General features: G+C 69.2%; 55 protein-coding genes (1 of these 55 cut by a window edge). 27 read left to right on the top strand and 28 right to left on the bottom strand.

The window, feature by feature from the left end:
• Nucleotides 1-545, top strand: partial view of a 3-hydroxyacyl-CoA dehydrogenase NAD-binding domain-containing protein gene (locus AC07OH_RS30165; protein ID WP_495303138.1) — the 3' portion only. It extends 403 nt beyond the left edge of the window; the window shows 545 of its 948 coding nt (coding positions 404-948); its start codon lies beyond the left edge, outside the window; its stop codon occupies nt 543-545.
• A 1-nt stretch (nt 546) separates the two neighbouring features.
• Nucleotides 547-2,355 (top strand): feruloyl-CoA synthase, encoded by a 1,809-nt coding sequence (locus AC07OH_RS30160; RefSeq protein WP_495303137.1) that lies wholly within the window; start codon nt 547-549, stop codon nt 2,353-2,355.
• Between the two features lie 10 nt (nt 2,356-2,365).
• On the opposite strand, the gene AC07OH_RS30155 is transcribed toward AC07OH_RS30160, so the two are convergent.
• Complete coding sequence (locus AC07OH_RS30155; protein ID WP_495303204.1) at nt 2,366-3,148, bottom strand: PaaX family transcriptional regulator; 783 nt, start codon at nt 3,146-3,148, stop codon at nt 2,366-2,368.
• A gap of 110 nt (nt 3,149-3,258) precedes the next feature.
• Here AC07OH_RS30155 and AC07OH_RS30150 point away from each other — a divergent pair, with 110 nt between their 5' ends.
• Both AC07OH_RS30150 and AC07OH_RS30145 read left to right on the top strand, forming a co-directional pair.
• On the top strand, nt 3,259-4,041 hold the full coding sequence (locus tag AC07OH_RS30150; protein ID WP_495303136.1) for a crotonase/enoyl-CoA hydratase family protein: 783 nt from the start codon (nt 3,259-3,261) through the stop codon (nt 4,039-4,041).
• A gap of 48 nt (nt 4,042-4,089) precedes the next feature.
• Nucleotides 4,090-5,634, top strand: coding sequence for a class I adenylate-forming enzyme family protein (locus tag AC07OH_RS30145; protein ID WP_495303135.1), 1,545 nt, complete (start codon nt 4,090-4,092; stop codon nt 5,632-5,634).
• Nucleotides 5,635-5,649: 15 nt separating this feature from the next.
• On the opposite strand, the gene AC07OH_RS30140 is transcribed toward AC07OH_RS30145, so the two are convergent.
• On the bottom strand, nt 5,650-7,041 hold the full coding sequence (locus tag AC07OH_RS30140) for an aminotransferase-like domain-containing protein (protein WP_489062274.1): 1,392 nt from the start codon (nt 7,039-7,041) through the stop codon (nt 5,650-5,652).
• Nucleotides 7,042-7,178: 137 nt separating this feature from the next.
• Here AC07OH_RS30140 and AC07OH_RS30135 point away from each other — a divergent pair, with 137 nt between their 5' ends.
• The 3 genes from AC07OH_RS30135 (at nt 7,179) to AC07OH_RS30125 (ending at nt 10,398) form a co-directional block, all read left to right on the top strand.
• Nucleotides 7,179-8,465 carry a hydroxymethylglutaryl-CoA reductase, degradative gene (locus AC07OH_RS30135; protein WP_495303134.1) on the top strand — a complete coding sequence of 429 codons (1,287 nt, stop codon included), beginning with the start codon at nt 7,179-7,181 and terminating at the stop codon, nt 8,463-8,465.
• A 92-nt stretch (nt 8,466-8,557) separates the two neighbouring features.
• On the top strand, nt 8,558-9,013 hold the full coding sequence (locus AC07OH_RS30130) for a hypothetical protein (protein WP_495303133.1): 456 nt from the start codon (nt 8,558-8,560) through the stop codon (nt 9,011-9,013).
• 41 nt (nt 9,014-9,054) lie between these two features.
• On the top strand, nt 9,055-10,398 hold the full coding sequence (locus AC07OH_RS30125) for a tripartite tricarboxylate transporter permease (protein ID WP_495303203.1): 1,344 nt from the start codon (nt 9,055-9,057) through the stop codon (nt 10,396-10,398).
• 154 nt (nt 10,399-10,552) lie between these two features.
• On the opposite strand, the gene AC07OH_RS30120 is transcribed toward AC07OH_RS30125, so the two are convergent.
• A complete protein-coding gene (locus AC07OH_RS30120) occupies nt 10,553-11,890 on the bottom strand; it encodes an AsmA family protein (protein WP_495303132.1) in 1,338 nt (445 codons plus the stop codon).
• Nucleotides 11,891-11,977: 87 nt separating this feature from the next.
• Here AC07OH_RS30120 and AC07OH_RS30115 point away from each other — a divergent pair, with 87 nt between their 5' ends.
• The 5 genes from AC07OH_RS30115 (at nt 11,978) to minE (ending at nt 15,911) form a co-directional block, all read left to right on the top strand.
• Nucleotides 11,978-12,400: a hotdog fold thioesterase gene (locus AC07OH_RS30115; RefSeq protein WP_062481810.1), complete on the top strand. Its 423-nt coding sequence runs from the start codon at nt 11,978-11,980 to the stop codon at nt 12,398-12,400.
• Between the two features lie 157 nt (nt 12,401-12,557).
• Entirely contained in the window at nt 12,558-13,844 is a 1,287-nt protein-coding gene (locus tag AC07OH_RS30110; RefSeq protein WP_495303131.1) for a solute carrier family 23 protein, read from the top strand.
• A gap of 131 nt (nt 13,845-13,975) precedes the next feature.
• A complete protein-coding gene (minC, locus tag AC07OH_RS30105) occupies nt 13,976-14,752 on the top strand; it encodes a septum site-determining protein MinC (RefSeq protein ID WP_495303130.1) in 777 nt (258 codons plus the stop codon).
• 68 nt (nt 14,753-14,820) lie between these two features.
• The gene (gene minD, locus AC07OH_RS30100; RefSeq protein WP_095747381.1) at nt 14,821-15,636 is read left to right on the top strand and encodes a septum site-determining protein MinD; all 816 of its coding nucleotides are present in this window, start codon (nt 14,821-14,823) and stop codon (nt 15,634-15,636) included.
• Nucleotides 15,637-15,638: 2 nt separating this feature from the next.
• Nucleotides 15,639-15,911 carry a cell division topological specificity factor MinE gene (minE, locus tag AC07OH_RS30095; protein ID WP_056574726.1) on the top strand — a complete coding sequence of 91 codons (273 nt, stop codon included), beginning with the start codon at nt 15,639-15,641 and terminating at the stop codon, nt 15,909-15,911.
• A 24-nt stretch (nt 15,912-15,935) separates the two neighbouring features.
• Here the strand turns inward: minE and AC07OH_RS30090 are convergent, their stop codons facing one another.
• The 3 genes from AC07OH_RS30090 to AC07OH_RS30080 all read right to left on the bottom strand — a co-directional run bounded on the left by AC07OH_RS30090 (nt 15,936) and on the right by AC07OH_RS30080 (nt 20,659).
• On the bottom strand, nt 15,936-18,848 hold the full coding sequence (locus tag AC07OH_RS30090) for an SEL1-like repeat protein (RefSeq protein ID WP_495303129.1): 2,913 nt from the start codon (nt 18,846-18,848) through the stop codon (nt 15,936-15,938).
• Nucleotides 18,849-18,938: 90 nt separating this feature from the next.
• On the bottom strand, nt 18,939-19,838 hold the full coding sequence (locus AC07OH_RS30085) for an alpha/beta fold hydrolase (RefSeq protein ID WP_095948451.1): 900 nt from the start codon (nt 19,836-19,838) through the stop codon (nt 18,939-18,941).
• Between the two features lie 218 nt (nt 19,839-20,056).
• Nucleotides 20,057-20,659, bottom strand: coding sequence for a TetR/AcrR family transcriptional regulator (locus tag AC07OH_RS30080; RefSeq protein WP_062473724.1), 603 nt, complete (start codon nt 20,657-20,659; stop codon nt 20,057-20,059).
• 178 nt (nt 20,660-20,837) lie between these two features.
• Here AC07OH_RS30080 and AC07OH_RS30075 point away from each other — a divergent pair, with 178 nt between their 5' ends.
• Together AC07OH_RS30075 and AC07OH_RS30070 are read left to right on the top strand one after the other, a co-directional pair.
• Nucleotides 20,838-21,782, top strand: coding sequence for a CysB family HTH-type transcriptional regulator (locus AC07OH_RS30075; RefSeq protein WP_062473726.1), 945 nt, complete (start codon nt 20,838-20,840; stop codon nt 21,780-21,782).
• Nucleotides 21,783-21,895: 113 nt separating this feature from the next.
• Nucleotides 21,896-22,165, top strand: a complete 270-nt coding sequence (locus AC07OH_RS30070; protein WP_070061423.1) for a hypothetical protein — start codon at nt 21,896-21,898, stop codon at nt 22,163-22,165.
• 81 nt (nt 22,166-22,246) lie between these two features.
• Here AC07OH_RS30070 and AC07OH_RS30065 read toward each other — a convergent pair whose 3' ends face one another.
• Together AC07OH_RS30065 and AC07OH_RS30060 are read right to left on the bottom strand one after the other, a co-directional pair.
• Entirely contained in the window at nt 22,247-22,708 is a 462-nt protein-coding gene (locus AC07OH_RS30065; protein WP_492730002.1) for an RcnB family protein, read from the bottom strand.
• Between the two features lie 146 nt (nt 22,709-22,854).
• Nucleotides 22,855-23,445 carry a dihydrofolate reductase family protein gene (locus tag AC07OH_RS30060; protein WP_495303128.1) on the bottom strand — a complete coding sequence of 197 codons (591 nt, stop codon included), beginning with the start codon at nt 23,443-23,445 and terminating at the stop codon, nt 22,855-22,857.
• Between the two features lie 110 nt (nt 23,446-23,555).
• Here AC07OH_RS30060 and AC07OH_RS30055 point away from each other — a divergent pair, with 110 nt between their 5' ends.
• A complete protein-coding gene (locus AC07OH_RS30055; protein ID WP_495266628.1) occupies nt 23,556-23,978 on the top strand; it encodes a winged helix-turn-helix transcriptional regulator in 423 nt (140 codons plus the stop codon).
• Between the two features lie 4 nt (nt 23,979-23,982).
• On the opposite strand, the gene AC07OH_RS30050 is transcribed toward AC07OH_RS30055, so the two are convergent.
• Genes AC07OH_RS30050 through AC07OH_RS30025 form a run of 6 tightly spaced genes read right to left on the bottom strand, consistent with a single transcriptional unit; the run spans nt 23,983 to nt 30,177 of the window.
• Entirely contained in the window at nt 23,983-24,876 is an 894-nt protein-coding gene (locus AC07OH_RS30050) for a VOC family protein (protein ID WP_495303127.1), read from the bottom strand.
• 37 nt (nt 24,877-24,913) lie between these two features.
• The gene (locus AC07OH_RS30045; protein WP_495303126.1) at nt 24,914-25,759 is read right to left on the bottom strand and encodes an ABC transporter ATP-binding protein; all 846 of its coding nucleotides are present in this window, start codon (nt 25,757-25,759) and stop codon (nt 24,914-24,916) included.
• A complete protein-coding gene (locus tag AC07OH_RS30040; protein WP_495303125.1) occupies nt 25,756-26,604 on the bottom strand; it encodes an ABC transporter ATP-binding protein in 849 nt (282 codons plus the stop codon). The genes AC07OH_RS30045 and AC07OH_RS30040 overlap by 4 nt, the downstream gene beginning before the upstream one ends.
• On the bottom strand, nt 26,588-27,145 hold the full coding sequence (locus AC07OH_RS30035; RefSeq protein ID WP_489062294.1) for an OsmC family protein: 558 nt from the start codon (nt 27,143-27,145) through the stop codon (nt 26,588-26,590). The genes AC07OH_RS30040 and AC07OH_RS30035 overlap by 17 nt, the downstream gene beginning before the upstream one ends.
• Nucleotides 27,146-27,159: 14 nt before the next feature.
• Nucleotides 27,160-28,989: an ABC transporter permease gene (locus AC07OH_RS30030; RefSeq protein ID WP_495303124.1), complete on the bottom strand. Its 1,830-nt coding sequence runs from the start codon at nt 28,987-28,989 to the stop codon at nt 27,160-27,162.
• Nucleotides 28,990-30,177, bottom strand: coding sequence for an ABC transporter substrate-binding protein (locus AC07OH_RS30025; protein WP_495303123.1), 1,188 nt, complete (start codon nt 30,175-30,177; stop codon nt 28,990-28,992).
• A gap of 161 nt (nt 30,178-30,338) precedes the next feature.
• On the opposite strand from AC07OH_RS30025, the gene AC07OH_RS30020 reads away from it, so the two are divergent.
• On the top strand, nt 30,339-30,983 hold the full coding sequence (locus AC07OH_RS30020) for a GDSL-type esterase/lipase family protein (protein ID WP_495303122.1): 645 nt from the start codon (nt 30,339-30,341) through the stop codon (nt 30,981-30,983).
• On the opposite strand, the gene AC07OH_RS30015 is transcribed toward AC07OH_RS30020, so the two are convergent.
• The gene (locus AC07OH_RS30015; protein WP_495303121.1) at nt 30,961-31,419 is read right to left on the bottom strand and encodes a hypothetical protein; all 459 of its coding nucleotides are present in this window, start codon (nt 31,417-31,419) and stop codon (nt 30,961-30,963) included. The two genes, AC07OH_RS30020 and AC07OH_RS30015, sit on opposite strands and share 23 nt — an antisense overlap.
• A 95-nt stretch (nt 31,420-31,514) precedes the next feature.
• Here AC07OH_RS30015 and AC07OH_RS30010 point away from each other — a divergent pair, with 95 nt between their 5' ends.
• Nucleotides 31,515-31,892, top strand: a complete 378-nt coding sequence (locus tag AC07OH_RS30010; protein WP_495303120.1) for a MerR family transcriptional regulator — start codon at nt 31,515-31,517, stop codon at nt 31,890-31,892.
• Here AC07OH_RS30010 and AC07OH_RS30005 read toward each other — a convergent pair.
• From AC07OH_RS30005 to AC07OH_RS29990, 4 genes are all read right to left on the bottom strand, one after another.
• A complete protein-coding gene (locus AC07OH_RS30005; protein WP_495303119.1) occupies nt 31,859-32,383 on the bottom strand; it encodes a class IV adenylate cyclase in 525 nt (174 codons plus the stop codon). The two genes, AC07OH_RS30010 and AC07OH_RS30005, sit on opposite strands and share 34 nt — an antisense overlap.
• A gap of 177 nt (nt 32,384-32,560) precedes the next feature.
• Entirely contained in the window at nt 32,561-32,917 is a 357-nt protein-coding gene (locus AC07OH_RS30000) for a hypothetical protein (RefSeq protein WP_070061436.1), read from the bottom strand.
• Entirely contained in the window at nt 32,914-33,513 is a 600-nt protein-coding gene (locus tag AC07OH_RS29995) for a cob(I)yrinic acid a,c-diamide adenosyltransferase (protein WP_062473752.1), read from the bottom strand. The genes AC07OH_RS30000 and AC07OH_RS29995 overlap by 4 nt, the downstream gene beginning before the upstream one ends.
• Before the next feature lie 14 nt (nt 33,514-33,527).
• Complete coding sequence (locus AC07OH_RS29990) at nt 33,528-34,028, bottom strand: DinB family protein (RefSeq protein WP_495303118.1); 501 nt, start codon at nt 34,026-34,028, stop codon at nt 33,528-33,530.
• A 76-nt stretch (nt 34,029-34,104) separates the two neighbouring features.
• Here AC07OH_RS29990 and AC07OH_RS29985 point away from each other — a divergent pair, with 76 nt between their 5' ends.
• Complete coding sequence (locus AC07OH_RS29985; RefSeq protein WP_070061438.1) at nt 34,105-35,529, top strand: FAD-binding oxidoreductase; 1,425 nt, start codon at nt 34,105-34,107, stop codon at nt 35,527-35,529.
• An 83-nt stretch (nt 35,530-35,612) separates the two neighbouring features.
• On the opposite strand, the gene AC07OH_RS29980 is transcribed toward AC07OH_RS29985, so the two are convergent.
• The 9 genes from AC07OH_RS29980 to AC07OH_RS29940 form a co-directional block, all read right to left on the bottom strand.
• Nucleotides 35,613-36,512, bottom strand: coding sequence for a CsgG/HfaB family protein (locus tag AC07OH_RS29980; RefSeq protein ID WP_489062305.1), 900 nt, complete (start codon nt 36,510-36,512; stop codon nt 35,613-35,615).
• A 131-nt stretch (nt 36,513-36,643) separates the two neighbouring features.
• Nucleotides 36,644-37,597, bottom strand: coding sequence for a ParB/RepB/Spo0J family partition protein (locus tag AC07OH_RS29975; protein WP_062473760.1), 954 nt, complete (start codon nt 37,595-37,597; stop codon nt 36,644-36,646).
• Nucleotides 37,597-38,142: an RBBP9/YdeN family alpha/beta hydrolase gene (locus AC07OH_RS29970; protein WP_495303117.1), complete on the bottom strand. Its 546-nt coding sequence runs from the start codon at nt 38,140-38,142 to the stop codon at nt 37,597-37,599. Before AC07OH_RS29970 ends, AC07OH_RS29975 begins: the two co-directional genes overlap by 1 nt.
• Nucleotides 38,143-38,190: 48 nt before the next feature.
• Nucleotides 38,191-39,111 (bottom strand): ParA family protein, encoded by a 921-nt coding sequence (locus tag AC07OH_RS29965; RefSeq protein WP_062473764.1) that lies wholly within the window; start codon nt 39,109-39,111, stop codon nt 38,191-38,193.
• 29 nt (nt 39,112-39,140) lie between these two features.
• Nucleotides 39,141-39,755, bottom strand: coding sequence for a LysE family transporter (locus AC07OH_RS29960; RefSeq protein ID WP_495303116.1), 615 nt, complete (start codon nt 39,753-39,755; stop codon nt 39,141-39,143).
• 114 nt (nt 39,756-39,869) lie between these two features.
• Nucleotides 39,870-40,514 (bottom strand): 16S rRNA (guanine(527)-N(7))-methyltransferase RsmG, encoded by a 645-nt coding sequence (gene rsmG / locus AC07OH_RS29955; protein WP_495303115.1) that lies wholly within the window; start codon nt 40,512-40,514, stop codon nt 39,870-39,872.
• Nucleotides 40,511-42,487: a tRNA uridine-5-carboxymethylaminomethyl(34) synthesis enzyme MnmG gene (mnmG, locus tag AC07OH_RS29950; RefSeq protein ID WP_495303114.1), complete on the bottom strand. Its 1,977-nt coding sequence runs from the start codon at nt 42,485-42,487 to the stop codon at nt 40,511-40,513. The genes rsmG and mnmG overlap by 4 nt, the downstream gene beginning before the upstream one ends.
• A 176-nt stretch (nt 42,488-42,663) precedes the next feature.
• Complete coding sequence (locus tag AC07OH_RS29945) at nt 42,664-43,572, bottom strand: transglutaminase-like domain-containing protein (RefSeq protein ID WP_495303113.1); 909 nt, start codon at nt 43,570-43,572, stop codon at nt 42,664-42,666.
• Nucleotides 43,569-43,754, bottom strand: a complete 186-nt coding sequence (locus AC07OH_RS29940; RefSeq protein WP_495303112.1) for a DUF1328 family protein — start codon at nt 43,752-43,754, stop codon at nt 43,569-43,571. Before AC07OH_RS29940 ends, AC07OH_RS29945 begins: the two co-directional genes overlap by 4 nt.
• 190 nt (nt 43,755-43,944) lie before the next feature.
• Between AC07OH_RS29940 and gstA the strand changes: the two genes are divergently transcribed.
• The 9 genes from gstA to AC07OH_RS29895 form a co-directional block, all read left to right on the top strand.
• Nucleotides 43,945-44,553, top strand: a complete 609-nt coding sequence (gene gstA, locus AC07OH_RS29935) for a glutathione transferase GstA (RefSeq protein WP_492683264.1) — start codon at nt 43,945-43,947, stop codon at nt 44,551-44,553.
• Between the two features lie 114 nt (nt 44,554-44,667).
• Nucleotides 44,668-45,906: a CaiB/BaiF CoA transferase family protein gene (locus AC07OH_RS29930; protein ID WP_495303111.1), complete on the top strand. Its 1,239-nt coding sequence runs from the start codon at nt 44,668-44,670 to the stop codon at nt 45,904-45,906.
• On the top strand, nt 45,906-46,739 hold the full coding sequence (locus AC07OH_RS29925) for an enoyl-CoA hydratase/isomerase family protein (RefSeq protein ID WP_495303110.1): 834 nt from the start codon (nt 45,906-45,908) through the stop codon (nt 46,737-46,739). Before AC07OH_RS29930 ends, AC07OH_RS29925 begins: the two co-directional genes overlap by 1 nt.
• A 16-nt stretch (nt 46,740-46,755) precedes the next feature.
• Nucleotides 46,756-47,541: an enoyl-CoA hydratase/isomerase family protein gene (locus tag AC07OH_RS29920; RefSeq protein WP_495303109.1), complete on the top strand. Its 786-nt coding sequence runs from the start codon at nt 46,756-46,758 to the stop codon at nt 47,539-47,541.
• Nucleotides 47,538-49,355: an acyclic terpene utilization AtuA family protein gene (locus AC07OH_RS29915; RefSeq protein WP_495303108.1), complete on the top strand. Its 1,818-nt coding sequence runs from the start codon at nt 47,538-47,540 to the stop codon at nt 49,353-49,355. The genes AC07OH_RS29920 and AC07OH_RS29915 overlap by 4 nt, the downstream gene beginning before the upstream one ends.
• Nucleotides 49,352-50,344 (top strand): Bug family tripartite tricarboxylate transporter substrate binding protein, encoded by a 993-nt coding sequence (locus AC07OH_RS29910; RefSeq protein ID WP_495303107.1) that lies wholly within the window; start codon nt 49,352-49,354, stop codon nt 50,342-50,344. Before AC07OH_RS29915 ends, AC07OH_RS29910 begins: the two co-directional genes overlap by 4 nt.
• A 40-nt stretch (nt 50,345-50,384) precedes the next feature.
• Nucleotides 50,385-51,194 carry a GntR family transcriptional regulator gene (locus AC07OH_RS29905; protein ID WP_495303106.1) on the top strand — a complete coding sequence of 270 codons (810 nt, stop codon included), beginning with the start codon at nt 50,385-50,387 and terminating at the stop codon, nt 51,192-51,194.
• Between the two features lie 103 nt (nt 51,195-51,297).
• Complete coding sequence (locus AC07OH_RS29900; protein ID WP_307696841.1) at nt 51,298-52,401, top strand: alkene reductase; 1,104 nt, start codon at nt 51,298-51,300, stop codon at nt 52,399-52,401.
• 143 nt (nt 52,402-52,544) lie between these two features.
• A partial coding sequence (locus tag AC07OH_RS29895) for a type VI secretion system Vgr family protein (protein ID WP_495303105.1) occupies nt 52,545-53,680 on the top strand: 1,136 nt, incomplete at its 3' end.

Here is a 53,680-nt window from a genome sequence, read left to right as displayed (position 1 = left end):
AGCGCGTGGTGCTGGGGCATCCGTTCAACCCGCCGCACCTGATCCCGCTCGTCGAGGTGATCGGCGGCGAGCAGACCTCGCCCGACACCATCGCCCGCACGATGGCGTTCTATGCCGCCATCGGCAAGCGGCCGATCCACGTGAAGCGCGAGGTGAAAGGCCACATCGCGAACCGGCTGCAGGCTGCCCTGTGGCGCGAGGCTTTTCATCTCGTCAACGAAGGCGTGGCGAGCGTGGCCGACATCGACACCGCCATCGCGCACGGCCCCGGCCTGCGCTGGGCCGTGATGGGGCCGTTCATGAACCTGCACCTCTCGGGCGGTGCGGGCGGCATTGAGCATTTGCTCGCGCACTTGGGCGGGCCCATCGAAGACTGGTGGAAGGACCTGGGCGCGCCGTCGATGACGGACGCGTTGAAGCAGCAGGTGGTGCAAGGCGTGGACGACGCCCTGGGCACGCGCCACACCGCCGACCTCGAAGCCGCGCGCGACACCCTGCTGTTGAACCTGATTCGCGCCAAGGCCGAGACGGGTACGCTGGATTGACATGACCGACTTCCTTCTCGACGACACCCTGGTCGCGCCGCCCCGCACGGTGCGCATCGACTTCGACGACGGCTCGTTCGTGCTGCGCTCGCCGACGGCGTTGCAGCCGTATGCGCGCTGCATCGGCGAATGGATCGAGCGCTGGGCGCGCGAGACCCCCGATGCGCTGGCGTTTGCCGAGCGCGATGAGACGGGCGAAGGCTGGCGCACGCTCGACTACCGCGCGCTGCGCGCCACCGTCGGCGCGGTGGCGCAGGGCCTGCTCGACCTGAACCTGCCCGCGGGCCGCCCGGTCGTGATCCTCTCGGACAACGCCATCGACCATGCCGTGCTGATGCTCGCGACGATGCACATCGGCCGCACGGCCTGTTCGCTGTCGAGCGCCTACTCGCGCATGGCGAAAGACCCGTCGCGGCTGCACGGCATGTTGAAGGCGCTGCAGCCCGGGCTGATCTACGCTTCCGACGCGACGGTGTACGGCGCATCGCTCGCAGGCTGCGGCATCGAGGCAGTCACCGTGTTCAGCCGCAATGCCGACACGCATCCGGGCGCGCTGGCTTTCGACCAGTTGCTCGACGCGAAGGAAACGCCCGCCGTCATGCAGGCCTTCGCCGCCGTGGGCCCCGACACGCACGCCAAGTACCTGCTGACCTCCGGCTCCACCGGCCAGCCCAAGGTGGTGATCAACACGCACCGCATGCTGTGCGCCAACCAGCAGATGATGGCGCAGACCTGGCGCTTCCTCGCGCAAGAAAAACCGGTGCTCGTCGACTGGCTGCCATGGAGCCACACCTTCGGCGCGAACCACAACCTGCACATGGTGCTGTGCCATGGCGGCGCGCTCTACATCGACGAAGGCCGGCCCGCGCCGGGCCTCATCGAGAAGACCGTGCGCAATCTGCGCGAGGTGAAACCCACGCTGCTGTTCAACGTGCCGCGCGGCTTCGACATGCTGCTGCCTTTTCTCGAAGCCGATGACGCACTCGCCGCCGAAGTGTTCTCGCGGCTGCGCCTGGCCTTCTACGCGGCGGCGGCGCTCGCGCCTTCGACCTGGCAGCGGCTCGAAGCCGTGGCGCGGCGCGTGCGGCCCGCGCGCCCACTGTGGCTCACGACCTCGTGGGGCGCGACCGAGACCTCGCCCGCCATCACCTCGGCGCACTGGCAGCTCGACGGCGCCGGCTGCATCGGCGCGCCGCTGCCGGGGTTGGAACTGAAGTTCGTGCCCAACGGCGAGAAGCTGGAGATGCGCGTCAAGGGCGTCTCGGTGTTCTCGGGCTACCGCGACGCGCCGCGCGAGACCGCCAGCGCCTTCGATGCCGAGGGCTACTACCGCATCGGCGACGCGGGCTTTCTTGCGAACCCCGGCGACCCGGCGCAGGGCGTGATCTTCAACGGCCGCGTGGCGGAAGACTTCAAGCTCTCGACCGGCACCTGGGTGTCGGTGGGCACGCTGCGCGTGAAGCTGGTGTCGCTGCTGGCGCCGCATGTGCAGGACATCGTGCTCACGGGCCACGACCGCGACGCGATCGGCATGCTGGTGTTCGCCAGCCCGCAAGGCGCCGCCCTCGCGCCCGAAGCCCTGGCCGCGCGCATCGCCGGGGTGCTGCGCGCCCTGCGCGACGAAGGCGCGGGCTCGTCGCAGTGCCCGGCCTGCGCGCTGGTGCTGGCCGAACCGCCCAGCCTCGATGCGGGCGAGATCACCGACAAGGGCTACATCAACCAGCGCGCGGTGCTCACGCGGCGCGCGGCCGAGGTGGCGCGGTTGCATGCGCCGGCGACGGGCGATGCGGACGTGATCCGCCCGCTCTGAAGCCGCAGCGTCAGGCGACCGGCAGCGCCAGCCACTGGCGCCACAGCTTGCGCGCCCGGTCCTGGTAGCGCCGCGCGACGGCCCGCAGCGCCGTGCGCGGCGCGGGCGACATCAGTTCGTCGGGCAGCAACGGGTCGCGCACCAGGTGCGCGATCACGGCGCGCCCCAACAGCAGCGACTCGCGCACCGCCACCTCCAGCGGCACGGTGCGCAGCCGCTGTTCACCGCGCTCCAGCCCGGCCTGCAGGCGGCGGCAGTCGTCGGCCAGCGCGCGCACGTTCCACAGCCCGCGCGCGGCCGCCTGCGCGGCCGGGTCGAGGCCGGCCAGGCGGAACACCAGCGCATGCGGCGACAGGCCCAGCGCCACGAGCTGCGCGCGCTCGGCCTCGAGACCGCCCGCCAGGTTGTCGGGCCGCAGCTGCAGGCCCGGGCGCAGCGCCGCGAAACCGCGCAGCGACAGCGCCAGGCTGTGGCGGCGCCAGGCGGTCTTGTCGGCGCGCGCCACGCCGGCGTCGTGCACCGCGAGCCAGCCGCCCTGCCACGTCACCACCTGCGCGCGCGTGTGCCGCCAGTCGCCCACCGCGCGCGACAGCGCCGGCCCCGCGCGGTTCAGGCTGTAGCTGCCGCGCTCGCCGCGGGCGATCTTGCCTTCGGCCGCCAGCCGCGTGAGCCCCACGCGCAAGGTGGTTTCGCCGATGCCCATGAGCGCGCCCGCGCGGCACAGCGCCTGCGAACTCAGCGCGCCGCCGTCGGCCACCAGCAGGTCGAGGATCAGCTCCGGCGCGCTCGGCATCGCCACGGGAACATTACATACCTTGTCCATGTTTGCGAAATAAAGAAATGTTTCCTAGGATGCCAGAGACCGACTGATTCCTGCAATTTTTCTCCGGAAGGACCCTGCACATGACCACGCCCTTCGTGACCTGGGAGGTGGACGGCCCCGTCTGCACGCTCACGCTGAACCGCCCCGACAAACGCAACGCGGTCGACGGCGTCGTGGCCGCCCAGCTGCGCGCGGCCTTCGAACGCTTCGAGGCCGACGACGCGCTGCGCGTGGCCGTGCTGACGGGCGCCGGCGGCCACTTCTGCGCCGGTGCCGACCTGGGCGCCGTGGGAGACCCGGCGCGCCGCAACGAGCTCGACCCCGACGGCGGCGGCGCCGGCCCGATGGGCCCGACGCGCATGGCGCTGTCCAAGCCGCTGATCGCGGCGGTGAACGGCTACGCGGTGGCGGGCGGGCTCGAGCTGGCGCTGCTGGCCGACCTGCGCGTGGCCGACGACGACGCGGTGTTCGGCGTGTTCTGCCGCCGCTGGGGCGTGCCGCTGATCGACGGCGGCACGGTGCGGTTGCCGCGCCTCGTGGGCATGGGGCGCGCGCTCGACCTGATCCTCACGGGCCGGCCGGTGTCCGCCGCCGAGGCGCTGGCGATGGGCCTGGTGAACCGCACCACGCCGCCGGGCGGCGCACTGGCCGCCGCGCAGGAGCTGGCGCGGCAGATCGCCGCCTTTCCGCAGCAATGCATGCTGGCCGACCGCCGCTCCGCTTTCGAACAGTGGGACCTGCCGCTGGCCGAAGCGCTGCGCCGCGAAGGCGCGCAGGGCGTGCCGATCGTCGCGGCCGAGGGCGAGGCCGGCGCCGCGCGCTTTGCCGGCGGCGCCGGGCGCCACGGCGAGTTCAAACGCTGAACGCCCCCCGCTCTTTCGATTTCACATAGAACCTCCTGGAGACACGCCTTGCCTTCCCCCTCGCCCGCCCGTGGCCCGACCTACCTCGAACTGATCCGCCGCGGCGCCCTGCAGCACGGCCCGCGCACCGCCATCGTCTACGGCGACCAGTCGATGACCTTCACCGAGGTCGACCAGCTCAGCAGCCGGCTCGCCCACGCACTGCATGCCGCCGGCGCCGCGCCGCGCACGCGCGTGGCGCTGCTGCTGAACAACGGCCTGCACAGCGTGCCGCTGGACTTCGCCTGCGTGAAGGCCGGCATCAACCGCGTGCCGCTGAACGCGCGGCTCTCGCTGGCCGAGCACGCGCGCATGGTGACAGACACTGGTTGCACGCACCTCGTGTTCGGCCCCGACCTCGCCGAACGCGCGGCGGCCCTGCGCGAGGCCGTGCCGGGCCTGGCCTGCATGGGCCTGGGCGCGTCGCTCGACGGCGCCGCCGACCTGTTCGCGCAGGCCTTGTCGTGCGCCACGCAGGCGCCGGCGTTCGAGCCCTCGCCCGACGACGTGGTGCTCACGCTCTTCACCTCGGGCACCACCGGCACGCTGAAGGCCGCGCAGCACACGCAGGCTTCGTACGCGGCGATCTGCCGCAACGTGCTGCTCAACCTGCTGCCCGCCACGCCCGACGACGCCATGCTGCACGCGGCCTCGCTGATCCATGCGAGCGGCGTGTTCGTGCTGCCCTTCTGGCTGCGCGGCGCCCGCACGGTGATCCTGCCGGGCTTCGAACCCGGTACCTTCCTGCGCACGCTGCAGGCCGAGCGCATCACCGCGATCAACCTGGTGCCGACGATGCTGCAGATGCTGTTCGAGCACCCCGACATCGCGCACACCGACGTGGCCGCGCTGCGCTACGTGATCTACGGTGCCTCGCCGATGCCGCGCGCGGTGATCCGGCGCGCCATGGCGGCGTGGGGCCAGCACCGCTTCTGGCAGTACTACGGCCAGACCGAGGTGCCGCTGTGCCTGGCGGTGCTGCGCCCCGAGGACCACACCGACGAGCTGCTCGACGCCTGCGGCCAGCCGGCGATCGACGTCGAGCTGCGGCTGGTCGACGAGGCCGGCAACGACGTGCCGCCCGGCACGCCGGGCGAGATCGCGGTGCGCGCGCCCTCGGCGGTGTCGGGCTACCACAACGCGGCCGGGCTCAACGCCGAGACCTTCGTCGACGGCGGCTGGGTGCGCACGCGCGACGTGGGCCAGTTCGACGCGCGCGGCTTCCTGCACCTGAAGGACCGTACCTCCGACATGATCATCAGCGGCGGCTACAACGTCTACCCGCGCGAGGTCGAGAACGCGCTCATGACGCACCCCGCCGTGCGTGAGTGCGCGGTCATCGGCCTGCCGCACGAGAAGTGGGTGGAGATCGTCACCGCGGTGGTGGTGCTGCGCGAAGGCCAGCAGGCCGATGAAGCTACGTTGATCGCGCACGTGGCGCACCAGCTCGCCTCGTACAAGAAGCCGCAGCGCGTGCTGTTCGCCCGCGAGATCCCGAAGACGGCGGTGGGCAAGCTCAACCGCCGGCAGCTGCGCGAGCTGCACCGCGGCTGATGCGCTGCCAGTCGGTCAGCCTGCGCGCCGCCGCAACGCGGTGCGCAGCGCCTTCGCGAAGCGCGGGTCGGCCATGGCGCCCACGTTGAAGCGCGACCAGCGCGAGACCTGCGTCGAGTCGACGCTGAAGATGCGCCCCGGCGCCATCACGATCTTGCGCGGCAGCAGTTCCTTCGCGAAGGCCAGCGAGTCGTCCACGCCGGGCAGCGCAGCCCAGATGTAGAGCGACTGCGGGCTGCGCGCGAAGACCTCGGCGTCCACCGCGTCGAACAGCTTCAGCGCGTCGCGCGTGGCCTCGCCCAGCCGCTGCTGCAGCCGCTTGAGGTGCCGCTGGTAGTGGCCCTCGCTCAGGATGACGTCGACCGTGCGCTCGCTGTACTCCGAGCTGCTCACGTGGATCAGCGCCTTCAGGTCGGCCAGGTCGCTCGCCAGGTCCGCCCCGCAGGCGATGAAGCCCACGCGCAGCGCGGCCGAGAACGATTTCGAAAAACTGCCGATGTAGATGGTGCGTTCCAACTGGTCGAGCGCCGAGAGCCGCGGCAATGCGGTCGGCTTGAAGTCGGCCAGCGGGTCGTTCTCGACGATGAGCAGGTCGTACTTCTGCGCCAGCTGCAGCACGCGAAAGGCCTTGGCCGGCGAGATGTCGGAGCCCGTGGGGTTGTGCGCGAGCGACTGCGTGAAGAACAGGCGCGGCCGTTCGGCGATGAGCAGCTGCTCCAGCACCTCGAGGTCGGGCCCGTCGGCCAGGCGCGGCACCGCCAGCATCTGCGCGCCCGCGAGCTTGAGCTTGCCGAACAGCGGGTAGTAGCCCGGGTCGTCCACCAGCACCTTGCCGCCGGGCGGCACGAAATAGCGGATGACGATGTCCATCGCCTCGTTGGCGCCGTGCGTGAGCACGATCTGCCGCGGCTCGGCGCCGATGCCGAAATCGGCCAGCTTGCGCACGAGGTGGTCGCGCAGCGGCGCATAGCCGAAGCGGCTGCCATAGCGGAACAGCGCGCCGAGCCCCGTGCGCACGACCTTCGGGTGGTACTTGTCCAGCCGCACGTCGGCCAGCCATTCGACGGGCGGAAAGCCGTCGCCCACCGCCACCGCATCGGGCTGCGTCTTGAGCTGCTCGCGCATGAGCCACACGATGTCCATCGCACGGCCGAGGCTGCCCGCGTCGTCCTCGGCGGGCTTGGGCGTGGCCGTGGCCTGCGCCAGCACGTAGTAGCCCGAACCGCGCCGCGGCTCGACGAGGCCGCGCGACACCAGCAGCTCGAAGGCGGCCACCACGGTGTTCTTGGCATAGCCGTGCAGCTGTGCGAGTTCGCGCAGCGAGGGCAGCTTGTCGCCGGCCTTGTAGGCGCCGCTCGCGATCTGGCGCGCGAGGGTGTCGGCGAGCGAATCGGCGATCGTGGTCATGGGCTTGGACTGTGACACAGCGAGGCGTGGCGGCGCACCACTGTCCGCACTGTCCCGCCAAACTGTGCCTTCCGCGGGCGGTACAGCCGGCCTAAATTGCCTGCTCCCGAATTCACCTTCCGAAGAGACACGCACCGATGGCCGCCGATTCCCGCATTCCCAATTTCCGCGCACTCGCGCCCGCCCAACGCCTGGCCCACATCGCACAGGCCGCCGCGCTCACCGACGACGAAGTGGCGCTGCTCGCGCAACCCGGCGCGCTGGGCGTGGAGCGCGCCAACGGCATGGTCGAGAACGTGATCGGCACCTTCGAGCTGCCGCTGGGCGTGGCCGGCAACTTCACCGTGAACGGGCGCGACTACCTCGTGCCGATGGCGGTGGAAGAACCCTCGGTGGTCGCCGCCGCCTCCTTCATGGCCAAGCTGGCGCGCGAAGGCGGCGGCTTCGAGGCCTCGAGCACCGGGCCGCTGATGCGCGCGCAGGTGCAGGTGATCGGCATCACCGACCCGTACGGGGCGCGGCTCGCGCTGCTGCGCGCGCGCGACGAGATCCTGGCCGTGGCGAACAGCCGCGACAAGGTGCTGATCGGCCTGGGCGGCGGCTGCCGCGACATCGAGGTGCATGTGTTCGGCGACACGCCGCGCGGCGCGATGGTGGTGATGCACCTGATCGTCGACGTGCGCGACGCGATGGGCGCGAACACGGTCAACACGATGGCCGAGGCGGTGTCGCCGCTGGTCGAGAAGCTCACCGGCGGCACGGTGCGCCTGCGCATCCTGTCGAACCTGGCGGACCTGCGGCTGGCGCGTGCGCGCGTGCGGCTTGCGCCTTCCGTGCTGGCCACGCGCGAGCGCAGCGGCGAAGAGGTGGTCGAGGGCGTGATCGATGCCTACACCTTCGCGGCCATCGACCCCTACCGCGCGGCGACGCACAACAAGGGGATCATGAACGGCATCGACCCGGTGATCGTCGCGACCGGCAACGACTGGCGCGCGGTGGAAGCCGGCGCACATGCATACGCCTGCCGCAGCGGACGCTACACCTCGCTCACCACATGGGAGAAGGACGTGGGCGGCGCACTGGTCGGCACCATCGAGATGCCGATGCCCGTGGGCCTGGTCGGCGGCGCGACGAAGACGCACCCGCTCGCACGGCTCGCACTGAAGATCCTCGACGTGAAGTCGGCGCAGGAACTCGGCGAAGTCGCCGTGGCCGTCGGCCTCGCGCAGAACCTTGGCGCCCTGCGCGCGCTGGCCACCGAAGGCATCCAGCGCGGCCACATGGCGCTGCACGCCCGCAACATCGCGCTGGTCGCGGGCGCCACCGGCGACGAGATCGACGCCATCGCCAGACAGATGGCCGCCGAGCATGACGTGCGCACCGACCGCGCCGTGGCGCTGCTCGACGCACTGCGCAAGAAGTAAGCAACGCGGGGATGCCCGCACCACGGTCCGCGGCTGACACCGCGGCGGTCGCGCACGCGGCCGTCACACAACCACAGACGGAGACAACTCGAATGAACGCAGACAGTGCAACGCCCGCCCGCTGGCGGCTGGTGGAAATATGGGGCGACACGGCCGACCTGGGCCACCTCGCGTGGTCGATCGCGATCGGCGTCGCCGTGAGCCTCACGGGCTACCTCGTGGCGAGCCGCGTGCTCGCGAGCGTGGTGAGCACGCCCGAATTGGCGCGCGCCTACGCGATGCTCGCGGGCCTGGGCGGCTGCGTGGTCTCGGGCGTGATCTGCGCGAAGCTCTTCACGCCCAAGCGCGAAGTGGTCGAAGGCACCGCCGCCGATCCGCGCTGGCGCGAGGAGGTGCTGGCCGAGCTGGCCGCCGAGCACGGCGACCTGGGCTCGGTGGACGACTTGCCGGCCGTGGTGGTGCGCGAGATGAAGGAGCTCGAGATCTACGAGCTCTTCGCGTCGTACAAGCCCCAGGCCGCCAAGGCCGCCGAAGGAGCCGCCTCGTGATCGACGCCGCCCTGTTCAACCAGATCCTCGTCGCCACCGGCATGGGCCTTGTCGGCGCCATCGTGTTCGCGGCCATCGGCCTCGTCTCGGGCACCGACGAAACCACCACGCTCGCACCGCTCACCTTGCTGGTGGTGCTGCTGGGCGTGCCACCCGAAGGCGTGTTCACCTTCTTCCTGGCGGCCGCCGTCGCCAAGCACATGACGCACGCGGTGCCCACCGCGCTGCTGGGCATTCCGGGCGACACCATGGCCACGCCGCTGCTGCAGGACGCCAACGTGCTGCGCAACCTGGGCGTGCCGCACATCGCGCTGCGCAAGATGGTGTCGGGCGCGATCATTGCGGCCTTTCTGGCGGTGCCCTTGGCCGTGCTGTTCGCGGTGCTGCTGGCGCCGTACGGCGCGGCCATCACCAAGGCGGCGCCGTGGATCTTCGTGGTGGCGGCCGTGGCCATTGCCTACTTTTCGAGCGGACGCTGGGCCTCGGTCGCCACGCTGGTGCCGTTCGTGATGGTGATCGTGGCGCTGCAGGCGCTCACGGGCAAGTACGGCGTGAAGCTCAGCATCAGCTACTTCCTGGGCATCGCCATCGGGCCGCTGGTGGCCGACCTGTTCTCGGTGATCTCGCCGGCGGCGCGTGCGCGCATGAAGCGCGACAAGGTCCGCACCTTCTCGCTCGCGCCCGACGTGAAGGGATGGACGGGCTATTTCCCGAACCCGTTCAAGGTGCTCGACCGCACGCAGGTGAAGTGGACCTTCGCGACCGCCACGATCTCCAGCGCGACCTTCGTGTTCAGCCCGGTCGCGATGACGGTGGTGCTGGGCGAGCTGGTCGGCTCGCGCATCAAGCATGCGTACCACCGCCTCACCACCACGCTGGCCGCGCGCAACGGCGTGACCGAGGCGACCTACATCGCCGAAGCGCTGATCCCGCTGATCGCCATCGGCCTGCCGCTGAGCCCGGTGGCGGCCGGCCCGGCCGCGCCGCTCTTCAATGCGCCGCCGGTGTTCACCATCGATGCGGCCACGGGCCAGACCCACAACCTGCACAACCTGCTGAACCACTGGGAGTTCCTCGGCTACGGCATGCTGGCGGTGGTGCTCGCGGCGCTGGTGGCCTACCCCTTCACGATGAACTTCGCGCGCCGCGCGGCGCTGTTCGTCTCGCGCAAGGTGAGCCACGAGGCGATCATCGCGACCTTCGTCGGTTTGATCGTGGTGATCAGCGTGTGGGAAGGCCAGTTGCTCGGGCTGCTGGTGATCCTCACGATGGGCCTGCTCGGCGGCCTGCTGTCGCGCGCCATCGGGTTCAACACGGGCGTGCAGTTCATGGGGTACTACACGGCGGTGCTGACGGTGCCGGCGGTGATCAAGGCCTTCTCCTGATCGGCCGGCCGCACACCAGCAGCGCGTCCAAGTGCCCAGGGCACTGGGTGCTTCCCGCAGCGAAATCAAGGAGGAGGGGCGAAGCCCCGGGGGACATTCGCGGAGGGAAGTACCCGGTGGCCTGGGCACACGCCCTGAACGCGACGGCCGCCAGTCAGCGCTGCGATGCAGGCGTCTTCGGCGCCGTCTTCTTCGCCGGCTCATCCCCGCCGAACAGCTTCTCCACCTGCTGCCCCACACGCGCCCCGATCGCCGTGCCCACCCCCGGCAGCACCGCGCTGCCAACCGCCGCCCCCGCGAGCGCACCGCCGGTCATCGAGACCTCGGGCTCGGCCATGCTGCCGCCGATCTTCAGCGGCACGCCGACCACGCCGTCGACCAGGTCCACCGCCATCTCGCCCGACATCTGCCGGTTGAACAGCCGCAGGTTGCCGCTCGCGGTAAGCACGCCCGAGCGCGCCTTGAGGTTGGTGTAACGCATCACGGTGCCGTCTTCGGTGCCCTGGGTGTCGAGCGTGCCGGTGAGTTCGTCTAGCGCCGTGATGCCGCCGCGGCTGATGCCGGCGGTGGTCACCGCCTTGGCCAGGTCGAGGCGGGTCAGCGTGGCGGGCTGCACCGAGAAGGTGGTGCGCGTGTGCAGGCTGCGCATCAGCGCGCCCAGGTCCTGCGCCTTGTCGGCTTCGGCCACGAGCGTGGAACTTCCGCTGACCTTGCCGGCCACCGAGGTGCGCCGGCCGAAGGCCTGTACCAGCCCTTCGATGTCGATCTGGTGCGGGTCGAGTTCGGCCGACAGGCGCAGCGTGCCGCCAGGCAGCGTCTCGAAACGCGAGACACCGTTCCACGTGCCGCCGCCCACGTCGATGCGGGTGCGCCAGCGGTCCTGGCCGGCCTCGCGGTCCAGGCGCAGACGCGCAGGCGGTGTCACGCCGGCCCGCTCCACGCGGGCCTGGCGCGGACGCCACTGCGCGTCGAAGGCGATCTCGCCGTCGTAGGCGAGCGCGATGTCGCGCCGGTCGATCCAGACCACGTCGCGCCAGCGCAGCCGTTCCAGCGGGACAGGCGCCAGCGTCCAGGGCGCGGGCAGCGCGACGACGTTGTCGCCCTCCTGCGGCTTGGGGCCCTTGCCGCGGAAGGCGCGCACCGACTCGCGCGGCAGCACGAGGCTTTCGATCTCGAGTGCGTCGACGGCGATCACGCGGTGCAGCAGCGGCGACAGCTGCAGCTGCGCCGTGACGCGGCGCAAGGTGATGGGACGCGGCTGGTCGGTGGCGATGTCCGAGAGCACGAGCACGGGGGTCGGCAGCAAGGCCCAGTGGGCGCCGCCGACCTTCAGGCCGACGCCGAAGCGCTGCGCGAAGGCCTCGGAGATCCGGGCCGCCACCTCGGCGTCGCTCGGCAGCCGAGAGCTCACGAACGCCACCAGCGCGCCGATGCCCAGCAGCAGCACCGCCACCGAGCCCAGGAGCCACCGCCGCACCGGAGAAAAGGTCATCGACCCAAGGTAGCACGCAAAGGCGACTGCGGTTGTCAGCCGTCGTCGCTATAGTGCCCTCGCACCCCCTGTATCGGAGACCCCTGCATGCGTATCTGGAAGAAAGAGATCTCGGTCGAATCGCTGACCGCCAACCACGTGGGCACCGCCGTGGCCGCCCTGGGCATCGAATTCCTGGAGGTGGGCGACGACTTCATCCGCGCCCGCGTGCCGGTGGACGAACGCACCCGCCAGCCCTACGGCATCCTGCACGGCGGCGTGTCGGTGGTGCTGGCCGAGACGCTGGGCTCCTGCGGCGCGCACTACTCGGCCCCCGAGGGCGACCGTGCGGTGGGCCTGGACATCAACGCCAATCACATCCGCTCGGCCACCAGCGGCTGGGTCACCGGCACGGCGCGGCCGGTGCACCGCGGGCGCACCACGCAGGTCTGGCAGATCGACCTGACGAACGAGGCGGGCGAGCTGACCTGCGTCTCGCGCATCACCATGGCGGTGCTGCAGCCGCGCTGAGCGCGGGCGCGCCTTCCGGGCGCTTCTTCTTTTTCTTCTCCCGCTGGTACGCCTCTTGCGGGTGGCACCCGTGTTCAGCACGGGGTGGATCGACCACAATCTCGCCCCAGGGAGCGCGTCGACCCCCCATACACACCAACCGAGGAGAAGAAAACACATGTTCAACTGGACTGAAAAGCCGGTGTCCACACTGGCCAATGGCGCCGTCATCGCGCCCGACGAGCGGCTGCCCTGGCTGCAGACCGGCGCGATGGGCATCCAGCACGTGATCGCCATGTTCGGCGCCACGGTGCTGGCGCCGATCCTGATGGGCTTCAACCCCAACATCGCGATCCTGATGAGCGGCATCGGCACGCTCATCTTCTACTTCGTGACCGGCGGCAAGGTGCCCAGCTACCTGGGCTCGAGCTTCGCCTTCATCGGCGTGGTGATCGCAGCCAGCGGCTACGCCGGCAAGGGGGCCAACGCCAACATCGCGGTGGCGCTGGGCGGCATCGTGGCCTGCGGGGTGGTCTACATCCTGATCGGGGCCATCGTGCAGGCCGTGGGCACGGGCTGGATCGAACGCTTCATGCCACCCGTGGTCACGGGCGCCGTGGTGGCGGTGATCGGGCTGAACCTGGCGGGCATTCCCATCAAGAACATGGCGGCCAGCAACTTCGATTCGTGGATGCAGGCCGTGACCTTCCTGTGCGTGGGCCTGGTGGCGGTGTTCACGCGGGGCATGGTGCAGCGCCTGCTGATCCTCATCGGCCTGATCCTGGCCACGCTGGTCTACGCCGCGCTCACCAACGGCATGGGCCTGGGCAAGCCGGTCGACCTGAGCGGCATCGCCAACGCGGCCTGGTTCGGCCTGCCGACCTTCACGGCGCCGGTGTTCACGGCCAACGCGATGCTGCTGATCGCGCCCGTGGCGATCATCCTGGTGGCGGAAAACCTCGGCCACCTGAAGGCGGTGACGGCCATGACGGGCCGCAACCTCGACCCGTACATGGGCCGCGCCTTCATCGGCGACGGCATTGCCACGGTCATCAGCGGTTCCGCGGGCGGCACGGGCGTGACCACCTACGCCGAGAACATCGGCGTGATGGCGGCCACCCGCATCTACTCGACGGCGGTGTTCGTGGTGGCGGCCCTCATCGCGCTCATCCTGGGCTTCAGCCCCAAGTTCGGCGCGCTGATCCAGGCGATTCCGCTGCCGGTGATGGGCGGCGTGAGCATCGTGGTGTTCGGCCTGATCGCCATTGCCGGCGCCAAGATCTGGGTCGACAACAAGGTCGATTTCTCGCAGAACAAGAACCTGATCGTGGCCGCCATCACGCTGATCATCGGCACCGGCGACTTCACGCTGAAGTTCGGCGACTTCGCCCTCGGCGGCATCGGAACCGCCACTTTCGGGGCGATCATCCTCTACGCCCTGCTGGGCCGTTCGCGCAACGCCTGAGCGCAGACAAAGTGAAACCTCGTGCAATAACTGTTGTGCGGGGTCAGTGAACACGGCGCCGGTCACCGGGCTTTGGCCGGCGCCCGTTAGACTCCAACGCTTTTCGCACCGACGTTCACACACGTTTTCCAATGGCCGATGTTTCCGCCGCTCGTACCAAGGCGGTTTTCGAATTCAAGAGCGCCACACTGCCGCTGATCGCAGTGATCCTCAAGACAGCCGACCTCGACGTGCTGGCCGAGGCGCTCGACGCCCAGTTGGCGGATTCGCCCGACTTCTTCGAGCAGGAGCCGGTGGTGATCGACCTCTCGATGCTGCAGGAACTGGCGGCCGAGGCCGACACCCCCGCCCCCGAGATCGACTTTGCCGCCCTGCGCAGCCTGCTGGCGCGCCACCAGACCCAGCCGATCGCCGTGCGCGGCGGCAGCCCCGAACAGCATGCCGCGGCACGTGAAGCCGGCCTGTCGGTGGCCGCCATGCCCTCGGCCCCCGCGCCCCGCCCGCCGGCCCCGCCCGCCGAGGCGCCCGCACCGTCGGAAGCCCCGCAGATCGTGCGCGAGCTGCCGGTGCCGGCCAACGGCACGCTGCTGATCGACAAGCCGCTGCGCTCGGGCCAGCAGATTTATGCGCGTGGCGGCGACGTGGTGGTGACGGCCATCGTGAGCTTCGGCGCCGAAGTCATCGCCGACGGCAACGTGCATGTGTACGCGCCGCTGCGCGGCAAGGCCATTGCCGGCGCGCGCGGGAACACCGAGGCGCGGATCTTCTCGACCTGCATGGAAGCGCAGCTGGTGGCCATTGCGGGCATCTACCGCACGAACGAAGTGCCGCTGCCCGAGCCCGTGCTGGGCAAGCCCGCCCAGGTGCGCCTGGACGGCAAAAAAATAGCGATCGACGCGATTCCCTGATGAAAAACCAGGAACGCGGCAGCGCTGAGCATCAATCGACAACTGAATCGAAACAAGAAGGAATGGCGATGGCCAAAATTGTGGTGGTGACCTCGGGCAAGGGCGGCGTCGGCAAGACGACCACGAGCGCCAGCTTCGCGTCGGGCCTTGCGCTCGCCGGCAAGAAGACGGCCGTGATCGACTTCGACGTGGGCCTGCGCAACCTCGACCTGATCATGGGCTGCGAACGCCGTGTGGTGTACGACCTGATCAACGTGATCCAGGGCGAGGCCAACCTGAGCCAGGCGCTCATCAAGGACAAGCAGTGCGACAACCTGTTCGTGCTGGCCGCCTCGCAGACGCGCGACAAGGAAGCCCTGTCGCAGGAAGGCGTCGAGAAGATCCTGAACGACCTGTCGGCCATGGAGTTCGACTACATCATCTGCGACTCCCCCGCGGGCATCGAGACCGGCGCCATGATGGCGATGCACTTCGCCGACGAGGCGCTGATCGTCACCAACCCCGAAGTCTCCTCGGTGCGCGACTCGGACCGCATCCTGGGCATGCTCAGCAGCAAGACCAAGCGCGCCAAGGACGGCGGCGAGCCGATCAAGGAACACCTGCTGATCACCCGCTACAACCCGAACCGCGTGGCCGGCGGCCAGATGCTCTCGCTGGAAGACATCCAGGACATCCTGCGCATCAAGCTGATCGGCGTGATCCCCGAGTCGGAAAGCGTGCTGCACGCCTCCAACCAGGGCGTGCCCGCCATCCACGACAAGGACACCGACGTGGCCCAGGCGTACAGCGACGTGGTCGCGCGCTTCCTTGGCGAAGACAAGCCGATGCGCTTTGTCGACGCCGAGAAGCCCGGCTTCTTCAAACGGATTTTCGGGAGCAAGTAGGCATGTCGTTTCTTTCGTTCCTGCTTGGTGAGAAGAAGAAGACTGCGAGCGTCGCCAAGGAGCGCCTGCAGATCATCCTCGCTCACGAGCGCTCCAGCCTCAGCGGCAAGAAGCGCCCCGATTACCTGCCCGAGCTCCAGCGCGAGCTGGTGGCGGTGATTTCCAAGTACGTGTCGATCAACGCCGACGACATCAAGGTGCACCTGGAAACCCAGGACAACCTCGAAGTGCTGGACATCAAGATCGAACTGCCCGATCCGGTTCCGGCGCGCTGAGCGCCAGAACCCCGATCGACCAGCTCACGCCGGTTGATCCGGGGCCGCAGCGGGCAGCGCCTCCACCCGCTGCGCCCACTCTTGGGCCTTGCCCTCGTCGAAGAGCGGACTTTCGCGGTCGCCGTAGAACTGCTCCGCTAGCGATTCCACGCAGGCGCGCTGGCTCTCCAGGTTCTCTTCGCAGTCATCGAGCGCGGCGCCGGTGAGCAGCCAGCGCTCTGCGGCTGCCGCGTCTTCCGGCGCGCCCTGACCCTGCATGCGCATCCAGCCCAGCTCGTAGCAGGCCCAGCCCTGCTGGCGTTGGGTGCTGTCTTCCGCCACCTTCTGCAGCGCGTAGAGGGCTTCGGCGTACAGCACGTTCACTTCCGCTTCTCCCTGGCCCTGTTCGGCCAGCGCCCCGGCGTGCCGGCACAGCGTGCGGCCAAGCTGCATCGTGGCGCTGACGTCGCCGGCTTCGTGGCCACGGCGGAAGTAGCCGATCGCCCGCGCCAGGTCGGGCTCCCCGGGTTCGCCGAGCTTGTGCGCCAGGCCGAGGTTGTAGAGCGCCATCGTGTGGTTGTGCTCGGCGGCCCGTTCGTAGTGCCGCATGCCGCCTTCCAGGTCGCGCTCGCCCCCCTCGCCTTCCGTCAGCATGTAGCCGAGGTGGGCGTGCGTGGCGGCGTCGTCCTCGCCGCCATGGGCGATGGCGTGCAGCAGCCATGCGCGCGCCAGGGCGGGTTCGGCGCCGAGGCCGGCCGTGTCCCAGCGCAGCATCTTCGAGAGCTCGCACATCGCCACGGGCAGGCCGCCGGGCGACGCGGTGGCGGGGGCGTCGCCGGGCTCGCGCACGCCGGCGGCGCGGGCCATCCAGCGCAGGGCTTCGCGCGGGTCGGCCTCGACGCCCTCGCCGTCGCGCAGGTGGCAGGCCAGCTCGTAGGCGGCCCGCAGGTCGCCGGCGGCATGGCGCGCGGCCATGTGTTCGGTGTGCGCCTGCTCGCGGCCGTCGGCGTGCAGCCAGACGTACAGGCCGGTGTCGTTGCGCACGGCCTGCACCGGCTCGCCCGCGCCCCAGCGCTTGCACAGCTGCGAGCGGACCGCGACAGCCATCCAGCCGTCGGCGACCGACAACGCGGCGGTGACCCACGGGTAGGCCTGCGGGTGCAGCACGGCGCCATCGGCGCGCAGCACGCCCACGGCGAGTTGCCCCTTCTCGACCTTCGCGCTGCGCGGCACCGGATCGGCGACCAGCCAGCCGATGTCCTGCGTGCCCCAGGCCAGCGGCTGGAGCGTGCGGTGCCGGCACGGCACCAGCTCGCGGCCGGCGGCCACGTCGTAGATGCCGCGCAGCCAGGGCGCGTTCTTCGCCGTGCGCCCGCCTTTGGACGCCACGCGCACCAGGTCGCGCCGGACCATGGCGTGCGCGCGCTCCTCGCCGGTCAGCGGCTCCAGGGTTTCGAAGCGGCCGTAGTCGAAGGGCACGAGCACGCGGCCCTGCCCGTCGATCAGGCCGCACAGGCCGTCGGCGCGTTCCACGGCAAAGCGCTTCGGCCGGGCCGGGGTGCCGCGCTCGTTCGACGGATCGGTGTCTTCGGCCGTCAGGACCTCGATCGGGTATTCCTCGAGCAGGTCGACCTGTTCGTACACCGGCTCGATCGCGACGCGGCCTTGCGCGTCCAGCAGCCCGCTCTTGCCGTCGCGCTTGGCGTCGAAGCCCTCCCAGTCGTGGCGCCACTGGAGGCTTTCGAAATCCGGCGGCACGGCCCATTCGCCGTCCGCGCGCACCAACCCCCAGCCGCCCTCGTCGCCGCGTGCGGGCGCGAGACCGAAAGGCGTGAAGTCTTCGGCTTCTTCGAACCGGGGCGCAATCGTCCATTGGCCCTGCAGGTCGACGTACCCGATGCGCTCGCCCACGCGGGCGCGCACCCGGCCTTCGACAAAGCTCCAGACCTCGTCGACCGAGGGTGCCAGCAGCCAGCTGCCGTCGGTGCGCAACAGGCCGACGTGGTCGCCGACCAGGGCCGTCGCAACGTCGCCCTCGAAGGCCCAGACCTCGTCGAGCTGCGGTTCGAACAGCACGCGCGGCGCCTCGACGTCGGCGAGCAGCAGGCCGGAGCGCTCGCCCTGCGAGATCCAGAGCAGGCGCGGATCGTCCGCGCCGGCGTAGCGGATGTCGTCCCACGCGGGCTCGACCACGGTGGTGCGCTGGCTGCGCCCGTCGTCCTCGTACACCACACGCATCACGCCCCAGCGGCCATCGACCTCGAAGCGCCAGAGATCGCCGCCCAGGTGGTTGTCGTAGTCGGGGCGTTCGTCGTCGTCCTCGTCTTCTTCGGGTTCGAAGTCGGCAAAGCGCTCGTCGCGCGGCGCCTCGTAGCCGTCGAAGTACGGATGCGACAGGCTGCCGAAGCCGAACTGCCAGGCCCAGGCCTCCCAGTCTGCGAAACGTTTGACGCCCAATGCCGCGTCCACGCCCGGGTGGTTGCCGCTGTCGATGCAGCGCTGCACCTCGGCCCACAGTTCATTGCACTCGCGGCGGTTGCGTTCGATGAAGCCCTCGCCTTCCGCATCGCCGCCCAGCCAGGACAGCTCGTCGAGGTTGGCGGAGAAGCGCGGCGCGCTGCCCTCCGGCATGTCGTCGATCAGTTCGGCCAGGTGCAGCGCCACGGCTTCGAACTGCAGCGCGATCTGCGGCAGCGTGTGCAGCATCGGGTGCCGCTCGACAAAGGCGTGCAGCTGCCGGATGCGCGCGAGCCCGGCGTGCGCGTCGCTGGCGAGGTTGTCGGTGCCGGCATCGCCGAAGACGCGCTGGTGGTCGATGGCGTCGCCGGCCGCGCCATCGGCCAGCAGGAGCTGCCAGAGCACGGGGAAGTTGTTGTTGGCTTCGGCGATTTCGTCGGCCGATGCCTCTTCGGTGTCGGGAAGACTGTGTTCGAGATAGAGCCAGGAACGATTGCCCATGTGTGGTCGGTGCGTGTGTCGTCCATGGCGAAGGCCATGGGTGGCGCCCAGTTTAGGGGCGCCGTTTCACGCGCACGTGACCGCCGGCCGCTACGCCAGGAACTGCGTGACCTGCGCGAGCACGGCCTGCTCCTTGAGGATGCGGCGGTGGCCCCAGCCCTGCGTGGGAAAGAGCCGCGCGCCGGCAATCGCATCGCGAAACGCCTCGGCATCGGCAAAGCGGTTCACACGGTCGTCGCGGTCATGCACGATGAGCGTCGGCTGCGCGATGCGTGGGCCCACGGCGGCCGGCTCCAGCTGCTGCATCAGGATGCCTTCGCGCGCCTCGATCAGTCGCTGCATGCCGGCCCGCGTGCGCTCGCTGAGGCCGAACACCTGCGCGAAGTAGCGCGTGTACTCGCGCGGCGAGGCCGGCGGTGCCAGCAGCACCAGCCGCTGCGCCGGCAGGCCGCGCCCCGCCGCATAGGCCAGTGCATTGGCCCCCAGCGAATGCGCGACCGCCGCGCGCAGCACGTGCCCGTCGGCGCCCAACCGCGCCGCCACGTAGTCGATGGCGCGCGCGAACTGCGGCAGGTTGCTGGCCGTGCCCGCGCTGCGGCCGTGGGCCGGCATCTCCAGCAGCACGGGCCTCAACCCTTGCGCGGCGACGGCCTGCGCCAGCGGCAGCATCTGGCCCGCATGGCCGCCCCAGCCGTGCACCAGCAGCACGACCGGCGCCGACTCGGCCCCCGAGTCCTGCGCGGCCAGGTGGTAGATGCCGAGGTTCGCGTCCTCGAACGACCAGGCCTCGCGGCGCCAGTCGGCACCGGGCTGCTGGCCCCGGTACAGCCATTTGGGCGGCAGCGGCGTGCCGAACACGCGGTACGCCGCGCGCACGCCGAGCGCGGGCCACAGGCGCTGCGAGGCGCCGAGGCCGAAGCGCATCGCGCGCATCAGCGGGCTGGCGCTGTAGTAGCCCACGGGGGCGGTGGTGTGGGTGGTGGTGGTCATGGGGAAGGCTTTCGTTCGGGGGGCTCAGTACCAGACCCAGTCCTGGTTGCTGCGCGGCAGGCTGCGCAGCGTGTCCTGCACGCCGTGCACACCGAGGAGCACCGCATAAGCGGCGAGAAAGAGGGCGATGATCAGCATGGTGCTTCTCCTTTTTTATCGCACGGTGGTGCGAAATTAAGGCAAACGAAGAGGCGGTGGCCGTCGTCTGCGGATGCGCCTCAGGCGCGGTAGCTGGAAAGAAGGCGCTGCCAGGTCTGGCCCGCGCGCTCGGCCGCATGCCCGTCGCGCAGGAAGCGCGCGTCGTGCAGCTGGTTCATCATGATCCCGTTGATCTCGCTCACGAGCTGGGCCGGATCGGTGTCGGCCTGGAGCTCGCCGGTCTCGACCGCCTGCAGCACCGTGCGGCGCAGTGCGGCACGCCAGCGCGTGATCTCGTCGAACAGCAGGTCGCGCAGCTCGCCTTCGCGGTCGTCGAACTCGAAGGCGCCGGCCACGTAGAGACAACCGTTCTGCGCTTCGACGTCGCGCGTGCGGGCGATCCAGCGCGCGACGATGTCGTTCAGGCGGGGCAGGCCCTTGGGCTTCTGCATGGCGGGCACGAACACCTCGGCCAGGAAGCCGCGGCCGTACTCCTCGATGACCGCCTTCTGCAGCGCCTCGCGCGAGCCCACGCGCGAGAACACGCCACTCTTGGACAGCCCCAGCCGGCTCGCCACGGCCTGCAGCGAGATCGCCTCCAGCCCCTCGGCCAGCGCGAGGTGCATCGCCGCGCCGACGATGGCGGCGCGGGTGAGTTCGCTTTTCTGGGTCTTGGCGTCCATGCGGCGGACTTTAGCACAGCCGTGCGAAATATCAACTTCCCCATGCAGAATGGCTTCATAGATGTTTTGCTCATGTGGAACCAACAAACGCATCGTTCCCCGCATAAGCACTTCTGCCGAGAATCGCCGGTCGGCCCCGACCCGGGGTCCGGACCTCTTTTCACCTCCTGCGCGCCCGATGAACTTTCAACAACTGCGCTCGGTACGCGAGGCCGTTCGTTGCGGCTTCAACCTGACCGAGGTCGCCCACACCCTTCACACCTCGCAGCCCGGCGTGAGCCGGCAGATCCGCGAACTCGAGGAAGAACTCGGCATCGAGCTCTTCGTGCGCGCCGGCAAGCGGCTCACGGGCCTCACCGAGCCGGGCGGCCACGTGCTGCCGATCATCGAGCGCATGCTGATGGAAAGCAGCAACCTCAAGCACGCGGGCCAGGAATTCGTGGCGCAGCAAAGCGGCCTGCTCTCGGTGGCGGCCACGCACTCGCAGGCGCGCTATGCGATGCCGGTGGCGGTGCAGGAATTCCGCGCGCAATTTCCGAACGTGAAACTGCACCTGCACCAGGGCTCGCCCAAGCAGATCGCGCAGATGCTGCTCGACGGCGAGGCCGACGTGGGCATCGCCACCGAGGCGCTGGGCGACTACCCGCAGCTGGTCGCCCTGCCCTGCTACCGCTGGACGCACTCGGTGATCGTGCCGCCCGGGCATCCGCTGCTCGACGCGCCGCTCACACTCGAAGCACTCACGCAGCATCCGCTGATCACCTACGACACGGGCTTCACCGGCCGTTCGCGCATCGACGAAGCCTTCGAGCAGCGCGGTCTGCAGCCCAACATCGTGCTGGCCGCGATGGACGCCGACGTCATCAAGACCTATGTGCAGCTGGGCTTGGGCGTGGGCATCGTCGCCGGCGTGGCCTACGAGGCCGAGCGCGACACGCAGCTGCGCGCGCTCGATGCGGGGCGGCTGTTCGGCATCAACCTCACCAAGCTGGCGGTGCGACGCGGCACCTACCTGCGCAAATATGTCTACGCGTTCATCGAGTCGTTTGCGCCGACATTGACGCGCGCGATTGTCGAGAAGGCCTTGGGCGACGAGGTCAAGGTGTCTCACTACGAGATTTAGCTCAAGCGCAACGAAATCGACACTTCCGGCTCCAGGGTTGAAAAGAATGCGCGCAGCTTCACACAAGCGGCGTACATTCGGGTTAATTCCTTGGCTCCCGGAACGGATCAGCAATGGCATCGACTTCGCAGCAGCAGCAGCAACTACAGGCCACCCGGGCCGCCCAAAAGGCGGCCGATGCAGCGGAGAAACGCGAACGCCTGAAACGTGCCCTGCCCGCCACGGTCGAGCTGCTGCAAAGCCGCCAGGCCGATCGCATCGACGATCGCGACATCGACGCGTACGTCGATCTCAACTGGCTCGAATGGCATGGCGGCGGTTTGCGCCTCACCATCACCGGGCGCAACGTGTGCGCCCAGTCGGCCGCCACCGCGGTGGCCTGACACCCTCCTCCCCAAAGAAAAACCGCCACAGTCCCCTGTGGCGGTTTTTGCATGTGCGTGACGTGAACGCGGTGCGAAGGCTTACTGACCCGCAATGATCTGCGCGATGAGGCCGGTGGCAATGGCCGCGAGCACATAGTCGCCGCCCACACCCACCCACTGGTAGCCGCGCGGCGGCTGCTGCAGGCGGTAGGCGCGCCAGTCGTTCACCACGTAGTTGCGGCCCCGGTACTCGGTCGGCACGCGGCCGCCGCGACGCCACTCGGTGTGCGGCTGCGGGAAGCCCCGGCGGTCGAACTGGCGGCCGTCGCGGAAGTCCTGGTCGCCGCGGTAGCCGGCGTGGGGGCCGCGGTGCGAACGGTGATCGTCGCGCTGGTCATAACGACCGCCGCCAGGACGGTGGTCATCGCGCTGCTCGTAGCGCCCGCCGCCCGGGCGTTGGTCGTCGCCTCGGCGATCTTGCGCCAGCGCGCTGCCTGCTGCCAGGGACATTGCGAGCGCCGCAACGGCGGCAGTGGTGAAGCGCTTGGTACGGAAGATCATCTGGAACTCCTTTGGTGTGTCTGTGATGACGCCTCCATTCTGGGCAGCGCGTGTGTCTGCTTCGGGTGCGTCAGGTCACCGTCAGATGAAATCCGGTAAGCGCAGGTATCTCCGCGGCGTGTTGTCCTGCACGCGCGTGACGTGCTTCACGCAGGCGCGTAGCGGTTCACCACCATGCCGCAGTCGTACGCGGTCGATCCAAGCAGGCGCAGCGCATGGCCATGGCGCGTGTCGTGGAACACCGAGCGGCCCGCGCCGACGGCCGTGGGGTTCACGAAGAACTGGAACTCGTCGACCAGCCCCGCCGACGTGAGCGACGACGCAAAGCCGACACCGCCTATGGTCAGGATGTCTTTGCCCGGCTGGCGCTTGAGCGCGTTCACCTCGTCGGCCATGGCGCCGCGCGCGATGTCGGTGCGTTCCCAGCGCGACGCCTTCAGCTTGTTGGTAAGCACGACCTTGCGTGCGTCAACCACCCGCTGGGCAAAGGCGTAGTCGGGGTTCGCAGGAAAGCGCGTCGCGGCGCGGCCCCAGTGCTCGAGGTAGCCCTCCTCGATGATCTTGCGGCTCAGCAGGAGCGTGTCGACGCCTGCGAACACGGCGTTGAAGTCACGCTTGAGCGCCGCATCCCATCGCCACCGGTCGCCCCAACCCCACAGCTGCCAGTCGAGGTCGCCGTTGGCCGGCGACACGAACCCGTCGACCGACATCTGCATTTGCACGATGAGCTTTCGCATCGGAGTCTCCTTCAGGCCGCTTGCGCAAACCGATCTCGAAATGCAAGCAGTTTCAGTATTCTCAAACCGATGCGAAAATGCAAGCAGTTTCTTGAACCGGCGGAATCCCGATGGCCATCCAGCAGAAGTCCCTGTGCCCGATCAACCTCGCGCTCGAAGTCGTCGGCGACCGCTGGAGCCTGCTGATCGTTCGCGACCTGATGTTTGCGGACAAGCGGCACTTCCGCGAGTTCCTGCAGTCCGAGGAAGGCATCTCCTCGAACATCCTCACGGAGCGGCTGAACACGCTGGTCGAACACGGCGTGCTCAGCAAGACCGACGACCCCACGCACAAGCAGAAGGCGCTCTACAGCCTCACGCCCGTGGGCATCGACCTGCTGCCGGTGATCACGCAGCTCGGCATCTGGGGGCGCAAGCACCGGCCGGTGACGCCGGAGAGCGGCGCGCCCGCGGCCGCGCTGGAAAAGGGCGGGCCGGCGCTGCAGAAGAAGATGCGCGCCGCGCTGCGCAAGGCGCACCTGGGCGGCAGGTAAGGCCCTACCCGCCCACCGTGCTGTTCGCCGCGTCGGCACGCACGCGGCCCTGCGCCTCCAGCGCGTCCACCGGCGGCAGGTCGAGTTCGATCCACGCACCATGCGCGCGGGCGAGATCAAAGGTGCCGGTCGATTGCGGCCGGTCGGTGTGCAGCACCAGCGCGTAAGGGCCTTCGCCGCGCACGGCGAGGCGCTGTGCGAGCGCGTCGCCGCCCAACTCCGCCGCCGGGGCGCGGTCGCGCGGCGACGACAGCACGAGCACGCTGCTGCCCAGGGCGATCACGGCCACGCGCACCTGGCTGGCCGGCACGGCCACGGGCTCGCCGATGTGCGTGCTCGTGTCGTCGGACACGGTGCCCAGCAAGGCGCGGTAGCGGGCCAGCGTGGCGTCGAGGTCGCGCACGGCGATGGCCAGGCTGGCCACGCCGAACACGCCGTTGGGATGCACGCGCGCGGCGCCCTCGGGCACGCGCAGGGCGCGCCGCGTGAGATCGCCGCACAGGAACGGCAGGTCGGCCGACGGGGCGCGCGCGGTCTGCCAGCGCAGGTGTTCGCCGTCGGGACGCACGCGCCCGCCGTCGAGCGGGCCTTCGAGCACGAGGCCGCGAGCCTTCGCATCGGCCACGGTGACGGCGGTGTCGCGCGGCAGCAAGGCGAAATCGACGATGCCTTCGCCGTGCCGCTGCAGCAGCTGCCACCAGCGCTCGGCGGGCGCCGGTTCGCGCCATGCGATGAGTTCGAAGTAGCTGCCGTCGCTGAACACGACGAGCGCGTTGTGCGTGCTGCGGCCCGGATGGTCCCCGCCGCGCAGCACGTGGAAGCCGAGCGCGGCGTAGTCGGCGATGGCGCGTTCGAGGTCGTGCACGGCGATCACGACGTGGTCGAGGGTCAGGGGCATGGTGAAGGTCTTCCTCGCAGCAAAGGTGTCGTCGTCGTCAGGAGGCGGTGCGGGCGGCGCCCTCGCCGCCCAGGTAGGCATCGCGGATGCGCGCGTCGGCCAGCAGCGCGCGCGCCGGGCCCGAAAGCACGATGCGGCCCGTCTGCAGCACGTAGCCGTGGTGCGCGATCTGCAGCGCGAGGCTGGCGTTCTGCTCGACCATGAAGACCGAGACGCCCTGCGCGTTGATGCGCGCGATGAGCTCGAGCACCTTGTCGACGTACAGCGGCGACAGGCCCATGGTGGGTTCGTCCATGCACAGCAGCTGCGGCCGGCCCATGAGCGCACGCGCCATGGCCACCATCTGCTGCTCGCCGCCCGAGAGCGTGCCGGCCAGGAAGCCCAGGCGCTGCGCCACGCGCGGGAACAGCTCGAGCATGCGTTCCAGGTCGTCGGCCACGCCCGCGCGGTCGCGGCGCGCGTAGGCGCCCATGAGCAGGTTCTCGCGCACGGTCATCGCGGGGAACAGGCGGCGCGCCTCGGGCACCGAGCCGATGCCCTTGCGGATGATCTGCGGCGTGCTCAGGCCCAGCGTCGATTCGCCGTTGAACCTGACCTCGCCCGAGCGCGGCTTGAGCAGGCCGAGCACGATCTTCATCGTGGTCGACTTGCCGCTCGCGTTGCCACCGAGCAGGCTGACGATCTGGCCCTTGCGCACCTCGATGTCGAGATCGAAGTGCGCCTGCACGGGACCGTAGAAGCTGTTGACCTTCTGGAGCTGCAGCAGTGGCGCAACCGCACTCGCCGGTGCTTGCGCGAGGGCGCGTTCAGGCAGGTCGTCGTTTCTTCCCTCTCCCCAAAGGGAAGAAGGCGACAAGCCGGTGCGTGCGACGGTGGCGATCATGCGGGCACCGCTTCTTCCTGCGCTTCGCCGACCTGGCGATGGCCGAGGTAGGCCTCGATCACCGCGGGGTCGTTGCGCACGTCGTCGGGCAGGCCTTCGGCGATCTTTCGGCCGTCGTCGAGCACGGCCACGCGGTCGGACAGCTGCATCACGAGGTCGAGCTTGTGCTCGATCAGCAGGATGGTCTGGCCGCGCGCCTTGAGGCCGCGAATGATCTCCAGCATCTCGGCCGTCTCGCTCTCGTTCATGCCGGCCGTGGGCTCGTCGAGCAGCAGCAGGCGCGGTCGCAATGCGAGGGCACGCGCGATCTCCACGCGGCGGCGGTTGGCGTACGAGAGGCTGTAGGCCGGATGGTCGGTGCGCGGCGTGAGCCGTTCGCCGAAGAGCGCGATGATCTCGCGCGCCTCGTCGCGCAGCGCTTCTTCCTCGCGCCGCACCGCCCCCGGCTGCACCAGCGCGAGCGCCAGCTCGGCCAGTGCCCCGAGGCCCGGCACGCCGCCCACGCGCGGTTTCACGGCGCGCAGCCGCGTGTGCGCGCCGACCAGCACGTTGTCGAGCACCGAGAGGTTCGCGAACACGCGCCCGTGCTGGAAGGTGCGCGCCAGGCCGCGCTGTGCGAGCGCTTGCGCGGGCAGGCCGGTGATGTCGTGCCCGTCGAAGCGCACCTGCCCGGCATCGGGCTTGTCGAGGCCGGTGACGAGGTTGAACAGCGTGGTCTTGCCTGCGCCGTTCGGGCCGATCACGCTCAGCAGTTCGCCCTCGCCCACCTGCAGGTCGACGGTGTTGACGGCCGTGAGCCCGCCGAAGCGGCGCACGAGGCCGCGGACCTCAAGCAGCGACGGCATCCGCGACCTTCGCCTTCGAGTTCACGAGCTTCACCTCGGCGCGAATGGCCTGCGGGTTGCGCAGCAGGTTGAGGATGGGGCAGTTGCGCTCCACCGCTTCGAACAGCGCGTCGATCTCTTCGCGGCTCGCGGGCGAATCGATGTGCACGGTGTAGCCGATCTCGTGCGGCCAGATGGGCGTCTGCTCGTGGCCCGGCTTGCCGCCGCGCGGGTCGATGACGCCGGTCACCTCGACCTCGAGGCTTTCGAGCGGCACCTGGCGTTCGGCCGCCTGGATCAGGAAGATGTGCGTCACGCAGGTGCCGAGCACACCCAGCTGCAGCTCGGGCGAACTCGGGCCGAGGTTGTAGCCCGCGAAATCGGGCGGGCTGTCGCTGATCACCTGGTGCTCACGGATGCGCAGGCGGCGCACGCCGCTGCGGCCTTCGGCGCGCACGCTGGCCTTGAGCTGCGAGGGCTGCGCGGTGCCGGCCGCGACGGCGGCATTGCGGGCCAGCACGGCGGTGCGTTTCTCGGCGAGGTAGTCGTTGAGGTGGCTCATGGTGTGTGGTTCTTTCAGACGGTGCCGAGCAGGCCTTGGGGACGGAAGCGGATCAACAGAAGCAGCGCCACGCCGTAGATCAACATGCGGTACTCGGCCGTCACGCGGAACAGCTCGGGCAGGCTCACGAGCGCGACCGCACCCAGCAGTGCGCCGCTGATGTTCCCGAGCCCGCCGAGGATCACCATCGTGAGCGCGAGGATCGAGATCTGCGAGCCGAAGGTCTCGTGGTTGATGTACGAGTACATGTGCGCGGTGAAGGCGCCGCTCACGCCCGCCGCGAAGCCGCCGAAACCGAAGGCCAGCGCCTTGTAGCGGTCGGGGCTCACGCCGTAGGCGCGCGCGGCCACCTCGTCTTCGCGCACCGCGCGGAAGGTGCGGCCCAGGTGCGAGCGCAGCAGGCGCCACTGCAGCAGGGCCAGCAGCACCAGTGCGCCGAACGAGGCCCAGTAGATCGCCTCGTTCGACGACGCATCGCGGCCGAACAGCGACAGCGGCGGAATCCCCGAGACACCGATGGGCCCGCGCGTGAGGCTTTCCCAGTTGAGGATGGTGAGCGCCACGATCTCGCCGATGCCCAGCGTGGCGATCGACACGTAGTGCCCGCGCAGCCGGAAGGCCGGGAAGATCAGCGCCGTGCCGATCAGCGACGTGAGCACGCCCGCGGCCACGATACCCGTGCCCACGGGCAGGTGCAGGTCGAGCACCAGCAGCGACGAGGCGTACGCGCCGATGGCCAGCAGGCCCGCATGGCCCAGCGAGATCTGGCCGATGGTGCCGGCCACCAGCGTGAGGCTCAGGGCAAGCGCACCGTAGAGCCACGCGTTGGTGAGCGTCTGCAGCACGTAGGGCGACGGGTCGAACAGCGGCAACAGCACGGCCGCGGCGAACAGCGCGAGCAACAGGCGCGGCGGCACGCGCCACGGCTTGCTCGGTGCGATGAAGGTGCCGGTGAGCGGCTCGGGCGGCAGCGCGCGCTGGCGGCCGAAGAGGCCGTTGGGCTTCCACACCAGGATGACCAGCAGCAGCGCGAAGGCAAACAGGTTGCGGTACGGCGTGCCGAGGATCGCCACGCCATAGCTTTCGATGAGCCCCAGCAGCAGGCTGCCGACGATGGCGCCCGGCACGTTGCCCACGCCGCCGACCACCGTGGCCACCACGCCCTTGAGCGTGGCCTGGAAGCTCATCGCCGGGCCGATGTTGTTGTAGTACATGCCCACCAGCAGGCCCGAGAGCCCGCCCAGTGCGGCGGCGATGGCGAACACGGTCTGGTTCACGCGGTTCACGTCCACGCCCATCTGCTGCGCGGCGTCGCGGTCCTGCGCGGTGGCGCGCACGGCCCAGCCCAGCTTCGTGAAACGCAGGAAGCCGAACAGCACGGCAGCGCTCGCGATGCCGATTCCAGCGATCAGCAGGTCGAGCGCGCCGATGGTGCCGGTGCCGATCTGCAGGCGCCAGTCGGGCAGCTGCGTGGGCAGCGCGCGCGGGTCGGGGCTGAACACCAGCTGCACGAGGATGTCGAGCACGAAGCTGATGCCGATGGTGGCCAGCAGCGGCGCGATGCGCGCGGCGCCCTGCAATGGCCGCAGCCCCACGCGCTCGATGAGCATGCCGAGTGCGCCCGAGCCGATCACCACCAGCGCGATGGTGATGGGCAGCGGCGTGTGCAGGTAGGTGATGCTCGCCCAGCCGATGTACGCGCCCACGGTGTAGACCGAGCCGTGCGCGAAGTTGATGAGGTGCGAGACGCCGAAGATCAGCGCGAGCCCGACCGCCAGCAACGCATAGATGTTGCCGATGATCAGGCCGTTGACCGTGTGGTCGAAAAAGGAGGTGAAGCTCATCTACTTGGCCGATGCCAGCGCCGCCGCCTTCTCGTCGATCTGCGCCCACTTGCCGTCCTTCACCACCAGGTTGACGCTCTTCACGCCGATCACGCGGCGCGTCTGCGCATCGAAGGTGGCCTTGCCGAAGATGACGCTGGGCACGTCCTTGATCTTGTAGAACGCGTCACGCACGGCTTTGCGGTCCGCCTTGGGGCCGGCTTCGCGCAGCGCGGCGGCGGCGTACACCACGGCGTCGTAGGCATAGGCGTTGAAGGCGTCGGGCTCCTTGCTGTACTTGGCGCGGAAGCTCTTCACGAAGGCCTGCACTTCGGTGCGCGGCTCCTCGGGGAAGAAGGCAGTGTTGGTGTGGATGCCGTTCACGGCCGCGCCGCCGAGCTCGATGAACTTGGGCGAGTACACCGAGCCCACGGCGGCGATGGGCTGCTTCAGGCCCACGCTGCGCACCTGGCCCGCGATGAGCGCGCCGTCGGGGTAATAAGAGATGAGCACCACGCCGTCAGGGTTGGCGTCGCGCACGCGCACCAGGGTCGAGCGGAAGTCCTTCTCGTCGGGCTGGTAGCCCTCGGCAATGGCCAGCTGCGCGCCGCGCTCCTGCGCGGCCTTCACGAGCACGTCCTTGCTGGTGCGGCCCCAGTCGGTGTTCAGGAAGAGCACGGCGATGCGCTTGAAGCCCAGCGTCTTCACGGCCAGGTCGGCCAGCAGCGGCTGCGCGTCGGCCTGGCTGATCGAGGGGCTCCAGATGTAGTCGCCGCCCTTGGTGAAGTCGGGGTGCGAGTTGGTGAAGCCCAGCTGCACGAGGCCCGCGCGCTGGTAAATGGGCGAGGCGGCCATCGAGGCGGGGCTGGAGAAGTCGCCCAGCTCGATGAGCACGCGCTTGTCGTTCACGAGCTTCTGCGCGATGGCGACGGACTGGCGCGGGTCGCTCTGGCTGTCCTCGAAGTTGTAGGCCAGCGGCCGGCCGTGGATGCCGCCCTGCGCGTTGATGTGCTCGAGCGCAAGGTCGAAGCCGGCCTTCCATTGCGCGCCGTACTGCGCGTTCTGTCCGGTGAGCGGGCCGCTCACGCCGAACCACACGGGCTCGCCGCTGGCGGGTGCGGCCCAGGCCGCGAGCGGCGTGGCCAGCAAGGCGGCGGACAGTGCGACCGCATGGCGCAGGAAACGATGGCGGGTGAACAGCGGCAGCATGGGGCGGACCTCAATGACAGTGAAAGGATGTGCAGGGCCGCGATTCTTCGCCGCTGTCCTCGTGGCGGGAAGGAACGAAAACGGAGAGGCTTATGCGCTTTCCGAGCAAGCGAAGGGGCAAGCGCCAGCGGCCGCGCGGCCTCGTTTAAGCTGCGCGCCACATGAAGCGACGCCACCTCCTCCAGATGCTCGCCGGCGTGCCGGCCACCGCCCTGCTGCTCTCCGCGTGCGGCAAACGAAAGGCCTCAGCCAACGCGTTGAAGCCCGATGCCCGCGTGCTGGCGCTGGGCGACAGCCTGACCTTCGGCTACGGCGCATCGCCCGAGACGGCATGGCCCGCGAAGCTGGGCGAACTCACGGGCTGGCAGGTCGAGAACGCGGGGGTCAACGGCGACACCTCGGCGGGGGCGCTGGAGCGCCTGCCCGCGCTGCTGTCCGCCGGCAGCTACGACGCGATCCTGATCGGCATCGGCGGCAACGACATGCTGCGCGGCGTGTCGCCTGCCAACACGCGCGAGAACCTTGCGGCGCTCATCGAGCAGGCGCGCGCGCACACGTCGCACGTGGCGGTGCTGGCCACGCCGGCGCCCGATGCGATGCGCGCGGTGGTCGGCTCGCTCAGTGACGCGCCGTTCTACGAAGAGGTCGTGGGGAAGTCGGGCCAGGCGCTGCTGGTCGCGGGTGTGTATTCGAGCGTGCTGTCGGATGCGGCCCTGCGCTCGGACCGCATCCATGCGAACGCGAAGGGCTACGCCCAGGTGGCGCAGCAGCTGGCCGAGCAGCTCAAGGCTGCGGGCTGGCGCTGAGGTTTGTTGCGCTGTTGGAGCGCATCGGTGCGCCTGCTGTGGCACTGCGCACCGGCAGGCTCTCGAGCACGCCGAACAGCAGTTCCATCGCGGTGAAGCCGAGGATGATCAGGCTGGCGCCCTGCGTCACGGCGTAGACCTGCCAGGTCGCGAACAGGAAGCGCGCCACGGCGTCGTAGCGGCCATAGCGCAGGCGCGGATCGCGGATGCGCAGCACGGCCCAGACGGTGACCACCGAGCCGAGCAGGTTGGCCATCAGCATGTGCACGGGGTCGAAGGCCGGAAAGCTGCCCGGCAGCTGCAGCGTCTGGATGGTCCACAGCAGCAGGGCGTGCACGGCCGCAAAGGTCCACGGGGTGGCGAAGCCGATGGTCACCACGAGGTCGTACCAGGCGCTGGCGCGGACGATGCGTTGGTAGGTGGGAAGCGCGATCATGAGGAAGAGCCCTGCAGGAGTGAAGAAGCCCCGGAAGCTAAAGCCTCGGGTACGCTCCAGGGTCAAGCACATTCTTCGGCGAAGGAACCACGACCATGCAGATCGGCCAGCTGGCTTCGGCGACGGGCTTGAGCCGCGACACGCTGCGCTTCTACGAAGAGCGCGGCCTGATCCGCGCGCAACGCGGCAGCAACGGCTACCGGGTCTATGCGAAGGAAACCGTGCAGATGGTGGGCTACATCCGCACCGCGCAGAAGCTCGGCTTCAGCCTCCACGAGATCGGCGACAACCTGCCCGCGGTGTGGGAATCGGCCGCGCCCGACGAGGCGATTGCGGCGCTGCTGGCCGACAAGGTCGCGGTCATCGACCAGAAGCTCGCCGAGCTGAACGCGCTGCGGCAAGACCTGCTGGCACGCGTGCCCGCCGGCTGCCCGATGGCTCAGGCGGCCTGCGCGCGCAACAGGTCGACGTAGGCGCCCTGCACCAGTTGGCCATCGGCCACGCCGAGCCGGGCCATGAGCGCATGGGCTTCGGCCACGCCGGCATCGGCGGGCTCGCCCTCTTGCAGCACCACTTCGAGTTCGAGGAATTCGCCGAGCCCTTCGACGCGGTCGAGGTGCACGCGCGTGCGGCCCACGAGGAACAGGCGGCGCTGCTTGCGCACGCGGCCGGCCTGGCCCCAGGCGAGCGTGAGTGATTCGCGCAGCGCGTCGGGCGTGGCGGTGGGCGTGATCAGGTAGAACGATTCCTTCGGGCCGGTGCTGTCGGCGCGGCGGTAGAAGATGAGCTCGCCGCGGTCGGGCGCGAAGGTGCGCAGCTTGAGGCGGTCGGCGCTGTGCTCGCAGCGGAAGAAGGTGTCGTCTTGCGCGATCTCGATGGGGCCCTGGTCGGCGAGCGTTGCTGCGATGAGTGCGATGCGGTCTACGCTGTCGATGCGGGCCTTGATCTCTATGTTTCTGGCCATGTCTTCTCGTTTTTTTGAGGCTGGGTTCGGGGCGCGTGCACAGGCCACCGGGTACTTCCCTCCGCGAATGTTCCCCGGGCTTCGCCCTCCTCCTTGATTTCGCTGCGGGAAGCACCCAGTGCCCTGCGCACGGGACGCAGCGCTGGTGTGCGGCCGATCAACGACCGCAGCAAAGACTCAGGGCGCGTTGCCCTGCGGCCCCACAGGCGGCGGCGCCGCGCGCCCACTCGAGCCCGGTGCCAGCTTGCGTCCGAAGGCCTCGCCCACGTTGCGCACGGGCCGGCTGGCTTTTTCCGACACGTTGCTCACGCCGCGCCGCGTGGCCGCATCGGCGCGGTTGACGCCGCGGCCGGCGGCGTTGGTGCCGCGCTGCACGCTGCCCACGACCTTGCCGCTGCGCGAGGGCGACTTGATCGTGTGGGCGCGTTCGGCCTGGGGCGGGTTGTCGGCGCTTTGCGCCTGCGCGGTGACGGGCAGCCAGAGCGCGGCGGCGATGGCGGCGAGCGATGCGGTGGTGATGTGAAGCTTCTTCATGGCGTCGTCCCCTGGGAGTGGTCTTCGGATTCGGCGGCGGCCGCGCGGGCCATGCGTTCGCTCTTCCAGTACACGTCGTCGCCGCCGTTCATGCGGTTGAGCACACGCGCGAGCACGAAGAGCAGATCGCTGAGCCGGTTGAGGTACTGGCGCGGCGCGTCGTTGAGTTCGGTGGTGGCGCCCAGCGACACCACGGCGCGCTCGGCACGCCGCGCCACGGTGCGGCACACATGCGCGAGCGAGGCGGCGCGCGTGCCGGCGGGCAGGATGAATTCGGCCAGGCGCGGCAAGGCGGCGTTGTGGTCGGCCAGCGCGTTGTCGATCTGCAGCAGCGCCTCGGGCTTGAGCAGCGTGAAACCCGGCATCGAGAGTTCGCCGCCGAGGTTGAAGAGCTGGTGCTGCACGTCGACCAGCAGCTCGCGCACGGGCTCTGGCAGCGGCTCGCACAGCAACACGCCGATGTGCGAGTTGAGTTCGTCCACGTCGCCCATCGCGTGCACGCGCAGGTGGTCCTTGGGCACGCGGGTGTTGTCGCCCAGGCCGGTGGTGCCGTCGTCGCCGGTGCGGGTGGCGATCTGGGAAAGTCGGTTGCCCATGGGCGCTCCTCGGTTCAGGTCGTGACGCTGGCGGCGTCGATCTTGCCGGCCAGCCATTGCAGTCCGGCCAGATGCTGCTGGTCGTGGCTGCACAGGTAATGGATGAGGCTGCGCATCGTGAGCGGGCCGTAGCCCTCGAACACGGCCGTGCGCGCGAGCTGTGCGTCGCTCAGCTGCGAGATGATTTCCATCGTCTGCACGCGCGCCAGGCGGAACTCGGCGAGCACCGTCGTCGCGTCGGCCGCGCCGTAGTGGCGCTCGATGGCCAGCGGCTCGCTGTCGATCGATGCGAGCGTCGGATGGATCTCGGCCAGCGTGCGGCGAAAGCGCACGTGGTAGCCCTCGATCTCGATGTCGCGCACATGGCACAGCTGCTCGATGGCGGTGAAGGCCTCGCTGGGCACGCCCTCCCACGAAGGCGGCGCCCAATGCCGAAAGGCTTTGGGAATGGCCGCGTAGTGAGCTTCGAGCTGCGAGGGAAAGGCCGCGAGGGCTGCAAGGGTCGTGGGGTTCATGTCTTTTACCGAAGCGCATTATGGTGCGCGCTCCGTAAAATGGCCGATCCCCCTCAGCCCCTCCAGGAGACGCCCGATGAACGCCCCGACTTCCACCTCGCACCTGATGCCGGCGCTTCATCTGCGCGATGTCCCCGCAGCCCTGATCGACGGGCTGAAGGCACGCTTCGGCGACAACTGTTCCACGGCGATGGCGGTGCGCACGCAGCACGGGCGCGACGAGTCGTCGTTCGACGCACCGCCGCCCGCGGCCGTGGTGTTCGCCGAAAGCACGCAAGATGTTGCCGATGCCGTGAAGCTCGCCAGCGAGCACAGCGTGCCGGTCATTCCCTTCGGCGTGGGCTCCTCGCTCGAAGGCCATCTGCTCGCGGTGCAAGGCGGCATCAGCATCGATGTGTCGCGCATGAACCAGGTGCTGTCGATCAACGCCGACGACCTCACGGTGACGGTGCAGCCGGGCGTCACGCGCAAGCAGCTCAACGAAGAGATCAAGAGCACGGGCCTGTTCTTCCCCATCGACCCGGGCGCCGACGCCTCCATCGGCGGCATGACGGCCACGCGCGCCAGCGGCACGAACGCGGTGCGCTACGGCACGATGCGCGAGAACGTGCTGGCGCTCGAAGTGGTCACGGCCAGCGGCGACATCATCCGCACCGGCACGCGCGCCAAGAAGTCGTCGGCCGGCTACGACCTCACGCGCCTCATGGTGGGCAGCGAAGGCACGCTGGGCGTGGTCACCGAGGTCACGCTGCGCATCTACCCGTTGCCCGAGGCGGTGTCGGCGGCGATCTGCTCGTTCCCGAGCATCGAGGCCGCGGTGCGCACCACCATCGAGACGATCCAGCTGGGCGTGCCGATCGCGCGCGTGGAACTGATCGACGTGAACACGGTGCGCATGGTGAACGCCTACGCCAAGCTGAACCTGCGCGAAGAGCCGATGCTGCTGATGGAATTCCACGGCTCGCCCGCCGGCGTGAAGGAGCAGGCCGAGACGGTGCAAGAGTTGGCCAGCGGCCACGGCGGCAACGCCTTCGAATGGGCCAGCACGCCGGAAGAACGCACGCGCCTGTGGACCGCGCGGCACAACAGCTACTTCGCGGCCGTGCAGTCGCGCCCGGGCTGCCGCGTGATCTCGACCGACACCTGCGTGCCGATCTCGCGCCTGGCCGACTGCCTGCTCGACTCGGTGGCCGAAGCCGATGCCAGCGGCATCCCCTACTTCCTCGTCGGCCACGTGGGCGACGGCAACTTCCACTTCGGCTACCTGCTCGACCCGAACATCCCCGAAGAGCGCGTGAAGGCCGAAGAGCTGAACCACGCGCTGGTGAGCCGCGCACTGGCGCTCGAAGGCACCTGCACCGGCGAGCACGGCGTGGGCCTGCACAAGATGGACTTCCTGGTGACCGAAGCCGGCGTGGGCGCGATCGACATGATGCGCACGATCAAGCGCGCGCTCGATCCGAAGAACATCATGAATCCGGGCAAGATCTTCAGCCTCTGACCCCTCGCGATCACGCATCAATGAAAAAGCCCGGCGGCTCGCAAGAGCGCCGGGCTTTTTCGTGGCCCGAAGGCCAGCGTTGTTTACTTGCGGCGACGCGCCGGCGCCTGCTCCGGCGGCACGTAGGTCTGCGACGGTGCCGCACCGCCGTCCACGCCCAGGCGGCCGCCGCCACCCAGGCCCTGGCCGCGCACCGTCTGCGCCTTGTAGTTGCGCAGCGAACGGACCATCTGGTTGAAGGCGTCCATGAAGGCCGCGGCGATCACCTTGCCCTGCGCGGTGTTCGTGTAGCCGCCAAGGCCACCGGCGCCGCTGCGACCGGCCAGGCCACCGAAGGCGCCGAAGTCGGTCTTGGAGGCGCTGCCTTCGGCTGCTGCGACCTGCACGCCCGAGCGGTTGTCGATGAGCGTCAACAGCGCGCTGGCTTCCTTGGTCTGCATGCTGCCGCCGACGGCCGCGATGGCACGGCCACGGCCGCCGCCCACGAGGCCGCCGAGCGCGCCGCCGATGCCGCCGGCATCGCTGTTGCTGAACACGATCTCGGGCGACAGGCCATAGTCGGACGCCACCATCTGGCCGCGGCCGAAGTTGCTGCCACCGCGCATCTCGCCCGACTGCTGCAGCGCACGTTCACGCGTCATCGCGTTCATGCCAGCGGCGCCGCGCTCGACCACCACGAAGCAGTTCGACTGCTGCACCAGCAAACGCAACAGATTTGCAGTAGGCGGCAGACGGTACTCGCCCGTGAGGATCGTGTACCAGCCGGCGTTGACGTTCTCGACCAGCGACACGGTCCCGAGCGGCGATTCGCAGCGCTCGAGCTGGCTGCTCTCGCCCGAGGTGGCACCGCCCGCAGCGCTGCCCGTGGCCATGGTCTTGGCCGATTGGCTGCCCATCTGCATGTCGGTGGTGGCGCAGCCCGTGAGCAGCAATGCGCCGACGGCGACTGCGGCGAGCGGGAACTTGGTGGCGAAGAACGGCATGGTGGACTCCCTCGTTTCGATGGTGGTGGTCTTGCAGGGCTGAAAGAAAAACCGCGATCGAGGATACGCGCAAAGGATTGCAGGAATCAATCAAACGAACGCTGGGGTCCGTCTTCGCAACACAGGTCGAACTAGGCCGTTCGGCGGATGCGCTCGATGAGTCCGTTGAGTGCTTCGATGGAGCCGAAGTGGATCGCCAGCTCGCCGCTTTCGCCGCGCTTCGTGCGCTTCTTGATGCGCACCTCGACCTCGGCCGTGAGCAGGTCGGCCAGCTCTTCTTCCACGCGCTGCAGGTCGCGCGACTTCTCGCCGGCATTGCCACGCCGCGAGGGCGTGAGTGTGAACTCGGCCGCGAGCTTCTTCACCAGCGCCTCGGCCTCGCGCACCGACATCTTCTTGGCGGCGATCTGGTTGGCGGCGGTGATCTGCGTGCCGCGGTCGAGCGACAGCAGCGCGCGCGCGTGGCCCATGTCGATGTCGCCGGCCATCAGCATCAGCTGGGCGGGCTCGGCCAGGTTCAGCAGGCGCAGCAGGTTGCTGGCGGCACTGCGCGAACGGCCGACGGCCTGGGCCGCCATTTCGTGAGTGAGCCCAAACTCGGTCACCAGGCGTTGCAGGCCTTGGGCTTCTTCCAGCGGGTTGAGGTCTTCGCGCTGGATGTTCTCGATGAGCGACATGGCCGCCGCGGCCTCGTTGGGCACGTCGCGCACCAGCACCGGCACGGTGTCCAGGCCGGCGAGCCGGGCGGCACGGAAGCGCCGCTCGCCCGCGATGATTTCGTACTCGGCGTTCTTGGCCGCGGCCGACTCGGCGTCGAGCCGGCGCACCAGGATCGGCTGCATGATGCCCTGCACCTTGATGCTCTCGGCCAGCTCGTACAGCGCGCCCTCGTCCATGCGGGTGCGCGGCTGGTAGACGCCGGCCACCATCTGGTCGAGCTTCAGGGTGTTGGGGTTCTGCGGGGCGCCGCCCTCTTCCGTGGCGCGGTCGCCGCCATTGCCGAGTGGGTCGGCGGAGGGTGCGGCCGTCGGGCCGAGCAGCGCTTCGAGGCCGCGGCCCAGGCCCTTGGGTTTCTTGGTCGCCATCAGTGCGTGTCTTTCGAGAGGTCGTTCAGGAGTTGCCGGCCTTCGGGCCAGTCGCCCAGGCCGGATTCGGCGTTCAGGTGGCCGCCGGTGCCGGCATCGATGAAGCGTGCGCCCCAATCGCTGGCCAGCTGCTTCGAGCGCGAGGCTTCGCAGTACGGGTCGTCGTTGGCGGCGATGAGCACGGCCGGAAACGGCAGCGGCCGGCGCACGATGGGCGCCCAGCCGGGAATCAGTTGGCGCAGGTCGTCGCGCTCCAGGTCGCCGGGGGCCACCAGCAGCGCGCCGCGCACTTTGTGCGTGTTACGCGAATGTGCGGCCCAGGCGGCGGTAAGGATGCAGCCGAGGCTGTGAGCGGCCAGCACCACTTGGCCCGGCGCGGCCAGCACTTCCTCTTCGAGGCGGATCGACCAGTCGCCGCGCAGCGGGCGCATCCACTCGTGCTGGTCGATGCGGTGGTCGCCGTAGACCGACTCCCAGAGGGTCTGCCAATGGCCAGGGCCGCTGTTCTGCCATCCGGGCAGCAGCAGGATGCGGGGTTCACTCATGGCTGGTTGCTACGAACTTGATAGCGCCTGCCGCCCATTGGGCGAGCATCAGACGGGGTTTTGATCGGTATCGGCGACGGAAGCAGAAGGCGCAGCGGCCAGCACATCGTCGGGAATCGGCAGGTCGGGCACCACGCGCGGCGGGGGCGTGACCGGCGGCGCCACCGCGCCCGACGCAAAGGCGCTCGCGGGCGGCATCTTGGCGACCAGCTCTTCCGCGAAGGCGATGAAGGCCTGGCTGCCGCGGGCGGACGGGTCGAACACCACGCCCGGCAGGCCGTAGCTCGGCGCTTCGGCCAGGCGCACATTGCGCGGGATCACGGTGTCGAACACCTTGTCGCCGAAGTGGGACTTGAGCTGCTCGCTCACCTGCTGCTGCAACGTGATGCGCGGATCGAACATCACGCGCAGCAGGCCGATGATCTGCAGGTTCTTGTTGAGGTTGGCGTGCACCTGCTTGATGGTGTTGACCAGGTCCGTGAGCCCTTCGAGCGCGAAGTACTCGCACTGCATCGGCACGATCACGCCGTGGGCCGCGCACAGGCCGTTGAGCGTCAGCAGGCTCAGGCTCGGCGGGCAGTCGATCAGCACGAAGTCGTACTCGGCACCGACCGCGGCCAGCGCGGTGCGCAGGCGTTTTTCGCGGCGGTCGAGCGCCACCATTTCGACTTCGGCGCCGGCCAGCTCACGGTTGGCACCCAGCACGTCGTAGCTGGCTTCCGCCTCGACGAGCTTGTCGGACTTCACCCGCGCCTCGGCCACCGAGGCCGACTCGAGCAGCACGTCGTACACCGTGAGCTCCAGCTGGCGCTTGTCGATGCCCGAACCCATGGTCGCGTTGCCCTGGGGATCGAGGTCGATCATCAGCACCCGCTGGCCCACCTTGGCCAGGCCGGCGGCGAGATTGACAGTGGTGGTGGTCTTGCCGACGCCGCCCTTCTGGTTGGCGATGCAGAAAATCTTGGCCATGTGTCGTCAGTGCGGGTCGTCGGGGTCGGTCAGCGCGAGATCGCGAGCTTGATGCCGAAGGCAATCAGGAAGGTGCCGGCCAGCTTTTCGAGCGTGGCCGAGATGCGGGGATTGGCGCGGATGCGCTCGGCCAGGAAGTGCGTGAGCAGCGTCGAGGTCAGGCCGTACAGGAAGGTCAGCACGGCGATGGTCACGGCCATGGCACCGAAAGTGATGACGCCCTGGTGGCGCGCCGGGTCGACGAACAGCGGGAAGAAGGCCATGTAGAACACGATCGCCTTGGGGTTCAGCAAGGTGATCATCAAGGTCTGGCGCAGGAAGTGGCTCGGGCGGATGTTCAAGATCGGTGCCGCACCGGGCTTGGCCAGGAGCATCTTGAAGCCGAGCCACGCCAGATAGGCGGCGCCCAGCCACTGCACCGCCTTGAAGGCCGCCGGGTAAGCAGCCAGCACGGCCGACACGCCCGCCACCGCCGCCCACATCAGCACCTGGTCTCCCAGGATCACGCCGAAGGTCGCTGCCAGGCCGCCACGAATGCCGCCTTTGCTGGTCGAGGTGATCAGCGCCAGATTGCCCGGACCGGGAATCAGAAGGAACAGGACGATGGCGGCGACGAATGCGCCGTAGTCAGCGATGCCGAACATGGGATTTGCCTCGAAAAAGAGAGCCAGGGGGAGGCTTCGAGTCTAAGGCAGGCCAGCGCCGGGAAGATTGCTCCGGCACCAGCTTTTGCCGGCGCCGTCGCATCTTTTACGAAATCAGGCGGCCTCTTTGCGCGCCCAGACGATGCAGCGCTCGGCGTCCAGGCCCGGCACCGTCAGTTGTTCCACGTGAAACACTGCGACGCCGGCCGGCAAGGCGGCCAGTTCGTCGGTCGGCACCTTGCCCTTCATGGCCAGCCAGACGCCGCCCGGTGCCAGCAGATGCACCGAGCCGTTGAAGAAATCGGGCAGCGACGCGAAGGCGCGCGAGCTGATCACCTCGTAGCTGCCGGCCAGCGATTCGACTCGCGCGTGCAGGCCGCGCAGGTTCGGCAGCTCCAGTTCGGCCGCCACCTGTTGGACGAAGGCCGCCTTCTTGGCGACGGCATCGAGGCAGCTGACCTCGATGTCGGGCCGCATGATGGCGATCACCACGCCCGGCAGACCGCCGCCGGAGCCGACGTCGAGCAGCCTGCCCTCCCCTGCCCACTCGCGCTGCAGCGGTGCGACGGCCGCGAGGCTGTCGAGCAGGTGGTGCGTCATGACGCCGGCCGGGTCGCGCACGGCCGTCAGGTTGTAGACCTTGTTCCACTTGAGCATCAGCGTGCCGTAGGCCAGCAGCTGTTCGCCCTGCGTGTCGGACAGGGCCACGCCCAGGGCGGCTGCGCCTGCGCGCAGCGTGTCGAGGGGCGTTGCGCTCATGGTGCGGTGTGCGGCTCGGTGGCAGCAGCTTCAGCGGTTGTTGTGGTGTCGGCGGCATCGCGGGCGAAGGCCTTGTGCCCGCCCTTGCGCAGGTGAATCATCAGCAGCGAGATCGCGGCGGGCGTCACACCCGAGATGCGCGATGCCAGCCCAAGCGTTTCGGGCCGGTGCTTGTCCAGCTTCTGGCGCACCTCGAAGCTCAGGGCCTTGACCTGGCCGTAGTCGAAATCGGCCGGCAGCTTCAGGTTCTCGAAGTGGGCGGCGCGCTCCACTTCGTCGTGCTGACGCTCGATGTAGCCGGAGTACTTGGCCGAGATCTCGATCTGCTCGATCTCGGATTCGCCCAAGGCCGTGCTGGCGGCGTACTTGCCGCCGTCCAGCGACATCAGGGTTTCGTAGTTCACGTCGGGCCGGCGTAGCAGGTCGGCCAGGTTGTATTCGTGCTCGATGGCCTTGCCCAGCACCCGGGCCGACTCGGCCGCCGGCAGGTTGCGCGGGTTCACCCAGATCGACTTGAGCCGCTCTGTTTCACGTGAAACAGCGTCGCGCTTGCGGCTGAAAGCGTCCCAGCGCGCGTCGTCCACGAGGCCCAGCTTGCGCCCTGCTTCGGTCAGGCGCATGTCGGCGTTGTCCTCGCGCAGCTGCAGCCGGAACTCGGCGCGGCTGGTGAACATGCGGTACGGCTCGGTCACGCCCTTGGTGATCAGGTCGTCGACCAGCACGCCGAGGTAGGCCTCGTCGCGGCGCGGCAGCCAGGCGTCTTCGCCCCGGCACTGCAGTGCGGCATTGATGCCGGCGAACAGGCCCTGGGCCGCCGCCTCTTCGTAGCCGGTGGTGCCGTTGATCTGTCCGGCAAAGAACAGGCCGCGGATCGCGCGGGTTTCGAAGCTGCTCTTGAGCTCGCGCGGATCGAAGTAGTCGTACTCGATGGCGTAGCCCGGGCGCAGGATGTGGGCGTTTTCCAGGCCCGGCATCGAACGCACCAGCTGGTACTGGATGTCGAACGGCAGGCTGGTCGAGATCCCGTTCGGGTAGTACTCGTTGGTCGTCAGGCCTTCGGGCTCGAGGAAGATCTGGTGGCTGTCCTTGTCGGCGAAGCGGTTGATCTTGTCTTCGACGCTCGGGCAGTAGCGCGGACCGACGCCGTCGATCTTGCCGGTGAACATCGGGCTGCGGTCGAAGCCCGAGCGGATGATGTCGTGCGTGCGCTGGTTGGTGTGCGTCACCCAGCACGGCATCTGCTGCGGGTGCATCTCGACCTTGCCCATGAAGCTGAACACGGGCATCGGCCCTGCCCCACCGGGCATGCCGTCGCCGGGTTGTTCGGTGCACTTCGAGAAGTCGATGCTGCGGCCGTCCAGGCGCGGCGGCGTGCCGGTCTTCAGGCGGCCCTGCGGCAGCTTGAGTTCCTTCAGGCGCGCCGACAGGCTGATGGCCGGCGGGTCGCCCGCGCGGCCGGCCTGGTAGTTGTCGAGGCCGACGTGGATGCGGCCGTCGAGGAACGTGCCCGCGGTCAGCACCACGGTGCGCGCGCGGAAAGAAATGCCCACCTGCGTAACGGCACCGACGACGCGGTCACCTTCGATCATCAGGTCGTCGACGGCTTGCTGGAACAGGCTCAGGTTCGGCTGGTTCTCCAGGCGGTGGCGGATCGCGGCCTTGTACAGCACGCGGTCGGCCTGCGCACGCGTGGCGCGCACGGCCGGGCCCTTGCTCGAATTGAGGATGCGGAACTGGATGCCCGCCTCGTCCGTGGCAATGGCCATGGCGCCGCCGAGCGCGTCGACCTCCTTCACGAGGTGGCCCTTGCCGATGCCGCCGATCGACGGGTTGCAGCTCATCTGCCCCAGCGTCTCGATGTTGTGGGAGAGCAGCAGCGTCTTGGCGCCCATGCGTGCGGAAGCGAGCGCGGCTTCGGTGCCGGCATGGCCACCGCCGACGACGATCACATCGAATTCTTCGGGGTACAGCATTGGAAAAGGGAGCGCACCACAGGACGCGTGCGCGGCGCAAAAAAGGGCACTAATTTTAAGCGGCGATGCCCTGTCGTGCCCCCGGTGTGGACAAGCTAGGGGGCCACGCCAAAAATGGCCAGAACCCCTGTCGTCATTGTGGAGTTTGCTATGTATTTAATAGCATCCAACCCCCATCAGGCGGGCGCTTGCGCAGGCTCCGGCACCGGATCGGGTTTTTCGATGCCGCGCAACTCGCCGCTGGGCGCCGGCGTGCGCGGCGGCACCGCGCGCTCGTCCTGCAGCTCCTGCACCGTGAGCTTCTTGTCGGCCATGCGCACGGCGCCAAAAATCGTGGAGAAGGCCACGTCCTTCGCGTCGCGCCCCGTGCCCACGCGCACCAGCCGGTCGACAGGCGCCATGCGCGTCGGGTCGAACAGCACCCACTGTCCGCCGAGCCAGGCTTCGAACACGGCATGGAAATCCTGCGGCGGCTCGTCGAACCACACGTAGCCCACCACCAGCCGCGCCGGGATGTTGAGCGCGCGGCAGAAGGTGATGCCCAGGTGCGCGAAGTCGCGGCACACGCCGGCGCGCTGCACGAACACTTCGCGCGCCGTGGTGGTCGAGTCGCTGCTGCCCGGCACGTAGACGATGCTGTCGTGGATCCAGTCGGCAATCGCCTGCACGCGGCCGATGCCCGGCGGCAGGTCGCCGAAGAGCTGCTGGGCGCAGCGCGCCAGCAGGTCGGACTCGCAGTAGCGCGTGGGCAGCAGGTCGCCCAGCACCGCGTCGGGCAGCTGGCTCACCGGCACCTCGGGCAAGGTGGTCGGCACATGCACCACCGGACGCCGCACCGTCGCGCGGTAGGCGATGGTCAGCGGGCCGGGCGCCGCGTCGAAACGCACGAAGCGATTGCCGCTGTCGGCCTCGCAGCCCACCCGCAGCCGCGCGGGCGGTTCGATGGTGAGCGTTTCGGCCAGCACCGCCTGCGCGCCCGTGCGCGCGGCCTCGATGTTCAGCCGCAGGTGCGCCGGCGCGTCGACCTCGTACGCCAGGCGCAGGTCGATGTGCGACAGGTGCATGGCATGCGGCAAGGCGGTCAATCGAGCGCCTTCTTCACCGTGCCGACCCCGAGTGCGGCCAGCACCACGAACAGCACCGCCAGCACGAGGAACAGGCCGAACAGCAGCTTGGCGATGCCTGCCGCACCGGCCGCCACACCGCCGAAGCCCAGCAGACCCGCTACGAGCGAGATGACCGCAAAAATGATCGCGTACTTGAGCATGGTGAACCACTCCTTGGTTGCTTTGCAGCGGGCATGCGCCGCCGTGTCCGGACTGTAGGAAGCCCCGACCAGCCACCCGATAGTCGGTGCGCGCAAGCCGCCGTAGGACAAAAACGCGATGCGGCCAAACCCGCTAGCATCCCCTGCGGTCACACAGATCTTTTCCTTCTATCCATTGGAGTGTTTTCGAATGAAGCTGTACTACTCGCCCGGCGCCTGCTCGCTCTCCCCCCACATCGCGCTGCACGAAGCGGGCATCGCCTTCGAGCCCGTGCTGGCCAGCACCAAGAGCCACAAGCTGCAGGACGGCACCGACTACTACGGCATCAACCCGCTGGGCTACGTGCCGATGCTCGAGCTCGACGACGGCACCCGCCTGCGCGAAGGCCCGGCCATCGTCCAGTACATTGCCGACCTCGCCCCCACCAAGAACCTCGCGCCCGCCAACGGCACGATGCCGCGCTACCGCCTGCAGGAATGGCTGACCTTCATCGGCACCGAGATGCACAAGGGCTTCAGCCCGCTGTTCAACCCGGCCATGCCCGAGGAAGCCAAGACCATCTCCAAGGACAAGCTCAAGGCCCGCTTCGAATGGCTCGACAGCGAACTCGCCAACAAGCAGTACCTGATGGGCGAGCATTTCAGCGTGGCCGACGGCTACCTGTTCACCGTGACCAACTGGTCCAAGCCCACCGGTCTGGACATCTCGGGCTTCCCCAACGTGCTGGCCTGGCACGCCCGCGTGGCCGCCCGCCCCGCCGTCCAGGAAGCGATGAAGGCCGAAGGCCTGCTGAAGTAAGCCGAAGCCCACCGATCCGGGGGAAAACCCGGATCGATTCAGCCAGAAGCCGCCTTGCGCGGCTTTTCTTTCGCCTCATAAACTCTATAAATAGAACTTTAGAGATTGAGGCCGATGTCTTCTCCTTCCTCCCCCCAGGACGAACCCTGTGCACGCGGCCCGCTCACCGGCGTGCGCGTCGTCGACGTCACCACCATCTTCATGGGCCCTTCGGCCACGCAGATGCTCGGCGACCTCGGCGCCGACGTGATCAAGGTCGAAGCGCCCGAGGGCGACGTGGTGCGCGGCATCGGCGCCCAGGGCCAGCAGAAGATGGGCCCGCTGTTCCTGGGCATGAACCGCAACAAGCGCAGCATCGCGCTCGACCTGAAGTCGCCCGAAGGCCGCGCCGCGCTGCTCGACCTCGTGCGCGACGCCGACGTGCTCACCTACAACGTGCGCCCGCAGGCCATGGAGCGCCTGGGCCTGGGCTACGACGCGCTGGCCGCCCTCAACCCGCGCCTGCTCTACGTCGGCATGTTCGGCTTCTCGCAGCGCGGACGCCATGCCGCGAGCGCCGCCTTCGACGACCTCATCCAGGCCGCCTGCGCCCTGCCCCAGGCCATGGCCATGGGCAGCCCCGACGGCACGCCGCGCTACCTGCCCATCACCATCGCCGACCGCAGCGTGGGCCTGTACGCCTTCGGCGTGATCAGCGCCGCGCTCTACGGCCGCGAGCGCACCGGCCGCGGCCAGCGCATCGACGTGCCGATGTTCGAGACCATGGTGCCGCAGGTGCTCGGCGACCACCTCTACAACCAGACCTTCGTGCCGCCGCAGGGCGACTTCGGCTACCCGCGCCTGCTCTCGCCCGAGCGCCGGCCCTACCCGACGCGCGACGGCCATGTCTGCTGCCTCATCTACACCGACCCGCAGTGGCGCGCCTTCCTCGCAGCCATCGGCCAGCCCGCGCTGTTCGACAGCGACCCGCGCTTTGCCGACATCCGCGCGCGCACACGACACATCGACGCGCTCTACGCGATGGTCGGCGAGGCGCTCGCCACGCGCACCACCGCCGAATGCCAGGCCCTGCTCGCGGGCACCGACATCCCGGTGTTCCCGATGCACACCTTCGACACGCTGCTCACCGACGCCCACCTGCAGGACATCGGCTTCTTCAGCGAGATGGACCACCCCGACGTCGGACGCATCCGCCAGATGGCCGTGCCCAGCGAATGGTCCGGCACGCCGCCCGGCCCCGCCACGCCGCCGCCGCGCCTGGGCCAGCACAGCCGCGAGGTGCTGCGCGAAGCGGGCTACGACGACGCGCGCATCGACACCCTCATTCACAACCGCGCCGTGCGCGCATCCTGATGACCACCACCACTTCTTCCTTCGTCGCCTGCGACATCGACGGCCACGTCGCCACCCTCGCGCTCGACCGGCCCGAACGCCGCAACGCCTTCGACCTCGAGATGCGCGCGCAGATGTTCGATGCGATCCGCCATGCCGTCGAAGACCCGCAGGTTCGCGCCATCGTCCTCACCGGACGCGGCGGCCACTTCTGCGCGGGCGGCGACGTCAAGGGCATGCGCGAGATCGAGCGCCTCGAAGCTGCCGCAGGCCGACTGCGCATGAAGGACGCACAGGCCGGCATGCGCCTGCTGATGCACAGCGACAAGCCCGTCATCGCGGCCGTCGAGGGCTGCGCCTACGGCGGCGGCTTCGGTCTTGCGCTCACGGCCGACATCGTGCTGGCCGCGCCCAGCGCGCGCTTCTGCATGTCGTTCATGAAGGTGGGCCTCGTGCCCGACTGCGGCGCGCTCTTCACGCTCGCACGCAGCGTGGGCCTGCACCGCGCCAAGGCGCTGATGCTGTCGGCGCGCGAGCTCGACGCACAGACCGCGATGGACTGGGGCATCGTCCATGAAGTCATCGCCGCCGATGCGCTGCTGCCGCACGCACAGGCCCTCGCCGCCGCGTTGGCGAACGGCCCCGCCACCGCCATTGCCCTCACCAAGCAGGGCCTGCAGCGCACCTTCGACAGCGACATGGACGCGATGTTCGAGTTCGAAGCCATGGCGCAAGGCCTGGCCTTCGCGACCGACGACCACCGCCAGGCCATCGACGATTTCACGCAGCGCCGGCCGGCGCGCTTCCAGTGGCCCGCCTCGCCTTCCTCTTCCTCCCCCTCCTCTTCCTCTTGAACCAAGGACCCACCGCATGACCGACCACGCCCCGTCCACCACCGAACTGCGCGAGGAAATGCGCGGCGCCGTGATGTGGCTCACCATCGACCGCGAAGCACGCCGCAACGCCATCAGTGCGGACGTGCTCGCGGGCCTGTCCGACGCGCTGGCGCGCGCCAACCGCAACACCGACGTGCGCGCCGTCGTCATCACCGGTGCGGGCACGCGCGCCTTCTGCGCGGGCGCCGACCTGCAAAGCGGCAGCGCGTTCAAGTTCGATTACTCGCAGCCCTACCAGGGCTTCGCCAACCTGTTCCGGCAGGCGAAGCAATCGACCGTGCCGCTCATCGCGCGCGTCAACGGCGCGTGCATGGCCGGCGGCATGGGGCTCATGGGCATGTGCGACATGGCCGTGGCCAGCAGCCAGGCCGTGTTCGGCCTGCCCGAGGTGAAGGTCGGCCTCTTTCCCGCGCAGGTGCTCAGCGTGCTCGGCGACCTGCTGCCGCGCCGCGTGCTGTCCGAGATGTGCATCACCGGCGAGCCCATCACCGCCGCCCAGGCGCTCGAACACGGCCTGGTCAACCGCGTGAGCGACGACGTCGACGAGAGCGTCGACTGGCTGCTCGGGCGCATGCTCGACAAGTCGCCCGCCGCCATCCGCCGCGGCCTGTACACCATGAAGAAGATCGAGGCCATGGCCTTCGAGGAATCGATGGCCTTCACCGAAAGCCAGATCGCCCTCTTCGCCCTCACCGAAGACGCCGCGGAGGGCCAGCTCGCCTTCCGCGAAAAACGCAAACCGCAATGGAGTGGCCGATGAACAGCAAGACCCACAGCGACAAGAACCGCGTCGTCCGCATCGGCGGCGCCTCCGGCTTCTGGGGCGACAGCAGCGTGGGCGCGCCGCAGCTCGTGGCCAGCGGACAGATTGACTACCTGGTGTTCGACTACCTGGCCGAACTCACCATGTCGATCCTTGCCGGCGCGCGGCTGAAGAAGCCCGAACTGGGCTACGCCACCGACTTCGTCTCGGTCGCCATGAAGGCCGTGCTCAAGGACGTGGTGGCGCAAGGCATCCGTGTCGTGAGCAATGCCGGCGGCGTCAACCCGCAAGGCTGCGCCGACGCACTGGCCGCGCTCGCCGCCGAGCAGGGCATCGCGCTGAAGATCGCGGTGGTGAGCGGCGACGACGTGTCGCCGCTGCTGCCAGAGCTGCGCGCATCGCAACCGCCCGTGCGCGAACTGCAGAGCGGCGCGGCCCTGCCCGAACGCGTGCTCACCGCGAACGCCTACCTCGGCGCCAGGCCCGTGCAGGCGGCGCTCGATGCGGGCGCGCAGGTGGTCATCACCGGCCGCTGCGTCGACTCGGCCGTCACGCTCGGCGTGCTGATGCACGAATTCAAATGGCAACCCGGCGACCACGACCTGCTGGCGGCCGGCAGCCTCGCGGGCCACATCATCGAATGCGGCTGCCAGGCCACCGGCGGCCTGCACACCGACTGGGACACCGTGCCCGACTGGCCCCACATCGGCTACCCCATCGTCGAGTGCAGCGCCGACGGCAGCTTCGCCGTCACCAAGCCGGCCGGCACCGGCGGCAAGCTCACGCCGGCGGTGGTCGGCGAGCAGATGCTCTACGAGATCGGCGACCCCGCAAGCTACCTGCTGCCCGACGTGGTGGCCGACTTCACGCAGGTGCGCATCGAACAGGCCGGCGAACATCGCGTGGCCGTGCACGGCGCGCGCGGGCGCGCACCGACCGCCACCTACAAGGTCTGCGCCACCTACGTCGAAGGCTTCAAGACCGCGGCGCAGCTCACCATCGTGGGCTTCGACGCGGTGGCCAAGGCGCGGCGCACCGGCGAGGCGATCCTCACGCGCACCGGCGAGCTGATCGCGACGGCCGGCTTCGGGCCCTACAGCGGCACGCAGCTCGAAGTGCTGGGCGCCGAGTCCTGCTACGGACCGCACGCCCAGGCCACGCACACGCGCGAAGCCATCCTGCGGCTCGCGGTGACGCACCCGCGCAAGGAGGCCCTGGAGCTGTTCGCACGCGAGGTCGCGCCGGCCGGCACCTCGTGGGCGCCGGGCACCACGGGCTCGGGCGGTGGCCGCGCGTCGGTCTCGCCGTCGATCCGGCAGTACGCGTTCCTGCTCGACAAGGCGCGCGTGCAGCCGCGCGTCGCGGTCGATGGCGCGCCGGTCGAGGTGCCGCCCACGCTGGCGGGCGATGGCGGCGCACGTGCGGCGGTCGCCTCCCCAGTCACTGAGGCCGACGTCGACACCGCCGACAGCATCGAGGTGCCGCTGATCCGCCTCGCGTGGGCCCGCAGCGGCGACAAGGGTGACACCTCCAACATCGGCATCATCGCGCGCCACCCCGCGCTGCTGCCGCTGCTGCGTGCGCAGCTCACTGAGGTCCGCGTGGCCGCGTGGCTCGCGCACCTGGTGAAGGGCCGCGTCACGCGCTACGACGTGCCCGGCATCGACGCCTTCAACTTCGTCTGCGAGCAGGCGCTCGGCGGCGGCGGCATGGCCTCGCTGCGCAACGACCCGCTGGGCAAGGGCATGGGACAGATCCTGCTCGCGATGCCGGTGCGCGCGAGCAGCGCCCTGCTGGCACTGCTGCCATGAACGCCGCGCGCATCCAGCGGCGCAAGCTCGTGCTCGGCAGCTGCGCCGCCGCAGTGCTCGGCGCGCCACTGCATGCGCCGGCGCAGCCGGCCTGGCCGTCGCGACCCATCCGCCTCATCGTCTCCTTCAGCACCGGCAGCGGCAACGACACCATCGCGCGCGAACTCGCGGTCGCGATGACGCAAAGCCTCGGCCAGAGCGTGGTGGTGGAAAACCGCGGCGGTGGCGGCGGCGTGATCGGCACCGAGGCCGTCGCCAAGGCCCCGCCCGACGGCTACACCATCGGCCTGGGCACCAGCTCGCAGCTGGTGATGAACGTGGGCCTGTACCGCTCGCTGCCCTTCGACGTCGAGAAAGACCTGCAGGCCATCGGCCTGGTCTCGCGCACGCCGCTGGTGCTCGTGGCCAGCGCGGACATGCCGGGCACGCTGAAGGACCTCATCGCGCTGGCGAAGGCCAGGCCGGGCCAGGTCAGCTACGGCTCCGGCGGCCCGGGCTCCATCAGCCACGTCGTCGGCGAAGCCTTCGCCAAGGCCGCCGGCGTGCAGCTGCTGCACGTGCCCTACAAGGGCAACGGCGCCGCGCTGGTCGACCTCTCGGGCGGCCACGTGAAGCTGCTGTTCGACGGGCTGATCTCCACCGCACCGCTGGCGAAGCAGGGCAAGCTGAAGATGCTCGCGATCTCGGGCGACAGGCGCAGCCCGATGGCGCCCGCGCTGCCGACCTTCGCCGAGCAGGGCCTGCGCGACTACGAGGCCTACACCTGGAACGAACTGATGGCGCCCGCCGGCACGCCGCCCGAGGTGCTCGCCAAACTCAATGCCGCACTCAACCAGGCGCTGGCGCTGCCGGCCGTGCAGGCGCGGCTCGCGCAGGGGGCCTCCGACCCGCTGGGGCCCACCACGCCCGCGCAGGCCGAGGCCTACGGGCGGGCCGAGCGCGCGCGATGGGTACCATTCATCCGCTCGCTGCGCATCGACAATCCCTGAGGCGCAGTGCCTCCACTGCCGCACAGCGCACCGCCCCGACATGAACCCTCTCGCCGCGTCCCCTCTTCCTTCGCCCCTGGGCGGCGAACACGGCGCGGGCGTCACGCAGTACCTGCAGCTGGCCAGCGTGCTGCGCCATCGCATCGCCCACGGCGAACTGCAGGCCGGCCAGCAGCTGCCCACCGTGGCGCAGCTCGCGGCCGACTACAAGCTCGCGCGCGTCACCGTGCGCCAGGCCTACGGCGTGCTCGCGCGCGAAGGCCTGCTCACCAGCCAGCGCGGCCGCGGCACCTTCGTCGCCGCCCAGCCCGCCGCCTGCGCCGACCCGCTGCTGCGCAACGCCATCAACGATCCGCGGGCGCGCAACATCCGCTTCGACATCCTCGAGCAGCGCCGCCAACAGCCGCTGCCCGAAGGGCTGGCACGCGGCAGCGCCACCTTCCCGGACTACGCCTTCATCCGCAAGATCCACGTGCACGACGACGAGCCCTTCTGCCTCGTCGAGATCCATGTGGCGTCGGAGATCCACGCGCTCTTCCCGCCCGACAGCGAGCAGCACCACAAGATCGCCCACCTGCTCGAGCAGCACGCCGCCGAGCGCATGCACAAGGTGCAGCAGACGCTCACCGTGGCGCCGGCCGACCTGCTGCTCGCGCAGTACCTGCACTGCTCCTTCGCCACCCCCATCGCGCACATGGAGCGGCGCGTGTTCGACACCCAGGGCCGCATCGCGCTCGCGGGACGCTTCTGGTACCGGGGCGACCGCTTCGTGTCCGACATCGAGATGCCCTTCGCCGTCTGGGCCAACGCCGGGGCGTCGCTGATCCCCGAGGCCCTGGCGCTGCCCTGAGCTGTTGTCGTCCCTAGCACCAATCGGGACAACCGTGCGACAGCAGGGTTGAGGCGGGCGGCTTAGCCTTGCGCCTGTTTCAACTCTGCCCCCTCAATCCACGATGTCCACCCTTTTCGACCCCGTCCAGGCCGGCGACCTGCAGCTCGCCAACCGCATCGTGATGGCGCCGCTCACGCGCAACCGCTCGCCCAACGCGATCCCGCCCGACATCGCCGCCACCTACTACGCCCAGCGCGCCAGCGCCGGCCTGCTCATCACCGAAGCCACCGCCATCAGCCACCAGGGCCAGGGCTACGCCGACGTGCCCGGCCTCTACGGCACCGAGCAGCTCGACGCCTGGAAGCGCGTGACCGACGCCGTGCACGCCGAGGGCGGCAAGATCGTCGTGCAGCTGTGGCACGTGGGCCGCGTCTCGCACACCGAACTGCAACCCGGTGGCGGCAAGCCCGTCGCGCCCTCGGCCATCACCGCCAAGACCAAGACCGTGCTCATCAAGGACGGCGTGCCCACCTTCGTCGAAACCTCGGAGCCGCGCGCGCTCGACGCGGCCGAACTGCCCGGCATCGTCCACGCCTATGCCGCGGCCGCACGCAACGCCGTCGAGACCGCGGGCTTCGACGGCGTGGAGCTGCACGGCGCCAACGGCTACCTGCTCGACCAGTTCCTCAAGGACGGCAGCAACAAGCGCACCGACGACTACGGCGGCTCCATCAAGAACCGCGCGCGCCTGCTGCTGGAGTCCACCCGCGCCGTGGTCGACGCGGTCGGCGGCGGCAAGACCGGCATCCGCCTGTCGCCCGTCACGCCCGCCAACGACGTGCACGACAGCGATCCGCAGCCGCTGTTCACCTACGTCGTGCAGCAGCTCGCGCCGCTGAACCTGGCCTACATCCACATCATCGAAGGCGCCACCGGCGGCCCGCGCGAAATCGCCGACCGCCCCTTCGACTACGAAGCCCTCAAGGCCGCCTACCGCGCCGCCGGCGGCAAGGCCGCCTGGATGGTCAACAACGGCTACGACCGCCCCCTGGCCGAAGAAGCCGTGAAGGAAGGCGACGACCTCGTGGCCTTCGGCAAGCCCTTCATCTCGAATCCCGACCTGGTGCGCCGCCTGCGCGAACACGCGCCGTTGAACGAGCTGGACAAGGCGACGATGTATGGGGGTGGGGTGAAGGGGTATACGGACTATCCGGCGTTGGGCTGAGTCGGCCCTTCGGCGCCAACTTCTTCGCGCTTGCTCCGCCCTTTTTCGCGGGCAGCGCGTGAGGTGACGATTGTTCGCAGTGTGCGCCGCGCAGTCCCTGCAGACTGCGCCGACCTCTCCTCCTTCTCTCAAGGAAGTCGTCGATGCCGCGCACGCTGTCTGTTTCTTCTGCTGCGATCCCTGTTGTTCTTGGTCAGGCTGCACTGGAGCCCGTGCGGCTGTCGGGGCATGAGGGGATCAACAGCCTCTTTGCCTACGAGCTGTTCCTCAAGACCCCCGATGCGCTGGGCTTGTCTGGTTTCTCTTCTGGCGCCGACTTCGACCTGGATGCCTTCATCGGCCGCGAGATCAGCTGCGAGATCGAACTCGATGGTTCTGCCCCTCGCCAGATCAACGCCCTGATCACCGACGCAGCCCTGTGGGGCGAAGAAGGGCGTCACGCCCAGTACAAGCTCACCCTGCGCCCCTGGCTGCACCTGGCTACCCTGCGCACCGACTGCAGGATCTTCCAGAACCTCAGCGTCGTGCAGATCCTGGACGAACTCCTGGGCGGCTACGCCTTCCCCGTGGACAAACGCCTGATCGAGCACTACCCCGTGCGCGACTACCAGACCCAGTTCAACGAGAGCGACTTCGCCTTCTTCTGTCGCCTGTGCCAGGAATGGGGCATCAGCTACCACTTCGAGCATTCGGACGGCAAGCACCGCCTGGTGCTCTCGGATGCCATGGGGGCCTATGCGGCTGGCGATCCGCTGTACGAGCAGGTGGAATACCACGCCCCCGGCTGGAAGATCGATGCCGAGTACATCCACAGCTTCGTGCCTGCCCATCAACTCACGAGTGGGAAGTACGCGACTCGGGACTACGACTACACGCGCCCCAGGGCGGATCTGAGTGTCTCCAGAAGTGATCCACGCCCCACGGGGCAGGCCGATGGCGAGGTCTACCAGTGGCATGCACCCGAAGCAGGAGGTAGCCACTACGCCCAGCCCAATGCGGGGGCTGATGCCGGCACCGATCCTCACAGCGAAGGTCGCTTGCTCTCCCTGCTGCGCATGCAGGCACTGCGCACCCAGGGCGCCAGAGCCCAGGCCAGCGGGAATCTGCGGGGCATGGTGCCCGGATGCACCTTCCAGTTGAAGAAGCACCCGAGGGAATCAGCCAATGCCGAGTACCTGATCCTGGACACCCGCTTCCTCATCGAGGACGTGGCCGAAGACAGCCAGAACCGCGAAGCCAGTCCTGACCGCAAGCAGCAATGGCGCGTGCAGGTGGACTT

It is taken from the genome of Variovorax sp. GW821-FHT10C12 (assembly GCF_059415405.1).
This window is presented reverse-complemented; position numbering and strand designations above follow the sequence as displayed.

What these genes read in the sequence shown, in the direction of transcription:
- AC07OH_RS30160 (WP_495303137.1), top strand. Translation starts at nt 547, where the DNA reads ATGACCGACTTCCTTCTCGACGACACCCTGGTCGCGCCGCCCCGCACG.
- AC07OH_RS30155 (WP_495303204.1), bottom strand. Translation starts at nt 3,148, where the DNA reads ATGCCGAGCGCGCCGGAGCTGATCCTCGACCTGCTGGTGGCCGACGGC.
- AC07OH_RS30150 (WP_495303136.1), top strand. Translation starts at nt 3,259, where the DNA reads ATGACCACGCCCTTCGTGACCTGGGAGGTGGACGGCCCCGTCTGCACG.
- AC07OH_RS30140 (WP_489062274.1), bottom strand. Translation starts at nt 7,041, where the DNA reads ATGACCACGATCGCCGATTCGCTCGCCGACACCCTCGCGCGCCAGATC.
- AC07OH_RS30135 (WP_495303134.1), top strand. Translation starts at nt 7,179, where the DNA reads ATGGCCGCCGATTCCCGCATTCCCAATTTCCGCGCACTCGCGCCCGCC.
- AC07OH_RS30130 (WP_495303133.1), top strand. Translation starts at nt 8,558, where the DNA reads ATGAACGCAGACAGTGCAACGCCCGCCCGCTGGCGGCTGGTGGAAATA.
- AC07OH_RS30125 (WP_495303203.1), top strand. Translation starts at nt 9,055, where the DNA reads ATGGGCCTTGTCGGCGCCATCGTGTTCGCGGCCATCGGCCTCGTCTCG.
- AC07OH_RS30120 (WP_495303132.1), bottom strand. Translation starts at nt 11,890, where the DNA reads ATGACCTTTTCTCCGGTGCGGCGGTGGCTCCTGGGCTCGGTGGCGGTG.
- AC07OH_RS30115 (WP_062481810.1), top strand. Translation starts at nt 11,978, where the DNA reads ATGCGTATCTGGAAGAAAGAGATCTCGGTCGAATCGCTGACCGCCAAC.
- AC07OH_RS30110 (WP_495303131.1), top strand. Translation starts at nt 12,558, where the DNA reads ATGTTCAACTGGACTGAAAAGCCGGTGTCCACACTGGCCAATGGCGCC.
- minC (WP_495303130.1), top strand. Translation starts at nt 13,976, where the DNA reads ATGGCCGATGTTTCCGCCGCTCGTACCAAGGCGGTTTTCGAATTCAAG.
- minD (WP_095747381.1), top strand. Translation starts at nt 14,821, where the DNA reads ATGGCCAAAATTGTGGTGGTGACCTCGGGCAAGGGCGGCGTCGGCAAG.
- minE (WP_056574726.1), top strand. Translation starts at nt 15,639, where the DNA reads ATGTCGTTTCTTTCGTTCCTGCTTGGTGAGAAGAAGAAGACTGCGAGC.
- AC07OH_RS30090 (WP_495303129.1), bottom strand. Translation starts at nt 18,848, where the DNA reads ATGGGCAATCGTTCCTGGCTCTATCTCGAACACAGTCTTCCCGACACC.
- AC07OH_RS30085 (WP_095948451.1), bottom strand. Translation starts at nt 19,838, where the DNA reads ATGACCACCACCACCCACACCACCGCCCCCGTGGGCTACTACAGCGCC.
- AC07OH_RS30080 (WP_062473724.1), bottom strand. Translation starts at nt 20,659, where the DNA reads ATGGACGCCAAGACCCAGAAAAGCGAACTCACCCGCGCCGCCATCGTC.
- AC07OH_RS30075 (WP_062473726.1), top strand. Translation starts at nt 20,838, where the DNA reads ATGAACTTTCAACAACTGCGCTCGGTACGCGAGGCCGTTCGTTGCGGC.
- AC07OH_RS30070 (WP_070061423.1), top strand. Translation starts at nt 21,896, where the DNA reads ATGGCATCGACTTCGCAGCAGCAGCAGCAACTACAGGCCACCCGGGCC.
- AC07OH_RS30065 (WP_492730002.1), bottom strand. Translation starts at nt 22,708, where the DNA reads ATGATCTTCCGTACCAAGCGCTTCACCACTGCCGCCGTTGCGGCGCTC.
- AC07OH_RS30060 (WP_495303128.1), bottom strand. Translation starts at nt 23,445, where the DNA reads ATGCGAAAGCTCATCGTGCAAATGCAGATGTCGGTCGACGGGTTCGTG.
- AC07OH_RS30055 (WP_495266628.1), top strand. Translation starts at nt 23,556, where the DNA reads ATGGCCATCCAGCAGAAGTCCCTGTGCCCGATCAACCTCGCGCTCGAA.
- AC07OH_RS30050 (WP_495303127.1), bottom strand. Translation starts at nt 24,876, where the DNA reads ATGCCCCTGACCCTCGACCACGTCGTGATCGCCGTGCACGACCTCGAA.
- AC07OH_RS30045 (WP_495303126.1), bottom strand. Translation starts at nt 25,759, where the DNA reads ATGATCGCCACCGTCGCACGCACCGGCTTGTCGCCTTCTTCCCTTTGG.
- AC07OH_RS30040 (WP_495303125.1), bottom strand. Translation starts at nt 26,604, where the DNA reads ATGCCGTCGCTGCTTGAGGTCCGCGGCCTCGTGCGCCGCTTCGGCGGG.
- AC07OH_RS30035 (WP_489062294.1), bottom strand. Translation starts at nt 27,145, where the DNA reads ATGAGCCACCTCAACGACTACCTCGCCGAGAAACGCACCGCCGTGCTG.
- AC07OH_RS30030 (WP_495303124.1), bottom strand. Translation starts at nt 28,989, where the DNA reads ATGAGCTTCACCTCCTTTTTCGACCACACGGTCAACGGCCTGATCATC.
- AC07OH_RS30025 (WP_495303123.1), bottom strand. Translation starts at nt 30,177, where the DNA reads ATGCTGCCGCTGTTCACCCGCCATCGTTTCCTGCGCCATGCGGTCGCA.
- AC07OH_RS30020 (WP_495303122.1), top strand. Translation starts at nt 30,339, where the DNA reads ATGAAGCGACGCCACCTCCTCCAGATGCTCGCCGGCGTGCCGGCCACC.
- AC07OH_RS30015 (WP_495303121.1), bottom strand. Translation starts at nt 31,419, where the DNA reads ATGATCGCGCTTCCCACCTACCAACGCATCGTCCGCGCCAGCGCCTGG.
- AC07OH_RS30010 (WP_495303120.1), top strand. Translation starts at nt 31,515, where the DNA reads ATGCAGATCGGCCAGCTGGCTTCGGCGACGGGCTTGAGCCGCGACACG.
- AC07OH_RS30005 (WP_495303119.1), bottom strand. Translation starts at nt 32,383, where the DNA reads ATGGCCAGAAACATAGAGATCAAGGCCCGCATCGACAGCGTAGACCGC.
- AC07OH_RS30000 (WP_070061436.1), bottom strand. Translation starts at nt 32,917, where the DNA reads ATGAAGAAGCTTCACATCACCACCGCATCGCTCGCCGCCATCGCCGCC.
- AC07OH_RS29995 (WP_062473752.1), bottom strand. Translation starts at nt 33,513, where the DNA reads ATGGGCAACCGACTTTCCCAGATCGCCACCCGCACCGGCGACGACGGC.
- AC07OH_RS29990 (WP_495303118.1), bottom strand. Translation starts at nt 34,028, where the DNA reads ATGAACCCCACGACCCTTGCAGCCCTCGCGGCCTTTCCCTCGCAGCTC.
- AC07OH_RS29985 (WP_070061438.1), top strand. Translation starts at nt 34,105, where the DNA reads ATGAACGCCCCGACTTCCACCTCGCACCTGATGCCGGCGCTTCATCTG.
- AC07OH_RS29980 (WP_489062305.1), bottom strand. Translation starts at nt 36,512, where the DNA reads ATGCCGTTCTTCGCCACCAAGTTCCCGCTCGCCGCAGTCGCCGTCGGC.
- AC07OH_RS29975 (WP_062473760.1), bottom strand. Translation starts at nt 37,597, where the DNA reads ATGGCGACCAAGAAACCCAAGGGCCTGGGCCGCGGCCTCGAAGCGCTG.
- AC07OH_RS29970 (WP_495303117.1), bottom strand. Translation starts at nt 38,142, where the DNA reads ATGAGTGAACCCCGCATCCTGCTGCTGCCCGGATGGCAGAACAGCGGC.
- AC07OH_RS29965 (WP_062473764.1), bottom strand. Translation starts at nt 39,111, where the DNA reads ATGGCCAAGATTTTCTGCATCGCCAACCAGAAGGGCGGCGTCGGCAAG.
- AC07OH_RS29960 (WP_495303116.1), bottom strand. Translation starts at nt 39,755, where the DNA reads ATGTTCGGCATCGCTGACTACGGCGCATTCGTCGCCGCCATCGTCCTG.
- rsmG (WP_495303115.1), bottom strand. Translation starts at nt 40,514, where the DNA reads ATGAGCGCAACGCCCCTCGACACGCTGCGCGCAGGCGCAGCCGCCCTG.
- mnmG (WP_495303114.1), bottom strand. Translation starts at nt 42,487, where the DNA reads ATGCTGTACCCCGAAGAATTCGATGTGATCGTCGTCGGCGGTGGCCAT.
- AC07OH_RS29940 (WP_495303112.1), bottom strand. Translation starts at nt 43,754, where the DNA reads ATGCTCAAGTACGCGATCATTTTTGCGGTCATCTCGCTCGTAGCGGGT.
- gstA (WP_492683264.1), top strand. Translation starts at nt 43,945, where the DNA reads ATGAAGCTGTACTACTCGCCCGGCGCCTGCTCGCTCTCCCCCCACATC.
- AC07OH_RS29930 (WP_495303111.1), top strand. Translation starts at nt 44,668, where the DNA reads ATGTCTTCTCCTTCCTCCCCCCAGGACGAACCCTGTGCACGCGGCCCG.
- AC07OH_RS29925 (WP_495303110.1), top strand. Translation starts at nt 45,906, where the DNA reads ATGACCACCACCACTTCTTCCTTCGTCGCCTGCGACATCGACGGCCAC.
- AC07OH_RS29920 (WP_495303109.1), top strand. Translation starts at nt 46,756, where the DNA reads ATGACCGACCACGCCCCGTCCACCACCGAACTGCGCGAGGAAATGCGC.
- AC07OH_RS29915 (WP_495303108.1), top strand. Translation starts at nt 47,538, where the DNA reads ATGAACAGCAAGACCCACAGCGACAAGAACCGCGTCGTCCGCATCGGC.
- AC07OH_RS29910 (WP_495303107.1), top strand. Translation starts at nt 49,352, where the DNA reads ATGAACGCCGCGCGCATCCAGCGGCGCAAGCTCGTGCTCGGCAGCTGC.
- AC07OH_RS29905 (WP_495303106.1), top strand. Translation starts at nt 50,385, where the DNA reads ATGAACCCTCTCGCCGCGTCCCCTCTTCCTTCGCCCCTGGGCGGCGAA.
- AC07OH_RS29900 (WP_307696841.1), top strand. Translation starts at nt 51,298, where the DNA reads ATGTCCACCCTTTTCGACCCCGTCCAGGCCGGCGACCTGCAGCTCGCC.